Annotated in this window: 48 protein-coding genes (2 of these 48 cut by a window edge); 20 read left to right on the top strand and 28 right to left on the bottom strand. The window is 67.1% G+C overall.

Annotated features, from left to right (window positions below):
• The 4 genes from ACEF39_RS00470 to ACEF39_RS00455 all read right to left on the bottom strand — a co-directional run.
• Positions 1–142 carry the 5' end (the start) of a M56 family metallopeptidase gene (locus tag ACEF39_RS00470; RefSeq protein WP_500286574.1) on the bottom strand. It extends 1808 nt beyond the left edge of the window, so the window shows 142 of its 1950 coding nt (coding positions 1–142); the start codon lies at positions 140–142; the stop codon falls past the left edge of the window.
• Between the two features lie 3 nt (positions 143–145).
• Positions 146–532, bottom strand: coding sequence for a BlaI/MecI/CopY family transcriptional regulator (locus ACEF39_RS00465; RefSeq protein WP_025876036.1), 387 nt, complete (start codon positions 530–532; stop codon positions 146–148).
• A 233-nt stretch (positions 533–765) separates the two neighbouring features.
• Positions 766–1233, bottom strand: a complete 468-nt coding sequence (locus ACEF39_RS00460) for an isochorismatase family protein (protein ID WP_500286573.1) — start codon at positions 1231–1233, stop codon at positions 766–768.
• Positions 1234–1250: 17 nt separating this feature from the next.
• A complete protein-coding gene (locus ACEF39_RS00455) occupies positions 1251–2135 on the bottom strand; it encodes an MBL fold metallo-hydrolase (RefSeq protein ID WP_500286572.1) in 885 nt (294 codons plus the stop codon).
• A gap of 95 nt (positions 2136–2230) precedes the next feature.
• On the opposite strand from ACEF39_RS00455, the gene ACEF39_RS00450 reads away from it, so the two are divergent.
• The 5 genes from ACEF39_RS00450 to ACEF39_RS00430 all read left to right on the top strand — a co-directional run bounded on the left by ACEF39_RS00450 (position 2231) and on the right by ACEF39_RS00430 (position 9789).
• On the top strand, positions 2231–3214 hold the full coding sequence (locus ACEF39_RS00450; RefSeq protein WP_500286571.1) for a GlxA family transcriptional regulator: 984 nt from the start codon (positions 2231–2233) through the stop codon (positions 3212–3214).
• Between the two features lie 369 nt (positions 3215–3583).
• Positions 3584–4108 (top strand): RNA polymerase sigma factor, encoded by a 525-nt coding sequence (locus ACEF39_RS00445; RefSeq protein ID WP_500286570.1) that lies wholly within the window; start codon positions 3584–3586, stop codon positions 4106–4108.
• A 2-nt stretch (positions 4109–4110) separates the two neighbouring features.
• Positions 4111–5145, top strand: coding sequence for a FecR family protein (locus ACEF39_RS00440; RefSeq protein ID WP_500286569.1), 1035 nt, complete (start codon positions 4111–4113; stop codon positions 5143–5145).
• A gap of 113 nt (positions 5146–5258) precedes the next feature.
• A complete protein-coding gene (locus ACEF39_RS00435; protein ID WP_500286568.1) occupies positions 5259–8324 on the top strand; it encodes a TonB-dependent receptor in 3066 nt (1021 codons plus the stop codon).
• Between the two features lie 76 nt (positions 8325–8400).
• Positions 8401–9789 carry a CehA/McbA family metallohydrolase domain-containing protein gene (locus ACEF39_RS00430; RefSeq protein ID WP_500286567.1) on the top strand — a complete coding sequence of 463 codons (1389 nt, stop codon included), beginning with the start codon at positions 8401–8403 and terminating at the stop codon, positions 9787–9789.
• Between the two features lie 97 nt (positions 9790–9886).
• On the opposite strand, the gene ACEF39_RS00425 is transcribed toward ACEF39_RS00430, so the two are convergent.
• A complete protein-coding gene (locus ACEF39_RS00425) occupies positions 9887–10795 on the bottom strand; it encodes a LysR family transcriptional regulator (protein WP_500286566.1) in 909 nt (302 codons plus the stop codon).
• A 115-nt stretch (positions 10796–10910) separates the two neighbouring features.
• Between ACEF39_RS00425 and ACEF39_RS00420 the strand changes: the two genes are divergently transcribed.
• Both ACEF39_RS00420 and ACEF39_RS00415 read left to right on the top strand, forming a co-directional pair.
• Positions 10911–12092, top strand: coding sequence for an MFS transporter (locus ACEF39_RS00420; RefSeq protein ID WP_500286565.1), 1182 nt, complete (start codon positions 10911–10913; stop codon positions 12090–12092).
• Complete coding sequence (locus tag ACEF39_RS00415) at positions 12093–12317, top strand: MarR family transcriptional regulator (protein ID WP_500286564.1); 225 nt, start codon at positions 12093–12095, stop codon at positions 12315–12317.
• 698 nt (positions 12318–13015) lie between these two features.
• On the opposite strand, the gene ACEF39_RS00410 is transcribed toward ACEF39_RS00415, so the two are convergent.
• Positions 13016–14143, bottom strand: coding sequence for an SDR family oxidoreductase (locus ACEF39_RS00410; RefSeq protein ID WP_500286563.1), 1128 nt, complete (start codon positions 14141–14143; stop codon positions 13016–13018).
• A 215-nt stretch (positions 14144–14358) separates the two neighbouring features.
• Here ACEF39_RS00410 and ACEF39_RS00405 point away from each other — a divergent pair, with 215 nt between their 5' ends.
• Positions 14359–14667 carry a hypothetical protein gene (locus tag ACEF39_RS00405; protein ID WP_500286562.1) on the top strand — a complete coding sequence of 103 codons (309 nt, stop codon included), beginning with the start codon at positions 14359–14361 and terminating at the stop codon, positions 14665–14667.
• Here the strand turns inward: ACEF39_RS00405 and ACEF39_RS00400 are convergent.
• On the bottom strand, positions 14645–15706 hold the full coding sequence (locus ACEF39_RS00400) for a DNA topoisomerase IB (RefSeq protein WP_500286561.1): 1062 nt from the start codon (positions 15704–15706) through the stop codon (positions 14645–14647). The two genes, ACEF39_RS00405 and ACEF39_RS00400, sit on opposite strands and share 23 nt — an antisense overlap.
• Before the next feature lie 116 nt (positions 15707–15822).
• Here ACEF39_RS00400 and ACEF39_RS00395 point away from each other — a divergent pair, with 116 nt between their 5' ends.
• The 3 genes from ACEF39_RS00395 (at position 15823) to ACEF39_RS00385 (ending at position 22370) form a co-directional block, all read left to right on the top strand.
• Positions 15823–16212: an I78 family peptidase inhibitor gene (locus ACEF39_RS00395; RefSeq protein ID WP_500286560.1), complete on the top strand. Its 390-nt coding sequence runs from the start codon at positions 15823–15825 to the stop codon at positions 16210–16212.
• 172 nt (positions 16213–16384) lie between these two features.
• Positions 16385–20839, top strand: a complete 4455-nt coding sequence (gene gltB / locus ACEF39_RS00390) for a glutamate synthase large subunit (RefSeq protein ID WP_500286559.1) — start codon at positions 16385–16387, stop codon at positions 20837–20839.
• Positions 20840–20924: 85 nt separating this feature from the next.
• Positions 20925–22370, top strand: a complete 1446-nt coding sequence (locus tag ACEF39_RS00385; RefSeq protein ID WP_500286558.1) for an FAD-dependent oxidoreductase — start codon at positions 20925–20927, stop codon at positions 22368–22370.
• On the opposite strand, the gene ACEF39_RS00380 is transcribed toward ACEF39_RS00385, so the two are convergent.
• Positions 22356–24779, bottom strand: coding sequence for a response regulator (locus ACEF39_RS00380; protein ID WP_500286557.1), 2424 nt, complete (start codon positions 24777–24779; stop codon positions 22356–22358). The two genes, ACEF39_RS00385 and ACEF39_RS00380, sit on opposite strands and share 15 nt — an antisense overlap.
• Positions 24780–24942: 163 nt before the next feature.
• Between ACEF39_RS00380 and ACEF39_RS00375 the strand changes: the two genes are divergently transcribed.
• A complete protein-coding gene (locus tag ACEF39_RS00375) occupies positions 24943–25812 on the top strand; it encodes a methylglyoxal synthase (RefSeq protein ID WP_500286556.1) in 870 nt (289 codons plus the stop codon).
• A 442-nt stretch (positions 25813–26254) separates the two neighbouring features.
• On the opposite strand, the gene ACEF39_RS00370 is transcribed toward ACEF39_RS00375, so the two are convergent.
• Genes ACEF39_RS00370 through ttcA form a run of 3 tightly spaced genes read right to left on the bottom strand, consistent with a single transcriptional unit; the run spans position 26255 to position 28932 of the window.
• Positions 26255–27034, bottom strand: a complete 780-nt coding sequence (locus ACEF39_RS00370) for a M48 family metallopeptidase (RefSeq protein WP_500286555.1) — start codon at positions 27032–27034, stop codon at positions 26255–26257.
• Between the two features lie 59 nt (positions 27035–27093).
• Positions 27094–27999 carry a recombination-associated protein RdgC gene (locus ACEF39_RS00365; RefSeq protein ID WP_089241793.1) on the bottom strand — a complete coding sequence of 302 codons (906 nt, stop codon included), beginning with the start codon at positions 27997–27999 and terminating at the stop codon, positions 27094–27096.
• A gap of 36 nt (positions 28000–28035) precedes the next feature.
• On the bottom strand, positions 28036–28932 hold the full coding sequence (gene ttcA / locus ACEF39_RS00360) for a tRNA 2-thiocytidine(32) synthetase TtcA (RefSeq protein WP_500286554.1): 897 nt from the start codon (positions 28930–28932) through the stop codon (positions 28036–28038).
• A gap of 90 nt (positions 28933–29022) precedes the next feature.
• Here ttcA and ACEF39_RS00355 point away from each other — a divergent pair, with 90 nt between their 5' ends.
• Positions 29023–29226 (top strand): YdcH family protein, encoded by a 204-nt coding sequence (locus ACEF39_RS00355; RefSeq protein ID WP_049466321.1) that lies wholly within the window; start codon positions 29023–29025, stop codon positions 29224–29226.
• A gap of 211 nt (positions 29227–29437) precedes the next feature.
• On the opposite strand, the gene ACEF39_RS00350 is transcribed toward ACEF39_RS00355, so the two are convergent.
• The 5 genes from ACEF39_RS00350 to ACEF39_RS00330 all read right to left on the bottom strand — a co-directional run bounded on the left by ACEF39_RS00350 (position 29438) and on the right by ACEF39_RS00330 (position 35538).
• Entirely contained in the window at positions 29438–29794 is a 357-nt protein-coding gene (locus tag ACEF39_RS00350) for a hypothetical protein (RefSeq protein WP_500286553.1), read from the bottom strand.
• The gene (gene plsB / locus ACEF39_RS00345; RefSeq protein ID WP_500286552.1) at positions 29791–32427 is read right to left on the bottom strand and encodes a glycerol-3-phosphate 1-O-acyltransferase PlsB; all 2637 of its coding nucleotides are present in this window, start codon (positions 32425–32427) and stop codon (positions 29791–29793) included. Before plsB ends, ACEF39_RS00350 begins: the two co-directional genes overlap by 4 nt.
• Positions 32427–33380, bottom strand: a complete 954-nt coding sequence (locus ACEF39_RS00340) for a hypothetical protein (protein ID WP_500286551.1) — start codon at positions 33378–33380, stop codon at positions 32427–32429. Before ACEF39_RS00340 ends, plsB begins: the two co-directional genes overlap by 1 nt.
• Before the next feature lie 515 nt (positions 33381–33895).
• Entirely contained in the window at positions 33896–34621 is a 726-nt protein-coding gene (pyrF, locus tag ACEF39_RS00335; RefSeq protein WP_500286550.1) for an orotidine-5'-phosphate decarboxylase, read from the bottom strand.
• Positions 34618–35538, bottom strand: a complete 921-nt coding sequence (locus ACEF39_RS00330) for a 5'-nucleotidase, lipoprotein e(P4) family (protein WP_500286549.1) — start codon at positions 35536–35538, stop codon at positions 34618–34620. The genes pyrF and ACEF39_RS00330 overlap by 4 nt, the downstream gene beginning before the upstream one ends.
• Positions 35539–35638: 100 nt before the next feature.
• On the opposite strand from ACEF39_RS00330, the gene ACEF39_RS00325 reads away from it, so the two are divergent.
• Positions 35639–36292 carry a YceH family protein gene (locus ACEF39_RS00325; protein WP_100554314.1) on the top strand — a complete coding sequence of 218 codons (654 nt, stop codon included), beginning with the start codon at positions 35639–35641 and terminating at the stop codon, positions 36290–36292.
• Between the two features lie 38 nt (positions 36293–36330).
• On the opposite strand, the gene ACEF39_RS00320 is transcribed toward ACEF39_RS00325, so the two are convergent.
• Entirely contained in the window at positions 36331–36855 is a 525-nt protein-coding gene (locus ACEF39_RS00320) for a GNAT family N-acetyltransferase (RefSeq protein WP_500286548.1), read from the bottom strand.
• 267 nt (positions 36856–37122) lie between these two features.
• Positions 37123–39099: a UvrD-helicase domain-containing protein gene (locus ACEF39_RS00315; RefSeq protein WP_025875440.1), complete on the bottom strand. Its 1977-nt coding sequence runs from the start codon at positions 39097–39099 to the stop codon at positions 37123–37125.
• 102 nt (positions 39100–39201) lie between these two features.
• On the opposite strand from ACEF39_RS00315, the gene ACEF39_RS00310 reads away from it, so the two are divergent.
• Entirely contained in the window at positions 39202–39822 is a 621-nt protein-coding gene (locus ACEF39_RS00310) for a thymidine kinase (protein ID WP_500286547.1), read from the top strand.
• Positions 39823–39920: 98 nt separating this feature from the next.
• Positions 39921–40625: a sel1 repeat family protein gene (locus tag ACEF39_RS00305; RefSeq protein ID WP_500286546.1), complete on the top strand. Its 705-nt coding sequence runs from the start codon at positions 39921–39923 to the stop codon at positions 40623–40625.
• A 37-nt stretch (positions 40626–40662) separates the two neighbouring features.
• Here ACEF39_RS00305 and ACEF39_RS00300 read toward each other — a convergent pair whose 3' ends face one another.
• The 6 genes from ACEF39_RS00300 to ACEF39_RS00275 all read right to left on the bottom strand — a co-directional run bounded on the left by ACEF39_RS00300 (position 40663) and on the right by ACEF39_RS00275 (position 47802).
• On the bottom strand, positions 40663–42267 hold the full coding sequence (locus ACEF39_RS00300; protein ID WP_500286545.1) for an OpgD/OpgG family glucan biosynthesis protein: 1605 nt from the start codon (positions 42265–42267) through the stop codon (positions 40663–40665).
• Positions 42268–42315: 48 nt separating this feature from the next.
• The gene (locus tag ACEF39_RS00295) at positions 42316–44781 is read right to left on the bottom strand and encodes a serine/threonine-protein kinase (protein WP_500286544.1); all 2466 of its coding nucleotides are present in this window, start codon (positions 44779–44781) and stop codon (positions 42316–42318) included.
• 19 nt (positions 44782–44800) lie between these two features.
• Positions 44801–45367 carry an ECF-type sigma factor gene (locus ACEF39_RS00290; protein WP_025875449.1) on the bottom strand — a complete coding sequence of 189 codons (567 nt, stop codon included), beginning with the start codon at positions 45365–45367 and terminating at the stop codon, positions 44801–44803.
• A 68-nt stretch (positions 45368–45435) separates the two neighbouring features.
• Complete coding sequence (gene mutM / locus ACEF39_RS00285; protein WP_500286543.1) at positions 45436–46248, bottom strand: bifunctional DNA-formamidopyrimidine glycosylase/DNA-(apurinic or apyrimidinic site) lyase; 813 nt, start codon at positions 46246–46248, stop codon at positions 45436–45438.
• Between the two features lie 19 nt (positions 46249–46267).
• Positions 46268–46603: an EF-hand domain-containing protein gene (locus tag ACEF39_RS00280; RefSeq protein ID WP_500286542.1), complete on the bottom strand. Its 336-nt coding sequence runs from the start codon at positions 46601–46603 to the stop codon at positions 46268–46270.
• Complete coding sequence (locus ACEF39_RS00275; protein WP_500286541.1) at positions 46600–47802, bottom strand: DesA family fatty acid desaturase; 1203 nt, start codon at positions 47800–47802, stop codon at positions 46600–46602. Before ACEF39_RS00275 ends, ACEF39_RS00280 begins: the two co-directional genes overlap by 4 nt.
• A gap of 215 nt (positions 47803–48017) precedes the next feature.
• Between ACEF39_RS00275 and ACEF39_RS00270 the strand changes: the two genes are divergently transcribed.
• Positions 48018–48776 (top strand): ABC transporter ATP-binding protein, encoded by a 759-nt coding sequence (locus ACEF39_RS00270; RefSeq protein ID WP_500288065.1) that lies wholly within the window; start codon positions 48018–48020, stop codon positions 48774–48776.
• A gap of 46 nt (positions 48777–48822) precedes the next feature.
• Here ACEF39_RS00270 and ACEF39_RS00265 read toward each other — a convergent pair whose 3' ends face one another.
• Positions 48823–50022 carry a DUF4785 domain-containing protein gene (locus ACEF39_RS00265; RefSeq protein ID WP_500286540.1) on the bottom strand — a complete coding sequence of 400 codons (1200 nt, stop codon included), beginning with the start codon at positions 50020–50022 and terminating at the stop codon, positions 48823–48825.
• Between the two features lie 11 nt (positions 50023–50033).
• Complete coding sequence (locus ACEF39_RS00260) at positions 50034–50912, bottom strand: hypothetical protein (RefSeq protein WP_500286539.1); 879 nt, start codon at positions 50910–50912, stop codon at positions 50034–50036.
• A 233-nt stretch (positions 50913–51145) separates the two neighbouring features.
• On the opposite strand from ACEF39_RS00260, the gene ACEF39_RS00255 reads away from it, so the two are divergent.
• Positions 51146–51985, top strand: coding sequence for an acid phosphatase (locus ACEF39_RS00255; RefSeq protein WP_500286538.1), 840 nt, complete (start codon positions 51146–51148; stop codon positions 51983–51985).
• A gap of 113 nt (positions 51986–52098) precedes the next feature.
• Here ACEF39_RS00255 and ACEF39_RS00250 read toward each other — a convergent pair whose 3' ends face one another.
• A complete protein-coding gene (locus ACEF39_RS00250) occupies positions 52099–54369 on the bottom strand; it encodes a TonB-dependent receptor (protein ID WP_500286537.1) in 2271 nt (756 codons plus the stop codon).
• 159 nt (positions 54370–54528) lie between these two features.
• Here ACEF39_RS00250 and ACEF39_RS00245 point away from each other — a divergent pair, with 159 nt between their 5' ends.
• On the top strand, positions 54529–55533 hold the full coding sequence (locus ACEF39_RS00245; protein WP_500286536.1) for a TIGR00266 family protein: 1005 nt from the start codon (positions 54529–54531) through the stop codon (positions 55531–55533).
• A gap of 198 nt (positions 55534–55731) precedes the next feature.
• On the top strand, positions 55732–56724 hold the full coding sequence (locus ACEF39_RS00240; RefSeq protein WP_500286535.1) for a patatin-like phospholipase family protein: 993 nt from the start codon (positions 55732–55734) through the stop codon (positions 56722–56724).
• A gap of 27 nt (positions 56725–56751) precedes the next feature.
• Here the strand turns inward: ACEF39_RS00240 and ACEF39_RS00235 are convergent, their stop codons facing one another.
• Positions 56752–57671, bottom strand: the end of a protein-coding gene (locus ACEF39_RS00235; protein ID WP_500286534.1) for a hypothetical protein. 1084 nt of this gene lie beyond the right edge of the window; 920 of the gene's 2004 nt are visible here — the last part of the coding sequence; the start codon falls outside the window, past its right edge — the gene reads right to left on this strand; the stop codon is at positions 56752–56754.

Here is a 57671-nt window from a genome sequence, read left to right as displayed (position 1 = left end):
GCCACCACAAGCGGCAACGGGTGGCCGCCGACAGCGTCGGCAGCGTGCGGCACAGCAGGTACACCAGCGCCACCAGCAGCACGGTCTGCAGGCTGGTCCAGCCCAGCCGTTCCAGCATCGGAATCAACATCGAGGTATCCATGGCTCAGTCCTCCTGGCGACGCGACTGCAGTTCGGCCACCAGCGCTTCCAGTTCGGCCAGTTCGTTGTCGCTGACCTTCTGCCGCTGCGACAGGTACGCCACGAATGGCGACACCGAGCCCTGCAGGGTGTTGTCGACGAACTGGGCGACGGCGCCCTGCAGCACGCTCTCCGGCCCACGCGTGGGCTGGTAGCGGTAGACGCCCTGCTGCTGCCTGCGCTGCAGGTAACCCTTGGCGCGCAGGCGTTCCATCATCGTCAACACCGTGGAGCGGGCCAGTCCGCGCGGTTCGCCATAGCCGCTGGCGACCTCGCCGACGCTGGCCGGTGCCTGCTCATCCACATACTGCAGCAGGGCCAGTTCCTGGTCCCCGATGGTCTTGCCACGCATGACAACACTCCCTTGACTACACGTGTCGCTACTGTTGCCATGACGACACCTGTAGTCAACCCCCCGGAAGTCATGGGCCGACGAACGGTAGGGCGTGGTTCCGGTCCTCGACGGGATGTCGCCCGCACGTCCGGAGATGCGCCATCCTCAACTGCAGGCAGCCCAACCCGGTCCAGACGCGGGTGGCCGGTGCGGCTGTCGCAGCTGCAGGGCACCCGCGCCGGGGTCCGGATTCAAACCACCCGGCAGCGACCCGCCAGGCCCGACAACGCGATATCGCTGATCACGGCCGTTGGTGCCGCGCAGCCCGCACCCACGATGGTCACATCCAGGCCAGCTGCCTCGGGCGACAGTGCCGTATGCGTTACGCAGTGCTGGGTCATCATGCCGACCAACCGGATGGCGGAGACATTCCGGGCGGCAAGCTCCTGTGCAAGGGTGGTGTGCAGGAAACTGTCAGCTTGATGCTTCTCGATCACCAGACAGCCTTCCAGCGCATCGGCAATGGCCGGATGCAGGTCGGCGCCCGCCGTGCCCTTTGCCAGGAAAGGACCGTTGCTGGGCGAGATATGCTGGATGCCAATCACCACGTCACCGGCCTCCCTGGCCTGTGCAATGGCCTCCCGTGTTGCGGCCAGGGCCGGCTCGCTGTTCTCGAGCGGGAAGCGGCCGTCGGCAAAGTAGTCGTTCTGGATGTCCACGACGATCAGTGCAGTCTTCATTGCATGCGCCTCTGGAACGTAAGGGTCTCGCCGTCTTCCGGGATCAGCACACTGTCCTGGATGGCCTTCGCGGCAACATAGCGCCGCAGATCGGCACGGGACACGGTCATGTGGTTCACCGCATCCATGTGCACGGCAACGATCTTTGCCTTGGGCGCCAGCGCATGCACACGCGAGGTGTCATCAACGCCCATGATGATGCCAGTGTCGAAACCTGTGACCCGCGCATCGCCAGTGTTCAGCACGATGACATCCGGCGTGTAGCGCTTGATTGCATCCTGCACGTCGCCGGTCCAGACGGTGTCACCTGCAACGTAGATGGTCGGCTCACCGGTTTTCTCGAAAACAAACCCGGTCACGCTGCCCAGCAGCTTCGCCAGCGGCTCCACCTTGAACATTGCGGCCGAGCCGTGCTGGGCGGCGACGCGCGAGATCGTCACCCCGCCAAACGTCTCGTGCGCGGGAAGTATCCGGACGTCCTCGAACCCCTTGCCGCGAAGCAGAGCAGCGTCTGCCGCATCCTGGACGAACATGGGCATCGAGCGCGGAATCAGCGTCTCTGCGGCCGGGTCCCAGTGATCCAGATGGGTATGGGTCAGCAGCACCGCATCCACGCCCATGAGTACCTGGGCGACATCGAAGGGGAGATCGACGGTCGGGTTGCGCAGCTCGCTGCGGTAGGTATCCGGGAAGCCCGGGTAGGCGCCCTTGGCGGCCAGCATCGGATCGATCAGCAGCACCGTGTCACCGTAGGCAATCTTCGCAGTGGCATTGCGGATCTGTTGGATGGACGTGGTACCTGGCGGGTTGTCCGCCGCGTGCGCATAGCCCTGCAGGCCAACGGCGAGCAGGGTGGCGATCGCGAGTGACATCATCTTCATGGCGCAGACTCTGTATGAATTCGTAAAACAGAGCTTGACGATTCCGTGCCTGGCGCAATACTGGCCCACGGGACCATAATCGATGAAATCAGGCCATGATCAACCGCCACGCGGCAGAACCCGCTCATCGCCCCATTGAGGTGGTGGTCGTCGCGCCACAGGGGGTCAGCGCCTTCCATCTGTCTGTGCCGCTGATGATCTTCGACATCAGCCCGGATGATCGCCGCCTGTTCAACGTCCGCATTGCTGCAGAGCAGCCCCTGGTGACCCTGACGGGGGGCCAGGTAGGCGTCAGCCCCAGCGGTGGGCTGGGTCTGCTGGACGACGCAGAAGTGGTCGTTGTTCCGGGTTGGGCTGACCTGGACATCGCGCCGAGCTGTGAACTGGCGGCCAGGCTCGTCGCATCGCACCGCCGGGGCGCGCATGTGGTCGGGCTCTGCTACGGCGCCTATGCGCTGGCCTATGCCGGGCTGCTTGATGGCCGTCGCGCGTCGACCCATTGGGTGGCCGAAGCCGATTTCAGCGCACGGTTCCCCTGCGTGAAGCTGGACATGAACGCGCTTTACGTCGACGAGGACCGCATCGTGACGTCAGCAGGTACGGGTGCGGCGCTGGATTGCTGCATGTATCTGGTAAGGAAGCTCTGCGGAGCCCGGGAGGCCAATTCGGTCGCCCGCCTGATGGTTCTGCCGCCCCACCGCGAGGGAGGCCAGTCCCAGTACATCGACCAGCCGGTACCCAGCTCGCCGCACGATGCCTTGTTGAGCGGGTTGCTCGACCATATGCGCGGGAACCTGCAGGAGGACCACTCGCTCGATGAACTGGCGAGCCGTGTGGCGATGAGCCGACGATCGTTCACCCGCCGGTTCCACAAGGCTACCGGCATGACGGCGGGGGCCTGGTTGGAGGCTGAGCGATTGAGGCACGCCAAGGAACTGCTCGAGTCCACCACCCTGTCGATCGAGCAGGTGGCCGAGCAATCCGGCTACCGGACGTCGGTCTCGTTCCGGCAGAGCTTCAACCGGACGTTCCATACGAGCCCGCGCAACTGGAGACGGACCTTTTCTGTGGATGGCTGATACCGTCCCGCTACGACTCGGCTCCAGCACAGGTTGGACGGCTGAACACACCGGTGTTCAAGCACATCAAAGGAACCTCTGGCCGGGAGCGGAGAGGCAGCATCGCTTGAGAAGGCAAGCAGCGTCACAACACGTTGCCTCGGCAGCGCGTTCATCGGTCCAGCGCGTGGGCAAGGCACGGTGGAAGCCGTGTCGGATGCGTGGGAGGGAACCTGCCCACGTCGGGAGCAGCTCAAGCACGCGATGCGCAAATCATGGTCAGACTGAACTCCGTGCGTGGATGCGAGCGCGCAGCCGAGCTGGAATCGTCATGCGCTCGTCATCCAGTACGCCTACCTTGCGGCGCACTCTAGGGGAAAGGCGACGCAGGTGGCCGAGCAGGCAAGACGGCGCCTGGCGCGCATGTTCGAGGACCACGCGCCGCTGCTGCGCGGCTTCTTCGTGCGGCGTGGCGCCCGGCAGGATGCCGAGGACCTGGTGCAGGAAACCTATCTGCGCCTGCTGCGTGCGCATGAAGGCAACGGCGAGCCTATCGCCAATCCGGAAGCGTACCTGTTCACCGTCGCGCAGAACCTGGCGCGCGAGCAGGCTGCGCGGCGGAGATGGTCGACCTTGCCTATCGAAGAGATCGAAGGCCTGGGCCAGAGCCTGGCCAGTGGGGAATGCGTGGAAGACGCCGCCGAACGCGAGCAGCGCAGCCAGCGCCTGCAGACATTGCTGGCAACCTTGCCCGAGCATACGCGCGCGGTGCTGGTCATGCAGTATCGGGACGGGTTGAGCTACAAGCAGATCGCCGAGCGCATGGGTGTGTCTCCGCACATGGTGAAGAAGCACGTGGTACGCGGGCTGTCGGTGTGCCGCCGGGCGATGGCCGAACCGGCAGGGAGGCCTTGAGCATGGCCGTTGAACATCCGTCGGCGCTGACCCATGCCGCCGCACACTGGCACGCCCTGCAGCGCGACGGCGACCTGAGCCCGTCGCAACAGCGCGCCTTCATGCAGTGGCTGCTGGTCTCACCCGAACACCTGCGCGAGTACATGGTCATCAGCGAGGTAGCCGGTGCGCTGGGAGAAGCGCTGCGCACCATGCCCGTCGACGTGGATACACTGCTGCAGACCCCCGCGCCTGCAGGCAATGACCATAACGTAGTCCGTCTTTCACCGCGTCCGGCCGCGGCGCCGACAGCGCGGACGGCCCGCCCGGTGCGAGGCCTGCCACGCATCGCGGTCGCGGCGGCGGTGATGCTGGGCGTGGGCGTTTTCGCTACATTGGCCTGGCCCCGCACCGGGCACTACGTGGCCGCGCATGGCGCACCGCGACAGATCACCCTGGTGGACAGCACCGTGGTGCACCTGGACGCGGAAAGCGAGATGTCGGTACGCATGTCCCTGCTGGGGCGGCGCGTCGAACTTGAACGCGGCCAGGCCAGTTTCGTGGTCGGCAAGGACCGTCGACCCTTCGCGGTGCACGCGGCCGGCCTGCAGGTCACCGACATCGGCACCACGTTCGATGTTTCGCTGCTGCGCGAGCAGGCGCGCATCGGCGTCAGCGAAGGGCGTGTGCACGTGCGAGGCGATGGCGGGCGCGGCCGCATGCTGGCCGATCTGGGCGCAGGGCAGGCGGCGCAGGTCGACTACCGGGACCAGCAGGTGCGGATCAGCCAGGAGGACGCCGCCAGCATGACCGCCTGGTGGAGCGGCCGTGTGGTGTTCCGCGACGAACCGCTGCGCGACGTGGCCGATCGCTTCAACCGGCGCAATACCCTGCGCCTGCACGTGAGCGACGACGCCGGCGCGCTGCGTCTGACCGGCAACCTGCGTGCGGATGACGTGGCATCGCTGCGCGCGTTCCTTGACCAGCAGCCGACGCTGGTCACCCAGCGCAGCGCCGACGGTATCCACGTGCAACGGCGTGCCGCGCCTCCGCTGTAAGAAAAAATTCATCGAAACAGCGGTGCCCGATCGGCGCGCTGCGCCCTCGTAGTTGGGGAAAGCAGGAACACACCCGTTCCGCGACCACCGCCATTTCCTCACTGGATCCCACGATGCGCCGCACACTGTTCCTTTCCATCGCTCTGGCACTGCAGGTCACCGCCGCCGCTGCCCACGCCGCAGAACCGGCCCGCGTGGCCAGCCAGGCCATCGCCTCGCAGCCGCTGGACATGGCGCTCAACGCCTTGTCGCGCCAGACCGGCCTGCAGTTCGTCTACAACGCCCAGAGTGCAGGCAACCCGCGCACGCCGGGCGTGCCTGCCGGGCTCAGTGCAGATGCGGCGCTCAACGGCCTGCTGGCTGGCACCGGGCTGCGCTACCGCTACCTCAACGCCACCACCGTCACCATCGAAGCGCAGGCCACGGCCGCACCGGCGCAGACGTCCGCACAGGCCGCCACGGGTACGGCGCTGGTGGCGGGCACCGCTTCGCCCCACGGCAGCGTGGGTGCCCCCGTTGCCGAAGCCGCCAACCTGGAAACCATCCAGGTGACCGGCAGCTACAGCCGCAGCCTGGAACAGGCCGTGGACATCAAGCGCGCCACCGTCGGTTTTTCCGACTCGATCGTGGCCACCGACGTGGCCGACTTTCCCGAACAGAACCTCGCCGAAGCCCTGCAGCGCGTGCCGGGCGTCACCATCGAGCGCAGCAAGGGCCTGGGCACCAAGGTCAACGTGCGTGGCCTGCCTTCGGAATACACCCACGTTTCCATCAACGACCTGGCGACCGCTTCGGGCAGTGGTGGGCGCGATGTGGAATTTGACATGTTCGCCTCGGAGATCATCCAGCAGGTGACCGTGCAGAAATCGCCTACCGCTGCCGATGAAGAGGGTGGTATTGCCGGTTCGGTGAAGATTTCCACCGCACGCCCGTTCGACTACAACGAACGCAAGCTGGTGGTCTCTGCCGAGGGCGCGCACAACAGCATTTCCGAAGAAGTGGACCCGCGCTTTGCCTTCCTCGCTGCCGATACCTGGGGCGACTGGGGCGCGCTGGTGTCCTACTCGCAGTCCAAGCGTACCAACCGCACCGACTCCACCTCGGGCATCAACTTCCGCCCGTCCTCGCGCTTTCTTACCGCCTCTGGCACCCGTGGTACCCAGGCGCAGGCCGTGCTGCGACGCGATGCAGGCGTGAACATCACCAACCGCAATGATGCCGACCAGACCAACCGCGTGGTGTTCCAGGACAAGGTGGGTGATCGCGTCTACCTCAACGAACAGGACAAGTGGGGCGCGACCGGTTCGCTGCAGTACAGGCCGAGCAGCAACTTCAGCCTGACCTTCGACGCGATGGTGGGTGGCTACGACAGCACCGAGGACGAGTACGATGCGGCGGCCTATTCGGCCTCCAGCCGCAGTACCTTCGGCACCATCCACGCGTACGACGACACCACGCTGTCCGACTACGGCATGGTGGTGCTGCGCGATGTGTCCTACACCGCGACCCAGCACGAGATGCTGAGCAAGGAACGGATCAACAAGACCGACTACAGCCAGTACAGCCTGGCGATGGACTGGAAGAACGACAGCTGGCGGGTGGACGCACTGGTGGGGTATTCAGGGGCGGAGAAGACCTCGGACTTCTCCAACCTGAAGCATGTGGCCTATGCGCCCTCGCGCACGCGCTGGACCGGCAGCAGCGGTGAAACGATACCCACCGCCGCAGCCGGCAGCTTCGACATGTACAACGACCCGGGCCGGTACCTGTTCGAAGCGTACGAGACCACCCTGGAGAAGGTGAAGGATGACAAGTACGCCGCCCAGGTCAATGTCACCCGCCTGTTGGACATGGCCTTCCTGCCGGCGTTGCATACGGTCAGCTTCGGCGCGCGCTATACCGATCGTTCCAAGCAACGACAGTACGGCGAGCTGAAGATCACCGGGCCGACTGCTGGCAGCGCGGCCTGGGTCAATACACGCACGATGGCCGACAGCCCGCTGGAAGACATCGGCGACATCGTTCCGGGCGGCAGCTACTCCAACAAGGAGCTGAACTGGCAGCAGATCTCCAACGACTACGCTCGCAGCGCCTTCCGTTACGACGGCTTCCATACCCCCTTCGACCCGGGCCAGTACTACCAGGTCGACGAGAAGGTGATGAGCTTCTACGCCATGGCCGACTTCGCCTTCGACATCGGCAACGTGCCGTTTACCGTCAACGCCGGCGCGCGCTATGTGGATACGAAGGTCGACTCGTTCGGCTATCACCCCATCCAGCTTGCCAACGGCAGCACCGGCTATACCGACACCCCGGTGTCGAAGGACGGCCGTTACGACGATCTGCTGCCCAGCTTCAACATGACCGCCGAACTTTCGCCGGGGCTGCTTCTGCGTGCGGCCGCGTCCAAGGTGATGATGCGCCCGGCACTGACAGACATCGCCTACAAGCGTACCGCCAGCTGGAGCTCCTACCGCTTCACCGACGGCAACCCGGAGCTGAAGCCGACCTACGCCAAACAGTGGGAAATCGGCATGGAGAAGTACCTGGACAACGGCGCGCTGTTCGCCGCCAGCTACTTCCGCAAGAACATCGACGGCGTGGTGATCAATTCGCTGACCGGTTCAGTCGAGGACGTAGCGGTGTACAACGCCAACGGTAGCCTCAACGGCATCTACGACTTCGACGTGTACCAACCGGTCAACGCCAAGGGCGCCTACGAGGTCGACGGCATCGAACTGGTGGCGCAGTTGCCACTGAACATGTTCGCGCCCTGGCTGGAGGGCTTTGGCATCAATGCCAACTACACCATGCTGGACAGCTCACTGGCCGGTGAGTCCGATCTGGGCATCCGCACGCCGATGCCCGGTCTGTCGGAGAAGACCTGGAACCTCACCGCGTATTACGAGAACCAGCACTTCGACGCCCGCGTGTCCTACAACCACAAGGACAAGTACGTCGAATCGATCGGCTACAACCTGTATCCGATCTGGCGCGATGCCTATGGCCAGATGGATGTGTCGATCGGCTACCGCATCACCGACAACATCAAGATCAGCCTGAAGGGCATCAACCTCACCAACGAGCGGACCAGCGGCTACACCATGGATCCATCCTTCCCGACCATGGACGAGACCTCGGGTCGCCGCATCAGTCTGGGCCTGCGCGCGGACTTCTGAGGAATGCCTGCCGTGCGGGCGGGTGCGGACTGGAGACGGATCCGCATCCCGCCCGCGCCGTTCCGGAGATCATGTAATGAAGAAATATCCATTGCTGGCACTGCTCGCAGTGTCGGCGCCGGTGTTCTGTGCTCCCGCCACGGCTGCCTCCGACGCTGGCCGCCAGTGGCTGGCCGGCGACCATCATGTGCACAGCGAATGGAGTGTGGACTGGGATCGCAGCACCACGCCGCCCACACCGGTACGCGGCGGCGATTCGTCCTACAGCCGCAGCCGCAACGCGGTGCAGGCCAAGGCGTTCGGCCTGCGCTGGATGGTCCACACCGATCACGGTGGTCCCGGCCACTCTGCGGTCACGCGCGACCACGCCTACCCCGCGCTGGTGCAAGCACGCGCGGATGTTCCAGAGGTGATTCAGTTCAACGGCATGGAATTCGATGTGCCGGCGGGGGAACACGCCTCGTTGATCATCGCGCCGGGGCCGGCGGAACGGGACCAGCTGGTCACCGCCGAGCGCGACTTCAGCCGCAGCGAGCCGCTGCAGGGCAGCCGTGATACCGAACAGCAGATGCAGGCGGCACTGGCCCATCTGCGGGGCCTGGATCCTGCGCCGTTGATGTTCATCAATCACCCGTCGCGCACGGCAACCGGCATGGGCAAATGGGGGCAGGTCACGCCTGGGGAGCTCCGGGGTTGGCATGCGGCCGCGCCGAACGTGCTGGTCGGCATGGAAGGCGCGCCGGGGCACCAGGCCATCCGTACCGAGCGCGGCCTGTACCGCAACGCGGACGCCCCCACCTACGGGGGCTACGATCAGATGACCGCGCAGGTGGGTGGCGTCTGGGACCAGATGCTGGCCGATGGCATGCACTTCTGGATCACGGCCAACTCCGATTCGCACGTGAACCTGCGCGACGGGGGGCGTGATTACGACCCGGGTGAATACAGCAAGACATATGCCTGGGCCCGGCCGGACGCGGAGGACATCCTCGACGCGTTGCGCAACGGTCGCATGTTCACGGTAACCGGCGACCTGATTGACGCCCTGGAACTCAGGGTGGCCGGTGGCAATGCCAGTGGAACCCCCGGGGACACGGTGACACTTGCTGCTACGCAGGTAATGCAGGTGGAAGTGCGGGTGCGACGGCCGACCCACGCCAACGCCAACGGCCAGCACCCGGCACTGAAGCGCATCGAGCTGATCGTGGGCGGACGGGGCGAGAACGGCACCGTGCAGATGCGGCGACGCGGCTTCGATGCGGCAACGTGGTCGCGCGAAGGAAACTGGATCGTGGCGCGCTGGTCGTTGCCGGTGCCTTCCCGCGGGGGCTTCGTGCGGGTCCGTGGAAACAGCACCGGGGCCGTGGACGCGTTGCCCGACGAACGTGGCGAAGATCACTGGGGTGATCTGTGGTTCTACTCCAACCCGGTGTTCGTCAACGTTGCTGACATGGCAGGCAGATAGATGCGTGCAGGCGGATACGGGGAAATATGATGTACGTGGCGCGGTCGGCAGGCCGCGCCTCCACCGCCTCAAAGGTTCATGGCGATGTTGGCCACCGTCAGGCGATGCTCAGATCGGCGGAGAGCAGTTCCAGCATCGCATCCACCTTGGGCAGCAGCTGTCGCCCTATGGGCCAAACCAGGTTCAGCGAGAGACCTTCAGTGGCCAGTTCAGGCAGAACCTGCACCAGCTCCCCTCGCGCCATCTCGTCGCAGATCATCCACGTCGCCAACTGCGCGACACCGTATCCTGCTTTGACCGCAGCCACCTGGGCCTCGCCATCACCGACGGTAAGGCGGCTTTCCATCATCTTCCGCTCGACCGCGCCGGGCCCATGCGTGATCAGCCACGGGCTGGTTGTGCCGTCGGCTTTGCCGTAGAGCACGGCATCGCACTGAACCAGCTCAGCGGGCAACGATGGAGTGCCTCGCTGGGCCAGGTAATCAGGCGATGCACAGAAGACCAGGTGTTCGCGACCGAGGAAGCGATGGCCGACGGTACCCGGCCAATGATCGGGGCCGCCAATGCGAACCGCGATGTCGATGCCTTCATCGGCCAGATCCACGAAACGGTCCGTGAAGGAAACATGCGGCCGCAAGTTTGGGTGCTGGCGCGCGAACTGCAGCATCAGAGGCCAGACGCGCAGTCGGCCAAAGGTCGCCGGCGCATCCATCCGCAGGCGCCCGATGGGTTCGCTGCGTTGTGCAGCGAGCACTGCCTCGGCCTCTTCCAGATCGGCCAGCACGGTTACGCAGGTCCGATAGAACGCGGCCCCTGCGTCGGTCAGGGCCAGGCGGCGCGTTGTGCGCTCGAAAAGTCGAGTGTGAAGCCGGTCTTCGAGACGGGCAACGCTCTTGCTGACAGCCGAGCTGGTCAGGTTCAGCCGTTCGGCCGCAGCGGTGAAGCTGCCCGCATCCGCGGTGGCCACGAAGTTTTCGATGCCCTTGAGGCGTTCGGCTGGAAACATGGGGCCCTCACGGATTGCGGAAATTAATTCTGTAATGCCGCGAAAAAATATCAGAGATAGGAAATCGGCTCCTGAATACCATGGCGGGTAGTAATGAAGTCATACAGGAACTGCAATGTCCTCCCAAGCAGCACCAAGCATTGTCGCTTCAGGCAGCCGCGACGGTCTCTCAATCTTCATCCTGGCGATCGCCGCGTTCGTGATCGTCACTACGGAATACCTCATCGTGGGGTTGCTGCCCGCTCTGGCCCGAGACCTGGAAATTTCGATCTCGACGGCAGGGCAGCTTGTGACCCTGTTCGCCTTCACGGTCATGCTGTTCGGCCCTGTGCTCACGGCGCTGCTATCCCACCTCGATCGCAAGCGTCTTTTCATTGCCATCCTTCTCATTTTTGCAGCGTCGAATGCACTGGCTGCCGTCGCCCCAAACTTCTGGGTGCTTGCCATTGCACGGTTCATTCCCGCATTGGCGCTGCCCGTGTTCTGGGGGACGGCCAGTGAGACTGCCGGTCAGATCGTCGGGGCACAGCAAGCCGGTCGCGCTGTATCCCGGGTCTATCTCGGTATCTCCGCTGCGTTGCTGTTTGGCATTCCGCTGGGGACATTGGCGTCCGATGCCATCGGTTGGCGGGGGACGTTCTGGATACTTGCAGTCCTCTCGCTGGTGATGGCGTTGGCGCTGGCGGTGTTCATGCCGCGTGTGGCCATGTCCCGACGACTGCGTCTGGCCGAGCAGGCCAGCATCCTGAAGGACCGATACTTCGTCGGCAACGTTGCCTTGTCGGTGGTGGTGTTCACCGCAATGTTCACTGCCTATACGTACCTGGCAGACATGCTTGAGCGTATTGCCGGAGTGACATCTGCACATGTGGGCTGGTGGCTGATGGGGTTCGGTGCCATCGGTCTGGTCGGGAACTGGCTGGGTGGGCGCCTGGTGGATCGCAACCCACTGGGCTCCACCGCCGCATTCTCTGTCGTGCTGGGGATCGGCATGGCTGCCAGCGTGCCGTTGTCGGGGTCGCTGTCCATGCTTGGCGGTGCGCTGGCGATCTGGGGCGTTGCCTATACGGCACTGTTCCCCATCTGCCAGGTACGGGTGATGAAGTCCGCCTCGCACGCACAGGCTTTGGCAGGCACCTTGAACGTATCCGCAGCCAATGCCGGCACTGGATTGGGAGCGATCATCGGTGGCATGGTGATCCCGCATTGGGGACTTGGCAACATTGGTTACATCGGCGCTGGCGTTGCAGCACTGGCTGTTCTCTTGACGGCTCTGGTCTCACGGATACGGCAATAGATGTCTCGTCGCGGCCTCCGCAGAGAACAGAAAGACGGCGTGCATCTGGACCAAGCGCTCTTTCGCCTTCTGGTGGTGATCGAGCGACTTGGTCCGATTGGAGTGGTTGAGCTGGCAGATCGCCTGGGCAGGGATTACACGACCATCAGCCGCCAGGTCACCAAGCTGGAGCGCATGGAACTGGTGATCCGACATGACAACGCTGAAGACCGGCGGATGCGCTAGGCGGTGGTCTCTGCGCAAGGCAAGGCGCTGACCGACCAGATCGACAAGGCCCGTGAGCGCTTGGCAAGGGGAATTCTCCGGGATTGGGACGTAGAAGACATCACGAATCTGGTGCACCTCATGCGCAGTTTGCCGAGGACCTGGAACGCGGTACGGGGAACGCAGGCGTGGTGGCGATAGAAGCAGCATGAAAGAACTGTTGGCGGCGCAGGTCCTGAACAATCCCGCAGAGGCATGCTGGCGCTGATCGACTATGTATGGTCGGCATCTGGAGTCGTGGTTTGGGCGGCACCACAACAGGCCAAGGCCAAGTTGGAACAGCACTGTGCGGGCCGGGAGTCCAGTCGCGAGATCGGGGCGAGGATCGATTGACATCTGGCCTTTCCTCTGCCGTTCTTGGCTGCTTCCCGGAGCATGCCGAACTGGTCAACTGAACCGGCGTGTGCGACAGGCCAGGTGGACTCAGCATTCTTGCCAAGGGCTTCTGGCCGCTCCTGCGCTCGTGGTCGTTTAGGCGCCCCTGGAGCGGCGCGCCCTTGGATTTGACGCAAGTACCGATTTCGACAGCTATCGCCATGTGCGCGCCAATGGCATGGGTTCGTTGGCCAATTTCACATTGGGCTCGCGCTTGAGCAGATCGCGTACCACCGCTTCGGCATCTCAATCCGAGCCCCTATCAGAGGAGGCGTCGCCCTCCCCTAACCCCGTGGCCCTCCCATCACCGGCAGGATCACCCCGCTGATGTAGCTGGCGCAGGCCGGTGAGGCCAGGAACACATAGGCTGGCGACAGCTCTTCGGGCTGCGCCGGCCGGCCCATGTCGCTGTCCTTGCCGAACTCGGCCACATCCTTCGCCTGTTTGTCGGCGGGATTCAACGGCGTCCACACCGGGCCCGGCGCCACGCAGTTGACGCGGATGCCGCGCGGCAGCAGCTGGCTGGCCAGCGCCTTGGTGAACGCATGGATCGCGCCTTTGGTGGCCGAGTAGTCGATCAGTGCCTTGCTGCCGAACAGGCCGGTTTCCGAACCGGTGTTGATGATGCTGGCGCCCTCGCCCAGATGCGGCAGCACCGCCCGCGCCATCTGGATGTAGCCGCCGATGTTGGTCTGCAGGGTCTCCTGCAGATGCGCGTCTTCCAGGTCTTCCAGACGCTCGCAATGCAGCTGGAACGCCGCGTTGTTGACCAGGACGTCGATGCCACCGAAGGCCTTGGCCACCTGTTTCACTGCCTTGTTGCAGAAGCGCGGATCGCGCACGTCGCCGGCGATCACCACGCAGCGGCCGCCCTCTTTCTCCACGTGCTGGCGAGTGAGCTCGGCGTCCTCGGCTTCGTCCAGATGCAGCACGGCAACGTCGGCGCCTTCGCGGGCAAACAACACCGCCACCGCACGGCCGATGCCCGAGTCACCACCGGTGACGATCGCGCGCATGCCCTGCAGCTTGCCGCTGCCGACGTAGTCCGGTGCCAGGAAGCGCGGTGCCAGTTCCAGTACGTGCTCATGGCCTGGCTTGGCCAGTTGCTGCGCCGGCATCGTCTCCGGCTGACGGCGTGCGCCAGCCTGGGTGGCGGTCTTCTTTGTCGCCTTTTTCGTCGCCTTCTTCGCTGCGCGCACATCCTTCGCTTTTTCCTGGTCCTGCAGGCGCCGCTGCCGCGCTGCGACACGCGCCGCGCGCGGATCGGAAGCGGCGGCCTTGCGGGTGGCGGTCTTCACCACGCGCGTGCGTTCGGACGTGGTGGCTTCGGCGGTGGCTGTGGCGGTCTGGGTGCCTTTGCGCACCTTCGGCGATGCCTTGCGGCGGACGGGGGTCTTCTTGGTGGTGGCCATGCAGGTCTCCTCGGGGGATGGGGGCGCCGGCCAGCGGCCGGCACTACCGGGGCGCGTGCGCCGCACTACCGGGGTCGGCGTGCGCCGCTCATGCAGTGTCTCGACGCAGGCTGTTGGCGGCAGTGAGCGCACCGTGTCCATCGCGTGCACGGCATTCATTCCGCCACCACGCGTGTCGTCGCACCCTGCAGGCCACAACACGAGGAACGTCCCCCATGAAACATGCCATTGCCACCGCCGCCGTCTGCCTCGCTCTCGCCGCCTGCAGCAGCAGCCCCGTCGCCCAGATCCAGCCCATCGATGGCGTGATTTCCGGCCAGTGCCATTCGAACATGGTGCGCGGTGCGGTCGGCCTGGCAGCATCGGATGCCACCGTCGAGCGCGCCCGCGTCGACAGCGACAGCCTGCACGTGCGGGTGCTGCGTCACGACGGTCCGCGCGTGCCGCCGGCCAGCGAAGGCGGTGAGCGCCTGACCATCGAAAAGGGCCGCACCAACAACATCACCGCGATCTATTGCGGCTGAGCCGCCGGGCCCGGCGCAGGACCTTCAGTGTCGCCTGTTCCCACTGCCGCTGGCCGCGCAGGCCCGCCAGCGAGGCCAGCTCGCCGCGCTCCCACCCGGCGAACACGCACGGGTCGATATAGGCCTTGCGGCACACTGCTGGCGTATTGCCCAGCCGCGCGGCCACCTGGCAGACCACCTCCCGTTGCACCTTGGCCAGTGCACGTTGGCTGGGCGGTTCGGGCAGCTCGGTGGCGGCGAAGGCCTGCACTGCCGCCATCGTGCCACCCCAGGTGCGGAAATCCTTGGCGGTGAAGTCTTCGCCCATCACCTCGCGCAGGTAGTCGTTCACCGCGCCCGAATCCACCGGCTGCACCTCGCCCGCGTCGTCGCGATACTGGAACAGGGCCTGCCCCGGCAGTTGCTGCACGCTGCGCACCAGCGCGCCCAGCCGACGGTCGCCTACCGTCACCTCCTGCAACTGGCCGGACTTGCCGCGGAAGCGCATCCGCACGCGGCCACCGCGCAGCAGGTCCAGGTGCCGGTTGCGCAGGGTCGTCAGGCCGTAGGATCTGTTTTCCTTGGCATAGGCCTCGTTGCCCACCCGCACCAGCGTGTCGGCCAGCAGCGCCACCACCACCGCCAGCACCTTCTCACGGGGGAAGCCACTGCGCTTGAGGTCGCGGCCGAGCCGCCGGCGCAGGCCCGGCAGCCCTTCCCCGAAGGCGATGATGCGGTCGAATTTGCCGGCATCTCGCACCGCTGCCCAGTCAGCGTGGTAGCGGTACTGCTTGCGCCCGCGCGCGTCGCGGCCGGTTGCCTGCAGATGGCCGTTGGCATGCGCGCAGATCCACACGGCGGTGTAGGCCGGGGGCACGGCCAGCGAGCGGATGCGCTGCAGCGTGGCGGCATCGCGCACGGCGTGCCCATCGGCATCGCGATAGGAGAAGCCTTTACCGACGCGGACGCGGCTGAAACCGGGCTGTGTGTCATCGACGTAGCGCAGGCCGGCGGCGCGCGCGGCTTGGCGTTCGGGTGTAGGTGCAGGGGTGGCGGGCATGCCGTCAGTCTGCCGAGCGGCGCGGCGCGGCCACGTCAATAACGCAAGACAAACACGTGAGGGTGGGTTCGCCGCTATGCTCGGCCTTTCACCGTCCCTTCCATTCCGGAGTCATGATGTCGTTCCCGATCCGCGCCCGCTCCCTCTCCGCCCTGCTGCTGCCGACCGTGCTGGCCCTGACCGCCTGCCAGGCGCCGTCGCTGGATGAGCAGGATTCGGCCACCGCCCACGCACAGCAGGCCGCCGAAGCCGCCAAGGCCCCGGCCGACGAAGCCGGCAAGGCCACCGAAGCACCGCCGGTTGGCAACTGCGACGCCAGCCAGGTGCAGAGCCTGGTCGGCCAGGCCTATACCGAAGCACTGGGCAAGCAGGCCCAGGAAGATTCCGCCGCGACCCAGCTGCGTGTCCTGCACCCCAATGACGTCACCACGATGGAATTCGTGGGCGACCGCCTGAACATCGAGGTGGACGCAAAGGACGTGGTCAGCGGCGTCCGCTGCGGCTGACCCATCCCGCGCCGGCAAGCGTTTGCCGGCGCTTTGGTTGCGCCTGCAACCGTGTATTGCGGCGTTGCAGCAACCTGTGATCTAGTCGAGGCATCCGGTGGCCTCACGATGCGCTCCAGGGATTGAGCGGGCAGGAGTGTCCCCGTTCATTTCAATCTGCATCGAGGTAGAGATGGCCCCCCGCAACCGCCAAGGGCTTTACGACCCGCGCTCCGAGCGCGATGCCTGTGGATTTGGCATGGTCGCCCAGCTCGACGACCAGCCTTCGCGCCTGCTGGTCGATACCGCCATCGCCGCGCTTTCGCGCATGACCCACCGTGGTGGTGTCGCCGCCGACGGCCTGACCGGTGATGGCTGCGGCCTGCTGCTGCGCCGCCCCGATGTGTTCCTGAAACTGCTGGCCAGTGAAGCGGGCATCGCCGTCGGTGCGCGCTTCACCGCCGGCCTGGTGTTCCTGCCGCACGATGCCGACGCCGCGCAGGCCTGCCGCACACAGCTGCAGCAGCAGATCGAGGCGGTCGGCTGCAAGGTAGCCGGCTGGCGCGAGGTACCCACCGACGGCAGCGTCTGCGGCCAACTGGCACGCGACACCCTGCCGCGCATCGAACAGGTGTTCGTCGATGCCGGCGTCGGCCAGGATGACGCCGGCTTCGGCCTGGCCCTGTTCCTGGCCCGTCGCCGCAGCGAACAGCTGCTGCGTGCGCATGCTGACTACTACGTCACCACGCTCAGCCCCAATGCCATCAGCTACAAGGGCATGGTGCTGCCGGACAAGCTCAGCCGCTTCTTCCCTGACCTGCAGCGCCGCGAACTGGCCTCCAGCGCCATCGTGTTCCACCAGCGCTTCTCCACCAATACGTTGCCGCGCTGGCCGCTGGCGCACCCGTTCCGGATGCTCGCCCACAACGGCGAGATCAACACCATCGAAGGCAACCGCCGCTGGGCGCAGGCGCGCAGCAAGGTGTGGAAGACGCCACGCTTCGACATCGGCGAGTTCGACCCGGTCATCTCCATGCACGGCTCGGATTCGCAGAGCCTGGACAACATGCTGGAACTGATGGTGTCTGCGGGTATGGAACTGATCCAGGCCCTGCGCATCCTGGTGCCGCCGGCCACGCAGTCGCTGGAATTCAAGGACCCGGACCTGGCTGCGTTCTACGAGTTCCACGGCCTCAACAGCGAGCCGTGGGACGGCCCGGCCGGCATCGTCGCCTGCGACAGCCGCTACGCAGTGTGCACCCTCGACCGCAACGGCCTGCGCCCGGCGCGCTGGATGCTGACTGCCGATCGCCACTTCCTGGTCGCCTCCGAAGCGGGCGTCTGGGAAGTCCCGACCGAGCGCGTGGTGCGCAAGGGCAAGCTCGGCCCGGGCGAGATGATCGCCATCGACCTCAAGCGCGGGGACCTGCTCGATTCGGAGGCCATCGATCGCATCAACCGCGGCCGTGCGCCGTACAAGCAGTGGCTGCAGCAGGGCGTCACCTACCTGCAGACCGAACTGATCGACCCGTCGCTGGTGGAAGAGCCGTTCGACGAAAGCACCCTGCGCAGTTACCACAAGCTGTACCAGCTCAGCAGCGAGGAAGTGGAGCAGGTGCTGCGGCCGCTGGCCGAGACCGAACAGGAAGCCACCGGCTCGATGGGCGATGACACGCCGATGGCCGTGCTCAGCCAGCGCAGCCGTCCGCTGTATGACTACTTCCGCCAGGCCTTCGCGCAGGTCACCAACCCGCCGATCGACCCGCTGCGCGAAGACTGCGCGATGTCCCTGTCCACCCAGCTCGGCAAGGAGACCAACATCTTCCATGCCGGCCCGGAGACGGTGAACCACGTCATCCTCAATTCGCCGGTGCTGAGCCAGCGCAAGCTGCGCCAGCTGCTGAAGATGGACCAGTACGTACAGGCCAACCGCCTGCTCGACCTGTCCTACAGCGAAGAGGAAGGCCTGCGTGCAGGCATCGAACGCATCTGCGCCGAAGCCGAACAGGCCGCGCGCGATGGCATGGTGATGCTGCTGCTGTCCGACCGCTACCCGGTGGCCGGGCGGCCCATGGTGCATGCCCTGCTGGCCACCAGTGCGGTCCACCACCACCTGTCACGCCTGGGCCTGCGCTGCGACGTCAACCTGATCGTCGAGACCGGCACCGCGCGCGATGCGCACCACATGGCCTGCCTGCTCGGCTTCGGTGCCACGGCGGTGTACCCGTATCTGGCCTACCAGACCCTGTTCGACCTGGGCCGTCGCGGCATCCTCAAGCTCAGCAAGGGCGGCGAGCAGTCGCAGATCGGCCGCCGCTACCGCAAGGGCATCTACAAAGGCCTGTCGAAGATCATCTCGAAGATGGGCATCTGCACTGTGGCCAGCTATCGCGGTGCACAGCTGTTCGAGATCATCGGCCTGGAGCCGGAGGTCGTCGACCTGTGCTTCCCCGATACCGCCTCGCGCATCGGCGGCGCCGGTTTCACGCGGCTGGACGCCGATGCACGTGAACTGTGCGCGCAGGCCTGGGATGCGCAGCAGGGCGTGGATGTCGGCGGCCTGCTGAAGTATGTGCACGGCGGCGAATACCACATGTACAACCCGGACGTGGTGACCACTCTGCAGCGCGCGGCGCGCAGCGGAGACCCGCGTGCGTGGCAGCAGTACTGCGACGCCGTGCATGCGCGCCCGCCCTCGGCGTTGCGCGACCTGCTGCAGCTGGTGCCGGCGGCGACGCCGACGCCATTGGACGACGTCGCACCGGCCAGCGAGCTGTTCCCGCGCTTCGATACCGCAGCGATCAGCCTCGGTGCGCTTTCGCCCGAGGCACATGAAGCGCTGGCCATTGCGATGAACCGCCTTGGTGGCCGCAGCAATTCCGGCGAAGGTGGCGAAGACCCGGCGCGCTATGGCACCGACAAGCGCAGCAAGATCAAGCAGGTGGCCTCGGGCCGCTTCGGCGTCACCGCCGAATACCTGGTCAATGCCGAAGTGCTGCAGATCAAGGTCGCCCAGGGCGCCAAGCCCGGAGAAGGCGGTCAGCTGCCCGGGCACAAGGTCAATGAACTGATCGCGCGGCTGCGCTATGCCAAGCCCGGCATCGGCCTGATCTCGCCGCCGCCGCACCACGACATCTACTCCATCGAAGACCTGGCGCAGCTGATCTACGACCTCAAGCAGGTCAACCCGACCGCACTGGTGTCGGTGAAGCTGGTCAGCCATGCCGGCGTCGGCACGATCGCCGCGGGCGTGGTCAAGGCCGGTGCCGACCTCATTACCATTTCCGGCCACGACGGCGGCACCGGTGCGTCGCCGGTCAGCTCGATCCGCTATGCCGGCGTGCCGTGGGAACTGGGCATCGCCGAGGCGCACCAGGCATTGGTGGCCAACGATCTGCGCGGGCGCACCCTGCTGCAGACCGACGGCGGCCTGAAGACCGGCCTGGACGTGGTCAAGGCGGCGCTGCTGGGTGCGGACAGCTTCGGCTTCGGCACCGCGCCGATGATCGTGCTGGGTTGCAAGTACCTGCGCATCTGCCACCTCAACAACTGCGCCACCGGCGTGGCCACCCAGGACGAGCGCCTGCGCGAGAACCATTTCACCGGCCAACCCGAGCGCGTGGAGAACTTCTTCCGTCTGCTGGCCGAAGAAGTGCGCGGCTGGCTGTCGGTGCTGGGCGCACGCTCGCTGCAGGAGATCGTCGGCCGCACCGACCTGCTGCGCCAGCTTGAGGTCTCGCCGCGCGAGGATGTGCGCGTGGATCTGTCGCGGCTGCTGGCCGACGCCAGTTACCCGGGCAGCCACTGCGCCGCACAGCGCCTGTATGAATCTCCGGACAGCCTGGCCACGCAGATGGACGGCCTGTTGGCCGAGGCCATCGAACACAAGCGCGGTGGCGAGCATCGCTTCCTGATCCACAACACCGACCGCAGCATCGGCACCCGCCTGGCCGGCGCCGTCGCACGCACGCACGGCAACCAGGGCATGGCCGAATCGCCGCTGGAGCTGCGCTTCCGTGGCAGCGCCGGGCAGAGCTTCGGTGCCTTCAACGTCGGCGGCCTGCACCTGGAAGTGGAAGGTGAAGCCAACGACTACGTCGGCAAGGGCATGGCCGGTGGCCGCCTGGTAGTGCGTCCGCCGCGTGGCGCACGCTTCGAGGCACGCAGCACCGCGATCATCGGCAACACCTGCCTGTACGGCGCCACCGGTGGCGAGCTGTTCGCCGCCGGCCGTGCCGGTGAACGCTTCGCCGTGCGCAACTCCGGCGCACTGGCGGTGGTGGAAGGCGCAGGCGATCACTGCTGCGAGTACATGACCGACGGCGTGGTGCTGGTGCTGGGCAAGGTCGGCCTCAACTTCGGCGCCGGCTTCACCGGCGGCCTGGCCTACGTGCTGGACGTGGACCGCGATTTCGTCGACCGCTACAACCACGAGCTGATCGACATCCATCGCGTGTCCGCCGAAGGTTTCGAGAACTACCGCCAGCATCTGCACCGCCTGATCGGCCGTCATCGCGAGCTGACCGGCAGCATCTGGGCGCAGCAGATCATGGATGAGTTCCGCGATTACATCGGCAAGTTCTGGCTGGTCAAACCCAAGGCCGCCAGCATCGAGTCGCTGACCGAAACCCTGCGACGCGCCGCATAACGGTACTGCCGGTCGCTGGCCGGCAACCCAGGATCACGTAGTGCCGGCCGCTGGCCGGCAACCGCAAAACACCACAGAGCCCGCCATGAGCCGCAAGCACGCCTTCCAATTCCTCGATCTGCCCCGGACCATGCCGCAGCGCATCCCGGTTGAGCTGCGCACCTCCGGCGACTGGGGTGAGTTGTACGGAAAGTTCGGCAAGGAAGACGCGCAGTACCAGGCCGGCCGTTGCCTGGACTGCGGCAACCCGTACTGCAGCTGGAAGTGCCCGGTGCACAACGCCATTCCGCAATGGCTGCAGCTGGTGCAGGAAAACCGCATCCATGAAGCGGCCACGCTGTGCCACAGCACCAACCCGCTGCCGGAAGTGTGCGGCCGGGTGTGCCCGCAGGACCGTCTGTGCGAAGGCAGCTGCACGCTGGAGGAGTTTGGCGCGGTCACCATCGGCGCGGTGGAGAAATACATCGTCGACACTGCACTGGCCACCGGCTGGCGGCCGGACATGACGGCGGTGCAGCCCACCGGCCACACGGTGGCGGTGATCGGTGCCGGCCCGGCAGGCCTGGCCTGTGCCGACCGCCTGGCGCATGCCGGCATCACCGCGGTGGTCTACGACCGCTACGAGCAGGTCGGCGGCCTGCTGCAGTTCGGCATCCCCAGTTTCAAGCTGGACAAGGACGTGATCCGCCGCCGCCGCGACGTGCTCGAAGGCATGGGCGTGCAGTTCCGCCTCGGCGTGGAGATCGGCCGCGACGTCAGCCTGCAGCAGTTGCTGGACAGCCATGATGCAGTGTTCGTCGGTACCGGCGCGTATCGCTACACCGATGGTGGCCTCGACGGCCAGGACCTGAAGGGCGTGCTGCCCGCATTGCCGTTCCTGGTGCAGAACAGCCGCATCGTCGGCGGCGATGATCCGCAGGGCCGCCCGATCGCCGGCTGGGAAGACCAGATCGCCCTGCCCGACCTCAATGGCAAGCGCGTGGTGGTCCTCGGCGGTGGCGACACCGGCATGGACTGCGTGCGCAGCGCGGTGCGACTGGGTGCCGCCAAGGTCACCTGCGCCTACCGCCGCGACGAAGCCAACATGCCGGGCAGCGCGCGCGAAGTGGCCAATGCACGCGAGGAAGGCGTGCGCTTCCTGTTCAACCGCCAGCCGCTGTCGATCGAAGCCGGTGCCGATGACGAAGTGATCGGGGTTACCGTCATCGAGACGCGCTTGGGCGAGCCTGATGCCAACAGCCGCCAGAACGCGGTGCAGATCGAGGGCAGCGAGTCGCTGCTGGAAGCGGACGTGGTGATCATCGCGTTCGGCTTCTCGCCCAGCGTGCCATCGTGGCTGGCCGAGCACGGCGTGGAGGGCCAGGCCAATGGCCGCATCCTCGCCGGGGGCAAGGGCAAGCTGCCCTTCCAGACCGCCCATCCCCGCCTGTTCGCCGGTGGCGACGCGGTGCGCGGTGCCGACCTGGTGGTGACCGCGGTGGCCGAAGGTCGCGACGCCGCTGCCAGCATCGCGCGGTTACTGGCGCACTGACAGACCGAGCGGCATCAGCACTGCAGCCAGGGCGGGATGCAGTGCCTGGCGGTCGACCGGCTTGGCGATGAAACGATCAATGCCAGCGTCGAGGCAGGCCTGCCGGGTACTGTCGAGCACGCTGGCGGTCAACGCGATGATCGGCACCCTTGCCGCATCGGCACGGGGATCGGCGCGGATCGCGCGCGCCAGGGCAAAGCCGTCCATGCCTGGCATGTGGCAGTCGGTGATGACCAGCGCGAAGCGTTGTGCCTGCCACGCCTGCCATGCCTGCTCGCCGTTGGCGGTGGCATGCACCTGCAGTCCCAGTTCCTGCAGGCGCTGGACCAGCAGCTGCAGGTTGGTGGGATGGTCTTCGGCAACCAGTACCCGCACCGGCGGCAACGCGGGCAGGTCAGCCGCATCGCCAGGCTGTTCGGCCAATGGCGCCTCGCAGGCCGGCAGGTACAGGTCCAGCCACACCGTGGTGCCCGCGCCTGGCGTGCTGCACAGGTGCAGTTGCCCGTCCATCGACGCCGCCAGCTCCCGGCAGATTGCCAGGCCCAGACCGCTGCCACCGAAGCGCCGGGTGGTGGACGCATCGGCCTGGGTAAACGCGGCGAACACCGCCCGCTGGCGCTCGCGGCTGATGCCCACTCCAGTATCGGTCACCTGCAGCCGCAGCTGCTGGCCATACTCGCGCTGCTGCAGCACCCGCACCTGCAGGTCCACCCCACCCTGCAGGGTGAATTTCAGCGCATTGCCCGCCAGGTTGAACAGGATCTGGCGCAGGCGCAGCGCATCGGCCAACGAGCCACGCTGCAGCGTTGGATCCACCTCGCAGCGCAGATGCAGTCCCTTGCTTGCCGCCACCGGTACCAGCAGACGCTGCACCGCCCGCAGCAGCTCGGCCAGGTCGGTGGGCAGGCACTGCGGTGGCTGTGGGCCGGACTGCAGGCGTTGGCTGTGCAGCACGTCATCGAGGATCTGTCGCAGCATCTGCGCGGCATCGTCGATGGTCGCCAGTACCTGGCGCTGGCGCGCATCCAGTGCGCTGCTGCCGAAGCGCTCCAGCATTCCCAGCAGGGTGCTCATCGGCGTGCGGATCTCGTGGCTCATGGTGGCCAGGAAATGGCTCTTGGCGGCGGCATCCTGCTCGGCGTTACGCCGGGCGTCATTCAGTGCCTGCGTACGTGCGCGCGCTTCGGTGACGTCCATCCAGTATCCGCTCCATTCCACGCCGCTGTCGCGGCAGGCAATCGGTCGCCCGTGCGAACGTACCCAGCGCCAGCCGTTCGGGCCGCGCGTGCGGAAGGTGATGTCGATGGGCCCACGCACCAGCGCGGCCGCGTCAACGCAGGCCAGCACCGAGCGGCGGTCCTGCGGATGGACTGCCGCCAGCAGGCTGCCATGGTCGACCCGCGCGGTATCCACGCTGATCCCGAACAGGGCATGCACGTCGCCGGCAATGTGGGGAACGCTGTATTGGCCGGTATTGCTGCGTCGCGCCTGGTACACCACCGCCGGCAGGTTGGCGGTGACCTCCTGCAGGCGCTGTTCCAGCGCCTGCCTGCGCAGGCCTTCGCGGTGCAGCCGCCAGTAGCCGAACGCATACACCAGGCACAGTGTCAGCAGCATCAGCAGCACCGCGATCAAGCCGCGCAGGGGCGACACCGGCAGCGCGTGGCCGCGGCGAGGGAATGTCGAGACCCAGTGCGCCCGCAATGCCTCGCGCTGCTGCTGCGTCAGGCCTGCCTGCAGCAGGTTGAAGCGCTCCACCAGATGCGCGCAGGCCGGCAGCGTGGCCAACACCAGTGCATCGCTGAAGCCGGCTGGCGCCGCCACGTCCAGCGCGGCGCCAGGCTGATCGCGCAGCGCCGCTTCCACTTCCACCAGGTTGCCCACCACGGCATCGATCTGGCCGCTGATCAGCAGTTGCAGCGCCTTGTCCAACGCCGCCACCTGCAGCAGCGGCACGTGCGCGCTCGACTCTTCCAGCACGGCAGCGAGCGGCACGACGTCGGGGCTGGCCACGCCGCGACCGTGCAGTCCATCCAGGCCGATGATCGGCCGCGCATCGGGGCGTCGCACGATCACCTGCGGCACCTGCAGGTAGGGCACGCTGGCCACCCAGCCTTTCGGCGTCTGCGCGCGCGGCCAGCCGAGCACGGCGTGGGTCCCGGCAGGCAGCGCAGCAGCGGCCAGCGCCGTCGCCGCCACCGGTGTGGCGCGCAGCATGGGGTACTGATCCTGCAGCAGCGCCAGGTAGGCGGCCACCAGCCCCTGTGGCGCGTCGTCCTGGCTGGACGACAACGGCGCACGGTCAGCAGGATAGGCCAGCAGGATGGGGCCCTCGCACTGTCCGGCCCAGACCGGCGCCGACAGCAGCGACAGGGCGATGATGCGGGCCAGAGGGCCAGCGACATTCACGGTGGACATCCTCATGACGCAGGCAGGGGCAAGGCCGCATTGCGGTACGACCTCCTGCCACGCTAGCGACGCACTTCCCAGCAACAATGAGGAAACTTGTAAAACCCTCCGAAACCGTCAATAGCGACATACACTGCCGCTTCTACCGATCCCGGAGCTTTCGATGCGCATCGGCCTGGCCGCCAACCGCCTCCATCACAACGACGCGCGCGCGGCGCTGTTCCGCTGGCTGCGCGCCAGCGAGCCCGGGCTGCGCGAACTGGGCGTGACGCTGTGCGCGGTCGGCCGTACCCACGACGCGATCCAGCGCAACGGTTTCCTTGCCGGTTACGACGGCCTGCAGCGCTATCCGTACGGTCGCGAGGGCGGGTTGATGAAGCTGGTGGCCGAAGTGGTGGGCATGGGCGCCGAGCGTACGCTGGACGGTGCGGTCTATCTGATGGATCCGGTGGATCCTTCCTCGGTGTTCCCCGAGGCGACCGCGCTCAAGCGCCAGTGCGTGATCCACGGCAAGCCGTTCATTTCCACCGTGGCCACCGCCCGTGACTGGATCGAGGTGGAGCGCATCCATGCGGGCTTGGCCGCCGATGGCGGCGCCGACGACCTGCATGCGTTCGAAGGGCAGACGCTGGCGTTGATCGCGCACGATGCGATGAAGCCGGCGATGCTGGCGTTCGCCGATGAACACTTCGACGTGCTGGCGCGCTTCGGCGAACGCGTAGCCACCGGCACCACCGGCCAGCGCTTGAACGAGCTGGCCTGGAGCCGCGGCTGGCCCGCGGATACAGCATGGGTGACGCGCTACCAGAGTGGCCCGATGGGCGGCGATGCGCAGATTGCCGACCGTGTGCTGGAAGGTCGTTGCCAACGCGCGATCTTCTTCGAGGACCCGCATGTGGCGCGCCAGCATGAAGCGGACATCCAGCTGCTGGAGCGGGCGGTGACCACGGTGACCGATCAGGCGGTGTGCATCACCGCTCCGCGGGTGGCGGCGCGATGGGCGGAGGCGGCGGCATTGCGCGTGGGTCGATGAGGTTTGCGGCCAACGGCTGAGCTGCTCGTGGCGGAGGGGCACAATCAAAAGCCGCGCTTGGCCGGGCGGGTGGGCCATGCAGGGGACGCTGCAAGTCCCCCTCCGGGGCCCGGCCCAGCCGCTGGCGGCTGTGCGTTCGGTCGCTTGCGAAGCAGTGCTTCGCAAGCAAAGCACCCTCACCCTTGTAAGCTCGATGGCGCCATCCATGGCGCCTACGCCCCTGCATGGCCCACCCGCCCGACCTCAGACAGTTTCCGTGCCACCACGGAAGAGAAAAAGAAGAGCAGGGGCAAAGCGGGTCGCGCGCTGTGCGCGCTTCAGTAGCCACAGCCCATGCTCGGCCGCTCGATACCCTCTCTGGAGTGGAGCCCCTTCTGTTGAAGGGGCGCGCCGAAGGCGGGGGTAGAGGAAGAATGCGCGGGCAGCTGCTGTAGCGCGGGCGCTACAGCAGCTGCCGGAGCATTGCTTTCAATCTGCGCCCTTCCAGCTGGAAATAGTCGCGCTGCTCGCGCCAGTCGGGGAAGCGTTGTTCCACTTCGTGCCAGAACGCCGGCGAGTGGTTGGCCTGGATCAGGTGGCAGAGTTCGTGCACCAGCACGTATTCGAACGCGGCGGGGCTGCCCAGTACCAGTGCCAGATCCAACGCCATGCTGCCGTCAGGGGCCAGCGAGCCCCATTGCGAGGACATCACCTTCAAACGCAGGCGACTGGGTGCGCGCGGCAGGCCGGGCAGGTACTTCGGCAACCAGCGGCCGACATCGGCGCGGGTCTGCGCTTCGTAGAACTCACGCAGCAGGCGGCGCAGGGTCGCGTCGCCGCCACGGCTCGGCCATTGCACGCAGGCACCGTGTTCGTCGATTTCCAGTCGTGCGTAGCGGCCTTCCTGCCAGCGCAGCGGCAACAGTTCGCCGCGCAGCGGCAGCACGCCGTCGACGCCAGGCTGCAACGTGGCGGGCAGGCCGTGTCCCTGGTAAACGCGCAGCTGCAGGCCCAGCCAGTCGCGATGCTGTTCGAGGAAACGCTCGCCCATCACCAGGCTGGCACGAGGCGGTAGTGTCAGTCGTGCACCACGCTCGTCGACGCTGAGCTTGATCCGGCGCGCGCGCGGATCGCGCACGCGCAGTACCTCGATCTCGACATCCTCCAGGCGCAGGCGAACGGTATCGCGCTGCACGGTGGCGGGTGGGACCGGCGAGATCAGGCGGCGCAGCAGACGGCTCATGGTCCCAGCATAGCGCCGTGCGAGGCCGCCGGATGACCGGCGGCCGACGGCGTGCCTGTTCAGTCAGCCTTGCTGAGCTTGAAGGCTTCTTCCAGCAGCAGGAACAGGCGGCGGATCTCCGCGCTCTGCAGGGCGAAGCGGGCGTCGAACTCAGCGCGGCGGCCGTCTTCGTCGGCATGTTCCAGCTGGTCCAGCGCGCCGTCCAGGAACTTCAGCTTGCGCACGATCAGGTCGTCGCCCAGCACGAAGGACAGGTTGTCCTCGAACACCAGGGCCAGCTTGGTCACCTGCTTGCCGGCATCCAGGTGCTTGTCGATCTCGTCGCAGCGCAGTTCCTGGTGCTGGCACTTGACCACTGCGCCGCCTTCCACCGGGTCCTTCATCTCGCACTCCTCGCCCAGGCTGAAGCCGGTGGGCAGGGGCTCGCCGGCGATCCAGCCGGTCAGGATCGAACGCGGCGCGACTTCGGCGTTCAGCGGCATCGCCGGGAAGCTGCCGAGCAGGCCGCGGATGTCGGACATGAAATATTCGCCGGTCTTGCGGCTGGAGGTGTCCACCACCACGTAGCCGTGCAGCTGGTCGATGAAGGCATCGTTGCGCGAGGACTTCACGAAGGCGCGCGGCAGCAGTTCATGCAGCAGGTCGTCCTTCATGCGCTTGCGCTCGCGGCCACCGGGGCGGCGGCCTTCCTTCTCTTCGATCTCTTCCAGCTTGCGCTCGAGCAGGTCGTTGACCACCGCGCCGGGCAGGATCTTGTCCTCGCCACCGACGGTCAGCCACAGGTGTTCGGCAATGCGGTGCGAGAGAGCTTCCTTCTCTTCGCGGCCGAACGGCGAGATGAAACCACGCGAGTTCATTTCCAGTGCGCCCACCGGCTTGAGCAGGGCGTGCGGCAGCAGGGTATCGACTTCGGAAAAATCAGTGGAGGTCGGGAAGCGGAAGAACGTCAGGTTGCGAAAGAACATGGAATTCCGGTGTCTGAAGAAGAAGGGCGCCCGACCTTAAACGGCAGGCGTCTCGGGAACTGCGTCGGCCAGCCAGGCATCGGCATGCGCTGCATCGCCACGGCGGCCCAGGGCCATGAAATCAAACAGGGCGGCATCGGCCAGCTGCGCAGGTCGCACGTCGGCCATTGCACGTGCGATCTGTTCGATGCGCCCCGGATGGTCCTGGTCCCACTGCTTGAGCATCTGGCCGACCTGCCGACGCTGCAGGTTTTCCTGGCTGCCGCACAGGGTGCAGGGAATGATCGGGAAACGGCGGGCCTGCGCATACTGCGCGATGTCGTGCTCACGCACGTACGCCAGCGGGCGGATCACCACGTGCTGTCCATCGTCGCTGAGCAGCTTCGGTGGCATGGCAGCCAGCTTGGCATGGTGGAACAGGTTCAGGAAAAACGTGGCCACCACGTCATCGCAATGATGGCCCAGGGCGATCTTGCTGAAGCCGTGCACCTTGGCATGGTGGTACAGCGCGCCGCGGCGCAGGCGCGAGCACAGCGAACACATCGTGCGACCTTCCGGGATGACCCGGCTGACCACCGAGTACGTGTCCTGCTCGATGATCTGGTACGGCACGCCCAGCCCGGCCAGGTACTCCGGCAGGACGTGCTCGGGGAACCCGGGCTGTTTCTGGTCCAGGTTCACCGCCACCAGTTCGAACGGCACCGGCGCCTTTTTCTGCAGCTGCAGCAGCAGGTCCAGCAGGGTGTAGCTGTCCTTGCCGCCAGACAGGCAGACCATGACCTTGTCGCCGGCTTCGATCATGCCGAAGTCGGCGATGGCCTGGCCGACCTGGCGGCGCAGGTGCTTGCCCAGCTTGTCCGCCCCGCGCCCGGCCACGCGCGGATCGCGCGAAACGCGCTGCGGGGGATCGGGCAGGGAGATCACGGCGGACATGACTCCATTCTACCGGCTTGCGGCAGCCTGAACCCGGGGTCGGGATTCCCCTCTCCCGGCAGTCATCGTCGCTGTGTATGCTCGGAGACCGTGGACACCTACAACCCCGCTGAAATCGTCGAACGCCTCGTCGCCCTGCGTGCCGAACACCGGTCGCTGGATGAACAGATCACGCGCATGGCCGCCAACGGCGAAGATGAGCTGGAGTTCAAACGCCTGAAGCGGCGCAAGCTGCAGTTGAAGGACTGCATCACCCGGCTGGAAAGCCTGCAGATTCCGGACGAACCGGCGTAACCGGCGGCCCATCCACGCATGGCGTGGATCTACTGCAGACCCTCGCCCGCCCCGAAGTCCGGTAACGACCCGGCAACCTATGGATCCACGCCATGCAGGGACAGTCCAGTAGATCCACGCCATGCGTGGATGACTCGATCCGGCAACCCATGGATCCACGCCATGCCCGGACATCCCAGTAGATCCACGCCATGCGTGGATGGGGCCCTCATCAACGCGGCAGCGCCAGCTCCGCATTCCATGCCGCCTCGCCGTCCACAGTCAGGTCGCAGCGGCGCACGATTCCGGCACTGGTACAGCGCAGGCCCAGCGGATGACCGTACCAGTCACCCGCAAGACCCTGCCGAGCAGCGGGTTCATCACCGCTGATACGCACCTCGCCAGCCAGCCACAGACGGTAGCGCGCCGGTTGCCCGGCCTTTGCCTCGATACACAGGCGCACCGGCGCATCGGCCAGTCGCCCCGGCAGGGTATCGTCCACGCAGGCCTCTGCAGCCTGCACTGAAGCAACCGCCAGGCCTGCGGCCGCGATCAACGCGGCCAGGCCCGACAGGCGCCGCAGGTTCAATCCTGCGGTGCCGGTTCGTCCGGGCGCGCCGCTTCCGGGCTGACCCGTTCGATGGTGTGGCGCAGCTCGCGGCCGAGGATGAACTTGGCATCCTTGGCCCAGGCGTCCAAGCGATCGTCGAACAGCAGCTTGCTGTTCTCGTCCGGCCACACCAGGCGCAGCTCGCGCAGCTTCTGGATGAACCCGCGGAACAGCGACTTGTCGAAGAACTCCGGTGCGGCTGGCGCATAGAGCAGGCTCAGGCGCTGCGCGGCCTGCTGGCACAGGCTTTCCAGTTCGGCGGCGCCGAGCGTGCCCGGGCCGTTCTTCACCAGCACCGAAATGGCGATGTAATACCGCTCGAACGCCTGCTGCAGCGAATGGCCGATCGCACGCAGGCGGAACACTTCGTCGGTCTGCCCGGTGTTGCGGGCGAGGATGCCGCCGTCGTCTTCGTTGACGTTCTGCAGCAGGCCCTCACGCACGAACACGTCGATGGTCTGGTCGATGCGCTGGGCGAACTCGTCCTCGGTCCATGGCAGGAACAGCTCGGCCTGCAGGAACGGGTATACCGTGCGGCCCAGCTGGACCAGGCCGGTGCGGCTCATGCGGCGGTTGTTCTGGAAGCAGCAGGCCACCCACGAAGACGCGGTGAACAGGTGCACCACGTTGTTGCGGAAGTAACTCAGCAGCACCGCAGTATCGCCACTGACGCTGAGTACATCGCCCAGCGGGTGCTTGATGCGGGTGAGGACGTTGATCTCTTCGGCGTGGGCGATGATCCGCTCCGGCGAATGCGGGGTCACCGTCACCCGGCCCGAATACGGCATCTCCACCAGCAGGGTCTTGCACAGCTCGATCTGGGCGATCAGGTCGGCCTCGCCCATCGCATGCTTGGGCGTGGACAGCAGCGCCAGCGCCAGCAGGTTGATCGGATTGACGTCGGCCGCGCCGTTGATGCGCACCTGGATGCGCTCGGCCAGGGTGTCGACGGTGGTCGACAGCCATGAGGGCTTCTCGTCCTCGGACACCGCCTCCCCACCCCACTCCGGAGCCTTCTCGGCCAGCACATCGTTCAGCGCGATGGGTTCGCCGAAGTTCACCACCACCTGGCCGTAGTTCTGCTTGAGCACCTTGGGGATGCCCCACAGCAGCTGCCAGATCGATTCCTTCTCCTTCGGCCGCCCGGACAGTTCATCCAGGTAGCTGCCGCCCTCCATCAGCTTCTCGTAGCCGATGTAGATGGGCTGGAACAGCACCGGCTTGCGCGGCTGGCGCAGGAAGGCGCGCAGGGTCATCGAGATCATGCCGCCCTTGGGCTGCAGCAGACGACCGGTACGCGAGCGCCCGCCCTCGACGAAGTACTCGATCGAATAGCCGCCTGCGACCAGCTGCGCGACGTATTCGCTGAGCACCGCCGAATACAGCGCGTTGCCGCGGATCGAACGGCGGATGAAGAACGCACCGCCCTTGCGCAGCAGGGTGCCGACCACCGGCAGGTTCAGGTTGATGCCGGCCACGATGTGCGGCGGCACGATGCCGCGGTCGTACAGCAGGTAGGACAGCAGCAGGTAATCCATGTGGCTGCGGTGGCTGGGCACGTAGACCACTTCGTGGCCTGGCGCGGCGGCCTTGAACTTGTCCAGGTGGTGCACAAGCACGCCGGCGTAGATGCGGTTCCACACGTGGCTGAGCATGAAGCTGGCCGAGCGCACCACCGGACTGGAATAGTCCGCAGCGATTTCCCAAGCGTAGGCATGCGCCTTCTTCCAGGCATCGCTCGTCTTGCTGTTGTCGCGCTTGGCCTGGGAGGCGATCGCCTCACGCACCGTCTCGGCGGCCAGCACCTGGTCCACCAGCAGGCGCCGGGTCGACAGGTCAGGGCCGATCACCGACTCGCGGATGCGGCGGAAATGGGTCCGCAGCACGCGCTGCAGCTTGCGCACCGTACGCTCGGGCTCCAGGCCCTCGTCGATGATCGAGCGCAACGAAATCGGCGGTGCGAAGCGCACGATCGTGCTGCGGCCGTTCAGCAGCAGGCCCAGCAGGCGGCGGAAGCGACCGACCAGCGCCCAGTTCTCCGAGAACAGCACAGCGAACCAGCCGCTCTGCTTGTCCGGGGCGCGGCCGACGAAGATCGATACCGGCACCAGGTGCACATCCAGGTCGTCGCGCACGCGATGGGCCTGCAGGACCTTGGCCAGCGAATCGGAATGGGTCTTTGCGCCGCGCTGCTCGGGAATCAGCGAGTTGCTGGAGCTGCGGCGCGACAGGGCGAGGTAGGCGCGCTTGCGGCCGGTGGGGTCACCGGCCAGCGGCACCAGCGGCGACGGCAGGCCGGCCTGGCGGCAGGCCTTGTCCAGGATCAGCGCGTTGGACAGGCCGTAGTCTTCCAGCACGTACATGACCGGGCGGCCATCGTTGTACTGGCCTGGGTCTTCCGGCTCGATCTTCAGCGACAGCCAGGGTTCCACCAGACGCCCGAGCAGGCGCGCCCACAGCGGGCGGCGACCGGCAGGACGCGCGTGCACCGGCGTCGCCGCCGGCGGCGTACCGGCGTCGGTCGAGGGGGACGCCGGCGCCGTGTCGGCGGGCGTCGGCTGGGATTCTTCGCCGGGGAACGGCAGCGGGTTCTGTTTCGACATCGGCGTCATTATGGCTTAGCCGACGGCGTTGCCGCTTCCCCATCGGTTGTCGGGGTGGCGACCGGGCCCGGACCGGCAGCAGCGCGCGCCGCATCGGCCTGGCGCAGCAGGGCGTCGGTATCGGCCAGGGTACGGGTCAGGTACCAGTGCCCCTCACGCCGGCTCAGCGGCACCTGCACGGTCATCGCGCGGCCAGCCAGCTCGTACTGCAGGCGCACCAGGGCGTTGTCGCCTTCCACCGACAGCAGCTCGCCGCGCACGCTGCGCAGCGCCTCGTCCACGCCCAGCCCGTAGCTGGCCAGCACGGCCTTCACCGTGTGGATGAACGGCGCCAGCTGCTGCAGGCTGCCTTCCATGCCCGCAGCCTGCAGGCCGGTGGCGTCCTGGAAACCGATCTTGGCGGCGGCGCCTACGAGGGCGGCGATACTGCTGCGGGCTCTGGCTCGGTCGCTGATGGGCGCGTCCTGGGCCCAGGCCGCCAGGGTCTGCACCAGCTGGATGTAATGCGCCTGCTGGCCCGGCGTATAGCCCTTCTGGTGCCGCAGGTACTGCACGCCGAAGTTGCCCATCGACTGCGCAGCCTGACGTACGGCGCGGGCCTGGCCGGCCAGCTGGCGGTCGAAACTTCGCTGCAGCTGCACGCTGGCGCCGGGCTCACGCAGCGCCGCCAGCATCGGCAGCAACTGGTCGCCGAGCGGCAGTCCGGTCAGCGGCCACTGGCTGTGGCCGTCGGCCCACGCCTGCTGCAGGCGCTGATACTGGCTGGGAGGCACCGACAGCTTTGCATAGCCGACCAGGTCGTCCTCGGCCAGCCGTTGCGCCATCGCCTGTACCGCGGCGACAGGTTCGGCCGGCGCGGCGGCCGGATCGCTGCCGGATTCACGGCATGCGGCGATGGCCAGCAGCAGCATGGCCGCCAGCCCCCATCCCCGCGCAGACCTTCCTCGCACTACAACGCTCATGCAATCGGACTCCCCGGACCGGTCCGCATCTTGCGGCCTGCGACGTGACAGCGGCAAGCCGGGGCGTCACGGTTTCTGCCAAGGCCCCCGCTGCGCGGTGACTCCATGCCGCGTGCCGACGGGCCTCCCCGTACCGCGCGGACAAAAAAAAGAGCCCGGATCACAGGGATCGCAGACTCTTCAAACCGGCGCGAGGCCGGTGGACAGTGTTGTGGCGCATGTCCGGCCCGAAGACCGGATGGCGGCGATCCTACGCTGCCCGCAAAGTTAACGCAACACATGACAAATCATCATTCAACTCATTGATTTTATTGGACCGGTCGCGTCACCAGATCCCTTCAATGAAATCTACGGCATGTTTTCCGGCGATTCGGGCATAAACGTCGCGGTCGCCGGCACACCGTTTCCCCGGCCCGGGCCGGGTGCGTCAGGGCAACAGGCATAAACGAGAACGCCACCCCGCATTCGACGGGATGGCGTTCGTGGTGCCGCCGTGGCCGCCTTCGCGGCGGTGCTCAGCGCGTGGCCAACGCCGTCGCGATTTCCTGCTGGATCGCGTGTGCGGCGGCCTGCGGATCAGATGCCAGGCGGATCGGACGACCGACCACGATGGCATCGGCGCCATCGGCAAACGCCTGCGCCACACCCACGGTGCGCTTCTGGTCATCGCCGACCGGGCCACCGGGGCGGATGCCTGGGCAGACGATCGAGAAACCGGCGCCGGTCGCGGCACGGATCGGACCCGCTTCCTGGCCGGAAGCGATCACGCCGTCGATGCCCGCAGCCTGTGCGGCCAGCGCGCGCTCGACCACGACCTCCACCGGCTCGCGGTCGATGCCCATCTGCGCCAGGTCCGGGCGGCCCATCGAGGTCAGCACGGTCACCGCCAACAAGCGCATGTCGCCGCTGTTGGCCGCCGCGCAGGCCTCCATCATCGCCGGGTGCCAGCCGTGGATGGTGGCGTAGCTGACCGGCCACTGCGCCAGTCGCTTGATCACCGCTGCGGCGGTGGCGGGGATATCGAAGAACTTCAGGTCGACGAACACCCGCTTGTCGCGGCGTGCAAGTTCGTCCAGTACCTGGAAGTACTCACCGGAGGCGAGCAGTTCCATGCCGATCTTGTAGAACGCCACGCTGTCGCCAAGGCGGTCGACCCACTCCAGTGCCTGCACGCGGTCAGGCACGTCCAGCGCGAAGATCAGGCGCTCGTCGTCGCGCAGCGGCAGCGGGGCGCGGCTCACGGCGCGTAGTCCAGGGCGGCACGCTTGGCGTCATGGCGGGACTGGCGCGACTGCGAGTAATCGTTGTTGAACTGCGCCGGCTCGAAGCCGCCGTAGGTCGGGTTCGGCAGCATCCACCAGCGCTCGCCGAACCAGTCGTGGTACTGCTGCAGCAGCGCGTCGCGGCCATCATTGGTGTTGGCGGTCACTTCCACGAAGTCACCCAGCTGGTCGCCGAACTGCATCAGCACGCGGTACTTCTGCCCGGCCAGGCGCCGACGGCAGTTCTTCTCGCTGCCGGCCTGCTCGCAACCTTCAACCACGGTGCCCAGACCGAGGAACACGCTGTCATCGGCCACCGGCAGGCCCTGCTCGCGCAGGTTGGCCAGGGTCGCGTCCTTCAGGTGCACGGCGCGGTTGGAGATGTACAGCAGGGTCACGCCCTTGGCGTTGGCGGCCTTGGCGAAATCGACCACGCCGGGAATGGCCTTGGCCTTCTTTTCGGCGACCCACTGGTCCCAGCTGAGTTCGTCGTATTCCTTGCCGTCACGCACCAGGCGCGCCTGGTAGGGCGAGTTGTCCAGCACGGTCTCATCCACGTCCAGCACCACGGCCGGCTTCAGGCCCTTGGCCTCGTTGCCGCGCTCTTCCGGCACCAGCGCATCCCAGTGGGCTTCCTTCAGCGCAACGTCCAGATGGTCGGCGGCGGCACGGTAGGTCTGCTCGGTGATCGCCCTGTATTCCTGCGCGCGCTGCATCCACAGCACGGCATTGAGGTTGTCGTTGGCGGTCGCGTCAGGGGCGCCGTCGGCCTTTGCGGCAGCGGCAGGCGCTTGCGGGGCGGCGGCTTCGGCAGGCGCTTCCACGCGCTTGCAGGCAGACAGGCCCAGCACCGCGGTGGCGATCAGGGTCAGGGACAAGGAAACGGGACGACGCATGGATTCACCGGCAATCAGATATACCGGCCCATTTTACCGGCAAAGGCGCCGCCGGGACGGCTATGCTTGGCGGTTGACACGTTGTCTTCCGGAAGCCGCCATGACCGACCCTGCCCAGACCCCCGACGTTCCGCTGCTGGATGCCGTACAGGCGCGCCTGCTGGGCTGCCTGGTGGAGAAGGAAGCCACCACCCCGGACACCTACCCGCTGACGGTCAACGCCGCGCAATCGGCCGCCAACCAGAAGACCGCCCGCGAACCGGTGATGAACGTAAGCGCCGGCAGCGTGGAACACGCATTGCGCCAGCTGGAGACCCTGGGCCTGGCCCGCCAGCACTTCTCCTCGCGCGCCGACCGCTACGAGCACCGCCTGCAGAGCGCGCTGGACCTGACCCGGCAGCAGACCGTGCTGCTGGCCCTGCTGCTGCTGCGCGGGCCGCAGACGCTTGGCGAACTGGTCACCCGTGCCGAGCGCCTGCACCGCTTCGCCGATGCCGACGAAGCCCGCCACGCCATCGAGCGCCTGCAGCAACGTGCCCTGCTGGTGGTGCTGCCGCGCGCCAGCGGCCAGCGCGAAGACCGCTACATGCACCTGCTGTGCGGTGAAGTGGACGGCGCGGCGTTGGCGGCGAAGTACGCCAGCAGCGGCGGCGGTGCCGAGTCGGCCGATCCCGGCCTGGCCGAACGCGTGGCCCAGCTGGAAGCGGCCGTGGCCGAGCTGCAGGCGCAGCTGGCGGAACTGCGCGGCGGCTGAGGCGGTGGGTGCCGACCAACGGTCGGCACCCACCGCGATCAAACCTCGGCCGCGCCGAGCGTGGCGTATAGGCGGCTGGGGCTGTCGATACCTGGCAGCTGGATGACCCCGCGCTCGTGCATGCCCAGACCCAGCAGCACCTTCGCCGAGACGTCGTTGTCCAGATCGGTGATCCCATACAGATCCTGCAGGCCCAGCACCGTGCGTGCGTGATTGAACACCGCCCGCGCCGCCTCGCTGGCATAGCCCTGCCCAGCGTACTCGGACAGCACCGCGTAGCCGATATCCGGCGCCGGCAACCCCTCACGGCGCACCAGCCCGGCGTTGCCCAGCCACGCACCATCGGACAGCCGCTCGATCGCATACATGCCGAAGCCATTCAACGCATAGCTGTGCAGCACACGCAGGGCGATGTACTCGCGCGCCTGCGCTTCGTCGCGCACGTTGCGGTCACCAATGAAACGCACGAAGCCCGGATCGTTGAGCAGCGCCAGCATCGGCACCGCATCACGGTCCGGTTCAATGGCCCGCAGCCGCAGGCGTTCGCTTTCAATGGGATGCACGCGCAGACCTCCAGCAGAAACCCCGATTGTGCCTCAACGCCCGGCTGTTGCCGTTGCCTTTGATCTTCTTTTTCTTTTCCGTGGCTGGCGCGCACGGAACCTGTCCAAGGCCGGGTAGATGGGTTGCGCAGGGGCGTGAGCCGCATGGATGCGGCGACCGAGCTTACAGGGACGTACTTGCAGCGTCCCCTGCGCAGCCCATCTACCCGGCCAAGCACAAATGCACTGCGAACGGCGCCAACCACGAAGGGCTGCGCCGTTCGCCGGTCAATCGAACAACGCCTCGATCGCCGCCAACCCCGCCGTCGCCCGCTCCTTCTTGCGCGCCGCATCCGCCACCGGATCCGCGCCATCGCGCTGGATCTCCTCGGCCGGGATCTCCTCGAAGAAGCGGCTCGGCTTCAGCCGCACGTGCTCGCCGAACTTGCGGGTCAGCTTGCTGTAGCTCATCCACAGCTGGATCTTGGCGCGGGTGATGCCCACGTACAGCAGGCGCCGCTCTTCCTGCAGGTTGCCCTCGTCCAGACTGACCTGGTGCGGCAGCACGCCATCCTCGCAGCCAACGATGAACACGTAGGGGAATTCCAGGCCCTTGGAGGCGTGCATGGTCATCATCCGCACCTGGTTGCCGCCCTCGTCCTTGTCGCTGCGCGACAACAGCGCCAACTGGCCCGCCAAGTCGGCAGCGGTGGCACCACGCGGGCCACCCTCGAACCACTGCGCCAGCTCTTCGATGTTGTTGGCACGACGCTGGTAGCTGGCTTCTTCCTTGGCCTGCTGCCGCAGCTCGCTGAGCAGGCCTGACTCCTTGGCGACCTTGCGGATCATGTCGCCGGAGCTGATCTGTCGCGTCTGCGCACGCAGGTCACGCAGGATGTCGGTGAAGCGCGCCAGGCTGTTGGCCGCGCGCGGTGGCAGCTGCTGCAGCGCGCCGATCGCCTCGGCGGCCTGTGCCATCGGCATGTCTTTTTCCGAGGCCAGCTCGGCCAACTTGGCCAGGGTGCCGGCACCGACCTCGCGCTTGGGCGACTGCACCGCACGCAGGAACGCGGTGTCGTCGTCCGGATTCACCAGCAGCCGCAGCCAGGCCAGCGTGTCCTTCACTTCCTGGCGCTCCAGGAACATCGTGCCACCGGTCAGGTGGTAGGGGATACGCAGCAGCTGCATCGCCTTTTCCAGCGGACGCGACTGGAAGTTGCCTCGGAACAGGATGCAGAAATCGCTCCACGGTACGTTGCGCGTCTGCGCCACGAACGCGATCTCGGCGGCGACCTTCTCGGCCTCGTGTTCGCTGTTGCGGCACTCCCACACACGGATGCGCTCACCATCGGCCTGGTCGCTCCACAACTTCTTCAGGTGTTCGTGCGGGTTGTTGGCGATCAGCGCGTTGGCCGCGCGCAGCACGCGGTTGGAACAACGGTAGTTCTGCTCCAGCTTGATGATTTCCAGCGCCGGGTAATCGCGTCCCATCTGCTGCAGGTTTTCCGGGTTGGCGCCGCGCCAGGCGTAGATCGACTGGTCGTCATCGCCGACGCAGGTGAAGTTGCCCTTGTCACCGGCCAGCTGCTTGAGCAGGCGGTACTGCGCATCGTTGGTGTCCTGGCATTCGTCGACGAGCAGGTAGCCGATGCGCTCACGCCAGGCCAGCGCGATTTCCGGGTTCTCTTCCAGAATCTGCACCGGCAACCGGATCAGGTCGTCGAAGTCCACTGCGTTGAACGCGCTCAGGCGCAACTGGTAGCGCTCGTAGATGCCGGCCGCTTCCTTTTCGCGGTTGCTGCGCGCAGCGGCCATTGCCTGCTCCGGCGACAGGCCGGCGTTCTTGGCGCGCGACACCAGGTTCTTCATGTCCTCGATGTCGTCGGGCTTGGCGCCGTACATCAGGTCCTTGATCTGTGCGGCCGCGTCATCGGCATCGAAGATCGAGAAACCGCGCTTGAGCCCGACCGCGGCATGCTCGATCTGCAGGAACTTCAGGCCCAGGGCATGGAAGGTGCAGATGGTCACTTCGTCGGCATCCTGCTCGCGCAGTCGCTTGGCCACGCGCTCGCGCATTTCCTTGGCCGACTTGTTGGTGAAGGTGATCGCGGCGATGCGCTTGGCCGGGTAGCGGCCACAGCCGATCAGATGGGCGATCTTTTCCACGATCACGCGCGTCTTGCCACTGCCGGCGCCGGCGAGCACCAGCAGCGGTCCTTCGATGTGGAGGACGGCGGCAGCTTGGGGGGGATTGAGACCGTGCATTGGGTGGGGATTGTAGCGGGCGTTGATGGCGGCCACAGCCGCCGGCCGGTGGGCTTGCTGAACGGCTTCGGCCGGTGCCGGGTGGCGTCGTACAATCGGCCGATGGCCAAGCTCTATTTCTACTATTCGGCGATGAACGCCGGCAAGACCACCACTCTGCTGCAGAGCGCACACAACTACCGCGAGCGCGGCATGCGCGTGGCGATCCTGACCCCGCGCCTGGACGACCGTGCCGGCGCGGGCGTGGTCGCCTCGCGGATCGGCCTGCGCGCCGACGGCATGGCCTTCGAACGCGATACCGACCTGCAGCAGTGGGTCGCGCAGGATCTGCAGGCCAACGGGCCGATGGGTTGTGTGCTGGTGGACGAGGCGCAGTTCCTCAGCCGCAGCCAGGTCTGGCAGCTCAGCGAAGTGGTCGACCAGCTGCGCATCCCGGTGCTGTGCTATGGCCTGCGCACCGATTTCCGCGGCGAGTTGTTCGAAGGCAGCCAGTACCTGCTGGCCTGGGCCGACGAGATGCACGAGATCAAGACGATCTGCCACAGCGGCAAGAAGGCGACCATGACCGTGCGCGTGGACGAGCATGGCCATGCGGTGCAGGACGGCCCGCAGGTGGAGATCGGCGGCAACGAGCGCTACGTGTCGGTCAGCCGCGCCGAGTTCAAGAAGATCACCCGGGGCGAGGGCCGCATTGATCCGGCGCAGGCACCGCTGCCGTTGTAGCGCATGGTCCTTCACGGGCCATGGCGTCCTGCGGTTTACAAGGCCGCGTGGTCGGGCCTAGGCTGCGGCACTACCTGCTGCCGAACTGGATGTCCGTCATGCGCCCCGCCCTGCTGTTGCTTCCTCTGTTGTTCCTGCCCCTGTTCGCCACTGCGGCCGAGCGCCCGTCCGGCGAAGAGGACGCGGCCGTGATCGGTGCTGGTTTCATGGACAGCCATCCGGACATGATGTATCGGCAGTGGGGCGTCAACGCCCTGCGCCGCAACGACGTCAACGGCGCGATGGACAACTTCCGGCTGGCCGCACGCTATGCCGACAAGCCCGCGCAGGGCTACCTGGGCGAGATGTACTGGTATGGCGTCGAACAGCCGCGCAATCCGGTCATGGCCTATGCGTGGATGGACGTCGCCGCCGAACGTGGCTACCCGCTGTTCGTGGACCTGCGCAACGAGTACTGGGCGACCCTGCCGCTGGAACAGCATGACGCCGCGCGCGCGCAGGCAAGCGCATTGCGCGCCGAGTATGGCGACGAGGTCGCCCGCCCGCGCATGGCCGAAGTGCTGAGGAAGGGACGACGCGAGATGACCGGCAGCCGCGTAGGCTCGATGTCCAACAATGTCGACATCGTGTACATGGACGGCGGCATATCCCGCACGATCAAGGCCGACCGCCTGTATGACCCCAGGTACTGGGATCCGAAGCAGTACGAGCGCTGGCAGGACGAGACCTGGATGAAGATCCGCCGTGGCACGGTGGAGGTGGGCGTGCCTACGCAATCGCACGCTACCGACGCCAAGCCATGAATCAAGGGTGCCGGCGCTTGGCCGGCACCGCTCTGCTTCAGTACAGCGTGCGCTCCGGCGCACCGGCCGGCGGCGGGCTGTACTGGTACAGCCAGGTTTCAGTGAGGGTCTTGCCGCCACTGCGCAGGTACAGACGGATGTCGATCTGCTCGGTGCTGCCCTCCGGCGGTACCAAGTCGAACATCGCGCGGTAGCCCTTGATCTCGCGCAACGGCCGCGCCGAGACGATCTCCACCCGGCCACGGCTGGTCTCGACAACCGCTTCGACGTCGGCCTTGTCGATCAGGCTGGCCAGTTCGCCGCCTTCGAAGTCCACCGCGAAACGCCAGGAGAAATACTCGCGCTTCTTGCCGATTACCCCGCCCAGACCGGTGCGGCTGGCCACGCAGTGGGCCAGCGGCGTACGCGCCGGCGGCTGCGCGCCCCAGTACAACCGGTAGCCGACCAGCAGTTCCTGGCCCGGCTGCGGCTTTTCCTTCGGGTTCCAGAAGGCCACGATGTTGTCGAAGGTTTCATCGACGGTGGGAATTTCCACCAGTTGCACCGAACCCTCGCCCCAGTCGCCCTTCGGCTCCACCCACAGGCATGGACGCTTCTCGTAGAACACGCCGTCGTCCTGGTAATGGTCGAAGTTGCGGTCACGCTGCAGCAGGCCGAAGCCACGCGGATTGCGGTCGACGAACATGTTGAAGCGCAGGTTGCGCGGGTTCACCAGCGGCCGCCAGATCCACTCGCCAGCGCCGGTCCACAGCGACAGGCCGTCGGTATCGTGGATCTCCGGGCGCCAGTCCCAGCCCATGCGGCGGTCGTTCTCGCCCACTTGGTACATGCTGGTGCAGGGGGCGATGCCCAGCCGCTCGATGGTCTTGCGCGGGTACAGCGCGCTGTCGATGTCCATCAGCAGCACATCGCCGTTGGTGACGGCGAAACGGTAGGCACCGGCCACGCTGGGCGAATCCAGCAGCGCGTAGACGATGATCGTGTCCGAGTCGGCCGCAGGCTGTTCCAGGTAATAGGCGATGAAGTCCGGGAATTCCTCGGGCTTGCCCATGCCGGTGTCGATGGCCAGGCCACGCGCGGACTGGCCGTACTGGCCTTCCTTGCCCACTGCGCGGAAGTAGCTGGCCCCCAGGAACGCGGCGAAATCACGGTCGGTGTCCTTGCGCGTGTTCAGTCGGAACCCGGCAAAGCCGAGGTCGGCCGGCAGCTCACCGTTCTTCAACCCGCTCTTGCCGTAGTTGAACGCGGCGCCGTCATAGGCCAACTCCTGCGCCTTGCCGTCGACCACGTCGAACATGCGCACGGGCGAATGGAAGTACAGGCCCAGATGGAAGAACTTGGCCTGGAATTTTCCCGGCTGGTCGGCCCACAGGGCATGGTCCTGGCGGTAGCCGATCGACTGGTACTGATCCCAGTCCAGCGCCTCCAGCTTGCCCGGCAGCACCCGCTTGTGGCTCTGGTACGGCGCCTGTGCCAGCGCGCGCGCCTGGCCCTTCAGGGTGGCGAAATCGAACGGCTGCGGCTGGCCAAGCCGGCGCAGCCCAAGCTGGCCACTCTTGCTGGCCGCGCAGGCCGGCAGTGACGGCAGGCCGAAGGCGGCCAGGGCCAGGGAGGCATTGCGGATGAAGTCGCGTCGTTGCATGCAGGCGCGGGAGCAAAGGGAAGGTCGGCCATCATAGGCAGACAAACGTTAACGGGCAGCGGTGGAATCGATGCGCTGTTCAGCCTGCGCCAATGCCGCAAGGCGCGCATCGAGCTCCTGCAGGGCCGGCTCCTGTGGCCCGTGCTGGGCCAGCAGCAGCTGTCGTGCCTCGGCCAGCACGCTGCGGGCCTGTGCGGTCTGGCCGGCCTCCTGCAGGGCCTGACCCTGTGCCAGCAGCGCCTGCGGCAGCAATGCGATGTGGTCGGGCTGGCGCCAGATCGCCACCGCGCGGGCATAGTGCGCCGCCGCTGCCGATGGGGCGTCGCTGGCGCTGGCCCATTTCCCCAGGGCGAACTCGCCGTAGCCGATCTCACGATGATCCGGGCCCAGGGCGCCGAGCAGCTGTGCCTGCACCTGCCTCAGTTCCTGGCCGGCCAGCGCGTGCTGGCCACGCTGCAGGGCCAGCAGCGCGCGCGCGCGGCGTACCACCAGCGCCTCCGGGTGGCGCGGCCCCCATGCATCCTGTGCTGCCTGCCAGGCCAGCTCCAGCTCAGCCGCTGCCGCCTTCGTGTCGCCCTGGCGGGCCAACACATCGCCCAGGTGGCGGTGCAGGCTGATCACCTGCGGGCTGCTGGCGTCGGCGCGCTGGCCGAGCAGGGCCAGCGCTTGCCGGTACCCGGCCAGCGCGGCCGGCAAGCGCCCGGCGGTGGCGTCCAGGGCGGCCAGATCGGCCAGGGATTCAGCACGCCCAAAGCGCTCGGCTATCCCCTGGTGGCGCAGCGCCAGCGCCTGCTGGAACGACCGGCGCGCCGCATCGGCATCACCCAGCTGGGCCTGGCACCGCCCGAGCTGGCTGTGGAATTCGGCCACGGCCGCCGGCAGGGCCGCCGCCTCGCTGGCCGCCAACGGTTGCAACGGCAGCAAGTGCGCCAAGCACTCGCGCCCGCGGCCGAGCATGCGCAGCGCGCGCCCACGCTGGGTGACCGCCTCGATCTGCAGCGCCGGCGGCACCTCGCCCACTTCCTGCAGCAGCCGGCGCTGCTGGTCCAGGGTCTGCAGCGCCAGCTGGTAGTCGCCCAGGCCGATGCGCAGGCGGCCGATCACCCCTTGCAGCTCGGCCAGCGCCAGCGGCTGGTCAGCCAGTTCGGCTTCGCCCCGTTGCTGCCCGGTGGCCAGCAGCTGCGGCACGTCGAAATGGCCGTGGCGCTGGCTGGCCGCCTTGTCGAACAGGCCAACGGTGAAATCCTGCATGGCCTGCGCACGTGCCATTTCCTCGCGCGTCTGGCGCAACTGCCACAGGGCGAAGGAGGTCGTACCCAGCAGGGCCAGCGCGGCCAGCCCGGCCAGCGCTACGCCCCAGCGATGGCGACCGATGTACTTGCGCATGCGGTAGCCCACGCCCGGCGGCCGCGCCTGGATCGGCTGCCCCTGCAGGTAGCGGCGCAGGTCACCGGCCAGTGCTTCGGCGGAGGCGTAGCGCTGCTGCGGGTCCTTCTGCAGGGCCTTCTCCAGCAGCACGTCCAGATCGCCACGCAATCGTTTCGCCTGCCGCTGCAGCGCCCGTCTCGGTGCTCCCGGCTCGGCGGCCAACCGTTGCAGCAGCGCCGAGGCACGCGGCACCTGCACATCCAGGATCGAGCGCTCCCATTCCGCGTCGCTGTGCCGGCGCAGGCGATAGGGCTTGTGTCCGGTGACCACCTCGAACAGCACCACGCCCAGCGAATAGACATCGGTCAGGGTCGTCACCGCCTCGCCACGCACCTGCTCCGGCGCGGCGTAGTGCAGGGTGAACGCGCGGATTTCGGTGGCCGGATGGGCCGCGTTCGGATCATCGTGGTCGAGCAGCTTGGCGATGCCGAAGTCGAGCAGTTTCACCGTGCCATCGGCGCGTACCAGGATGTTGGAGGGCTTCAGGTCGCGGTGCACCACCAGGTTGGCATGCGCATGGCTGACCACCGCGCAGACCTGCAGCATCAGCTGCAGCCGGGTTTCCAGCGGCGGTTGCAGGCGCCGGCAGTAGTCGCTGATCGGCTCGCCTTCGACGTAGTCCAGCGCCAGGTAAGGCTGCCCGTGCTGATCCACCCCGGCGTCCAGCAGTTGCGCCAGATGCGGGTGCTGCAGGCGGGCCAGGATCTGCCGCTCGCGGCCGAAACGCTGGCGCAGGCCGGGATCGGCGACGCCACTGCGCAGCAGCTTCAATGCAACCTGGCGCTGGTACAGGCCATCGCAGCGCTCGGCCAGCCAGACCTCGCCCATGCCACCTTCGCCGAGTGGGTGCAGCAGCCGATAGGGACCGACCTCGCTCCCGGCGCGGCCCGGCGGTGTGGCGGTCCACAGCGGCTGGGCCATGAACTCGTGGCTGTCGGCCTCCTGCTGCAGCAGGTGTTCCAGCTCGCGTCCCAGCGTCGGGTCCTGCGCGCTCAAGCGCTGCAGGCGCAGCTGGCGGGCGGCGGGGGTCAGCTCCAGCAGCTGGTCCAACCAGGACGACAATTGCTGCCAGCGGGCGGTATCCATGATAAGGGGCGGCGACGACTCAGTCGCTGCGCATCGCGGCCAGCAGGAACAGCCGCGCCTTCTGCCAGTCACGGCGGATGCTGCGTTCCGAGCGCTGGCTCAGTTCGGCGATCTCCAGCTCGGACAAACCGGCGAAATAGCGCAGCTCCACGACCTTGGCCAGGTGCGCATCGACGGCCTGCAGGCGCTCCAACGCAACATCGAGGGCCAGCAGATCCTCGTCCAGGCGCACGCCGCTGCTGCTGTTCTCGGGAATCTCGGCCACCCGCTTGAGGTCGCCACCGCGCTTGCGCGCCAGCCGGTTGCGCGCGTAATCGACGACCACGCTGCGCATCGCCGAGGCTGCATAGGCGAAGAAGTGCGCACGGTCCTCGAAGCGCGCCGCACCGCGGCTGCCCAGCAGCTTCAGGTAGGACTCGTGGACCAGCGAAGTCGCATCCAGGGTGCGCCCCTGCTGCCCGGCCAGCTGCCGCCGGGCCATGCTGTGCAGTTCCTGGTACAGAGTGGTCAGCACCCGGTCGAGCGCGGCGCGGTCGCCGCCGCGCGCAGCATCCAGCCAGACGGTGATATCCGGGCCTTCGTCCATCGCCAACGCCCCCCGCAGCGGATGTTGGCTGGACTATAGCGCTGCGCGTGTGCAGCACATGAAGACGTTCAGCGCTGGCAGCGGCTGCACCACACGCTGGCCCGCTGGCCGATCATCGCGTGCTTGAGCGGGCGGCCGCAGCTGGGACACGGCAGGCCATCGCGGCCATAGACCAGCAGCTCCTGCTCGAAGTAGCCCGGGGCGCCGTCGGGGCTGATGAAATCACGCAGGGTGGTGCCACCACGGGTGATCGCGTAGTCCAGCGTTTCCTTCACTGCCGTGGCCAGCCGCCGGTAGCGCTCGCGGGTGACCTTGCCAGCTTCGCGCAGCGGGCTGATGCCGGCCTTGAACAGGCTCTCGGCCGCGTAGATGTTGCCCACGCCGACCACCACTGCCTGGTCCATCAGGAAAGTCTTCACCGATGCGCTACGGCCGCGGCTGCGGGCGAACAGGTAGTCGCCGTCGAAGGCTTCATCCAGCGGTTCCGGGCCCAGCCCCTGCAGCAGCGGATGCACCTCGCCGGCCGGTTGCCAGAGCAGGCTGCCGAAGCGACGCGGGTCGTTGAAGCGCAGCAGGCGGCCATTGTCCAGGCTGATGTCCACATGGTCGTGGGCACGCAGCGGGGTGTCGCCGGGCAGCACGCGCAGGCTTCCGGACATGCCCAGGTGCAGCACGGCGCTGCCGATGGCGGTATCCAGCAGCAGGTACTTGGCGCGGCGGCGCACGTCTTCGATGCGCTGGCCGGGCAGCAGCTCGGCCACTTCCAGTGAAATCGGCCAACGCAGGTCGGCACGGCGCAGGATCACCCCATGCACGCGGCGGCCCTGCAGGTGTGGCGCCAGGCCACGGCGGGTGGTTTCTACTTCGGGCAGTTCGGGCATGGGACGATTCTATGCCCGCTCAGCGTGGCGGTGCAGCCAGTTCCCGCGCATCCAGGAACCCATCACCGTTGGCGTCCTGCTTGTGGAAGCGCTGCACGATGGTCTGCCGCTGCTGTTCGCGGGTAATGGCCCTGCCCTTGCCGCCGGGCAGCTCATCGGCGGTCAGCACGCCATCGCCGTTGCGATCCATGCGATCGAAGGCGTACAGCATCCACTGCAGGTACTCGGCTTCACTGACCTTGCCATCGCCGTCGCTGTCCATGCGCTGCAGGTAGCTGGCGGTGTCGCTGACCTGGGCCTGCGCGGCAGGCGCCCACACGGCGACCAGCAACAACACCGTCAGCGCAGCCCTCATCCGCCCACCAGGGTGTAACCCTTCAGTCGCGCGGCATAGGCCTGCAGCGCGGCAATGCCGCTTTCCTCGGCCTCGCGGCACCAGGCCTGCAGTTGACGCAGGCGCTCGGCGGCATCGTGGCCACGCGCTTCCAGCAGCGTTGCCAGGCGCGCGCGATATTCCACCAGGGTACGGATGCGCGGGCGCTGGGCGACCCATTCGCTGAGCTGCGCGCGGCTGTCCGGCTTCAACCAGCGGCCGTCGTTGACCAGGCCACGACGCAGCCTGCGCGGCAGCAACCGGCGCAGCTTGGCACCGGCGTGTCGTGCTTCCTCGCGCAATGCCGGCATGAACACGTTGCGCTGGTAGTCGGTCATCGCCTGGAAGCGATGCGACAACAGGGCTTTCAGGGTGTCAGCGTCGGGCACGGCGATGTTCGGGCGTACGTCCATGGCCGGCGCCACCCGCAGTACCTTGGCCAGGCGCACTGCCTGCAACAGGCGGATCGCGCTCCAGCCGATGTCGAACTCCCAGCGCCGCATCGCAAAGCGCGCCGAGCTGGGGAACGCATGGTGGTTGTTGTGCAGTTCTTCGCCACCAATCCAGAACGCCCATGGGGTGAGGTTGGTGGAGGTGTCGGCCGATTCGTAGTTGCGGTAGCCCCACCAGTGGCCCAGGCCATTGACCACGCCGGCGGCCCAGAACGGAATCCACGCCATCTGGATCGCCCACAGGGCGATGCCCGGCAGGCCGAACAGCACCGTGTTGATCGCAAACAGCAGCACCGGGCCGAAGGTGGCATAGGGGGTGTACAGGCGGCGCTCGATCGCGTCGTCCGGCGTGCCGCGACCATACTGTTCGATGTCTTCACGCATGCCGCGTGCTTCGCGGTACAGCTCCACGCCGCGCCAGAACACCTGGCCGATGCCACGGGTGACCGGGCTGTGCGGGTCGTCCTCGGTTTCCACCTTGGCGTGGTGCTTGCGATGGATCGCCACCCACTCCTTGGTGATCATCGAGGTGGTCAGCCAGGTCCAGAAGCGGAAGAAGTGCGCGACCATCGGGTGGAAGTCCACGCCGCGGTGCGCCTGGCTGCGGTGCAGGTAGAGGGTGACCGAGAAGATCGTGAGCTGGGTGAAGACCAGCAGCACCAGGGCCAGCTGCCACCAGCCCAGGCCCAGCACGCCACCGGTCAGCAGGGACATCAGGGCATCAGACATGGCGGCTCTCCAGAGCGACACAGGTATGGAAGACATCATGGGCGCTTGCGTTGCAAACTGCACCTTGCACCGCTGGATTGGCAGCGCCATTCCGTGGCTTCGTTCACAGTTGGGGACCCGTGTTGTCGAGCCTTGATCCGCGCATCCGCGCCGTAGACCCTGCCCCATCCGCCGGGGACCTGCCGCCCTTGATCGAACTGGACCGCGCCAGCGTGATGCGCGGCCAGGTGAAGGTCCTGCACGGGCTGAGCCTGCGCATCGCGCAGGGCCAGCACACCGCCCTGCTCGGCCCCAATGGCTGTGGCAAGTCCACCTTCATCAAACTGATCACCCGCGAGCTGTATCCGCTGGCGCAGGCCGACGGCACGGTGGCGGTGAAGGTGCTGGGGCAGAACCGCTGGCAGGTCGACCGGCTGCGTTCGCAGCTGGGCATCGTCACCGGCGACCTCAGCAGCAACCTGGCCGACATGCCGGGGCTGACGGTGGAGCAGGCGGTGCTGTCGGGGTTCTTCGCCAGCTACATGGTGCCGGCCTTCCGCGAGGTCACCGCCGACATGCGCGTGCGGGTGGGCGAGACCCTGGCGATGACCGGTGCGTCGGGCCTGCGTGAGCGTGCCTACGCCGAACTGTCGGCCGGCGAGACCCGCCGCGTGCTGATCGCCCGCGCGCTGGTCAACCGGCCACAGGCGCTGCTGCTGGATGAACCCTCCACCGGCCTGGACCTGGTGGCCCGCCAGCAGTTGATCGCCACAATGCGCGTGCTTGCGCAGCAGGGCATCACTCTGGTGCTGGTCACCCACCACATCGAAGAAGTGATTCCCGAGATCGAGCGGGTGGTGCTGCTGCGCGACGGTCGCGTACTGGCCGATGGTGCGCGCGCCGAGCTGCTGTGCGACGAACCGCTGTCGGCCGTGTTCGGCGGCGCGATCACGGTGGTGGAACAGGAAGGGCGGCTGACCGCGTACGCGGGGTGAAAGCCCATCTGTGGCGGGCCGGACGTCCGGCCCGCCACGCCTTGCTTCAGAACCGCAACGCCAGCGCGCGCAACTCGATCGGGGCCATCCGGCTCTGGTCCTGCAGCTGCAGGTCGCGCAGTTCATAGGGCGCACCGAAGCCGGCAGGCAACGCGGCCTGGTCGAAGGGCAGCACCAGCACACCGCGACCCGGGCCATCGAACCACGCTGCAGCATGGGCCTGCGCCACCGGCTGCAACTGGCCGTTGGCCGCGGTGGCATACAGGGTGCCGCGCGCCTCGTAACGGCCGGCGGCGGCCACCTGCAGCGGCAGGCTTACCTGGCGGCTGGCCGGATCAGGCATGGCCTGGCCAACGAAGCGGGCGGTCGGCCTGGCCACCGCGAAGGCGACCTTGCCATCGCGCAGCACGCCATCGGCCTGGGCGAACACCTGCAGTTCCCACAGGCCCTGTGCGTTGCTGGCCTCGGTCGGAATCCTTACCTGTGCACGCAGGCTGCCATCGGTGGTACGCAGCAGCCGCTGCGGCCAACTGCGGCCATCGGGTGCGACCAGCAGCGCTTCACCGCCGAGGCTGCCACGCCGCGCGCGCAACGACGCCGCGCTGGCACCGTCTTCCAGCAGACGCGCCTGCAGCTGCACGTTGCCACCGGCCAGCACCTGCGCCTGGCTGGCCTGCACTTCCAGCCGCAGCGGGCTGTTGGGCTCCAGCACCTGCACCACATAGCGGCCCTGCGCCTGCGCACTCTGCAGGCGGTAGGCGCCAGCTGCGCTGGTGGTACCGGTGCGCAGCATGCTGCTGCCATCGCCGACCGGCATGCCCGCATCCTGCAGCTGGCGTGCATCGACACTGCGCGCAACGCTGCTGCGCCCCGCCGGATCACGTACCTGCAGCGAGCTGGCCGGCAGCGCCCGCGCGCCCGGCGCCGGGCTGAGCTGGATCACCGCATCCGGTGCGCTCAGTGGCAGTTCCAGGCCGCGCTGCAGCTCGGCACCATCGACCTGCTGCCAGTAGCTGCGGCTGATGGCGGCCTGGGGACCGGGGGCCTGCAGTGATTGCGCCGGGTCCAGTGCCCAGGCGAAGGCCAGCGGCGCGTGCTCGCTTTCATCGGCCGGCAGCGGCGCGGCAACCAGTCCGGCAGGAATCTGGTCGCCAGCGGCCACGCGCATCGGCTGCGCGGCCTGCGCCGATGCGGTGGAAAGGACCGCCAGCACGGCGGCAGCCAGCAGGGTGGAATGGATCGTCATGGTCATCTCCCTCACTGGGTCAGGTCGTTGCGCAGGATGGTGCCGAGGCCGAAGCACTCCCGTCGGCTCTGGTTGTGGCTGAGCGGCTCGGCGCCCTGGGTGCGCGCTTTGTCGGTGAACCACGGGGTGCCGGCTGCCTTCTGGCTGCTGCATTCCAGGAAACCGTCCGAGCATGACGACAGCCAGTTCTGGGTGAACTCCAGGCCGACATTGGCGGCATAGCCACCGCAGTAGCTGTTGCTGTCCCACACCGCCGATTCGACGTCGCTGCCGACCACCGCGCGGAACGGCTTGGGCAGGGCCGGGCGGCCGGCGGTGCCGTACAGGTTCTGCGCGTTGTAGGTGGCCATGTGTCCCACCTGCTGCATGCGCACGGCATCGCTCTTGTAGCCCAGCAGCCAACCCAGCGAGGTTTCGAAGGTATTGCCGTTGAGCACGGCGTCGGCCAGCGGCGTACCTGCCGACGAGGGCGCCAGCGCAGTGACCTTGCGCACCCGGTTGATGATCTTCGGGTAGCGGCTGTCGTACGTTGGGTTGGACAGGATCCAGCGCATCACGTTGCCGCCGTTGGAGTGGGTGACCACCACCAGCTGGGTGATGCCACGGCTGTCGATGAAGCCGGTGAGCTGGTTGGCCAGGCAGCCGGCCGCTTCCGGCTTCCACATGTACTGGGTGAAGTCGCAGTTGATGACCACGTAATTGCTGCTGTTCGGCAGGCCTTGGCGGACGGTGTCGATGATCGCCGGCTGCCAGTAGTCCTGCGTGGCATTGGTCTGCGCGCCGGTGCCATGCACGAAGGCCACGCCGTAGACATCGGCAGCCTGCGCCGGGGCGGTCGCCAGCCCCAGGACCAGGGCCAGGACGGTACTTCCTGTTGCGGTGCTGCGCATCGCTTCTCTCCCTTTCAGCGGATCCCCCCGGCCCGGCTGTGACCTGATGCTCATGGCGGCAGCGCGTGAAAGTCCGTGCGCTGCGCCCGGATTCGGCAGATTGCCGACACTTGATGACTGTTTTCATCGCCCAGCGGCTGACCATGCCGGGTCTGGCCGTATGACCGATGGACGCTGCGGCCGGCAATCGAGGCTGCGATCATGGCCGGCGAGTTCCCAGCCCGAGTCTGCCCATGTCGTCGATCCTCCCCCCTGCCCGTCCGTTGCTCGGCCTGGCCATCGCGCTGTCGCTGGCCGGTTGTGCCGCCACCGCCAGCAAGCCGACCGCGGTCGAAGCCAACATCACCACCAAGGCCGTGGGCTACCTGGACAAGACCGCAGTGCCGGCCAGCATCGATCTGGTACCGGCACCACCGGCCGCCGGCTCGGCCGCCTTCGCGCTGGATGAGCAGGTCAGCCGCGAGGCACGTGCGCTGCGCGGCAGCCCGCGTTTCGCCCAGGCAAGTGTCGATGCCGAACTGGGCTTCCCGGAAGGCGCCAACCACTTTTCCTGCGCCGCCGACATCGACGTCGATGCAGTGAAGACCCCGGCCCTGTACCGCCTGCTGGAGCGCAGCCGCATCGATGCCAGTGCGGCTACCAAGGCTGCCAAGAACACGTACAAGCGCCCGCGTCCGTTCATGGTCAACGGCGAGCCGACCTGCTCGCCGAAGGATGAGGAGGGGCTGCGCAGCAACGGTTCCTATCCGTCCGGCCACACCTCGATCGGCTGGGCATGGGCATTGATCCTGTCGGAGATCGCACCGGACCGCGCCGATGCCATTCAGGCACGCGGCCGCAACTACGGCGAGAGCCGCCTGGTGTGCAACGTGCACTGGCAGAGCGACATCCTCGAAGGCCGTTTCATGGGCGCCGCCGCCGTAGCCCGCCTGCATGACAGCGCGGCGTTCAACAGCGATCTGCTTGCCGCGCGCAGGGAAATCGCTGCCGCGCGCAAGGCCGGCCTGCATTCCAGCCGCGACTGCGCCACCGAGAACGCGGTACTGAAGGTGCGCCCGCAGAGCGCGCTGTAAGCGCGCACCGGATTGAACGTTGCCGGCCAGCGGCCGGCACTACCGCTTGCGGTGAAAACAGAAGGGCCGGCATTGCGCCGGCCCTTCTTCATTGCATCACTGCTGCAACCGCATCAGAACTTCGCGGTGAACTCCACGCCCCAGGTCCGCGGCTCGTTGAGGAAGCCGGTCAGGTTGTTGAAGTCGATCGCGCCGACCACGCGGGTCTGGTTGGTCAGGTTGCGGCCGAACACGGCCACGTCGTACTGGCCGTAATCCCAGTTGTAGCCCAGGCGCAGGCCACCTTCCAGCGAGCTGCGGCCACGGAACTCCGGCGACTCGTAGATGAAGAAGTTGACCGCGCTGCGGTAGGCCCAGTCGGTGTAGGCATACAGCTCGCTGCCATCACTGAGCGGGAAGCCCACGCGCAGGGTGGCGTTGTGGATCCACTTCGGTGCCTGCGGCAGCGGATTACCGTTGACCAGCGCGTAGGTGCCGCCATTGATGACCGTGGTCGGGTCGGTGATGGTGCAGCCGCCGCCACAGATCGCCACCGCCAGGTTCTTGTCCTTGATCTCGGTGTCGTTGTAGCTGCTGCCGAAGGTCAGCAGGACGTTGTCGGCCAGGTAGGCCTCCAGGTCCAGCTCCACGCCCTGGCCGATGGTCTTGTCGGCGTTGAGCAGGGTGGCGGTGTTGTTGCCGCCGCCGACGGCGATCAGCTGCTGGCCGTCCACATCGTAGCGGAACACGCTGAAGCCCAGGCGTGCGCGACGGTCGAACAGGTCGGCCTTGATGCCGGCCTCGTAGGAGATCACCTTCTCCGAATCGGCCTGCGACAGGCCCGGCGCGAAGGCCAGGCGGCCCTGGATCGACGGCGCACGGAAACCCTTGGCCACGCGGGCGTAAGCGTTGACGTTGTCGGTCAGCTTGTACACGCCGCTGACATCCCAGCTGACGTCGTTGACGTCGGTGTTGGCCAGGTACGGGCCGCTGACCGGCGTACCGCCCGGGGTCTGCTGCAGTACGCTGGCGCTGAAGTCCTTCTTGTCCTGGGTGTAGCGCACGCCGGCACGCAGCTTGAAGCGGTCGGTGACGTCGAAGTCACCCGAGGCGAACACCGCCCACGCCTTGTTGCGCTGCTGCTGCACCACGTGGCCGGTCTGCGGGTTGCCCGGGGTCAGCGAGTCGTAGTTGAAATTGTTGATGGTGACGTCTTCATCGAAATAGAAGACGCCGGCCTGCCAGTCGAAGCGGCCCCATTCGTTGGATTCCACGCGGAATTCCTGGGTCCACTGGCGGTGGTGCGGCAGGCCGTCGGCCGACTCGGACGGGAACGGGATCAGGCCCGGGCCGGAGTTGCCTGCACCCAGGAACGCAGCGCCGTAGCCGCCGTCAATGTCGCCGCGGTTGAGCGATTCGGCGGTCTCGTAACCGGTGATCGAATGCAGGGTCACCGAACCGAGGTTCCACTGCAGGCGCGCGCTGCCGCCCCAGGTTTCCAGGTCGGAGAAGTTGACGCCGTCATTGGCGACCTTGTCGCGGTCGAAGTTCTCGACCAGCGCGTTGCCGCCCTTCTCGATGATGTTGGCGCGGAACAGGCGGGCGGTGCCGTTGAGCTTGCGCTTGTGCAGGTTGAACAGCGCTTCGAAATCATCGCCTTCGTACAGGAACTGCACGCGGCCGGCGGCTTCGTCATAGCCTTCGAAGCCGCTGTTGGGCGCACCGGCATGGGTGTTGTCGACCCAGTCGTCACGACGCTGGTAGATGGCCGACACGCGTGCGGACCAGCGGTCGGTCAGCGGGCCGCCGTAGGCGCCCTGCACGTTCCAGCTGTTGTACCTGCCATAGCCCACGCGAACGTAGCCATCGGCATCCTGTGACGGACGCGCCGAATCGAACTTGACCACGCCGGCCGGGGTGTTGCGCCCGAACAGAGTGCCCTGCGGACCACGCAGCACTTCCACACCGGCCAGGTCGAACAGCGGGAAGCCCTTCAGCAGCGGGCTTTCCTGCACCACATCGTCGTACACCAGCGAGACCGGCTGCGATGCGTTGAGGTCGAAATCGGTGTTGCCCAGGCCGCGGATGTAGAAGCGCGGGAAGGCACGGCCGTAGGAAGACTCGATGTTGAGGCTCGGCACGCGCGCAGCAAGGAAGCGGATGTCATCGCCCGCCGAACCGAGCACGTCGAGCTTTTCGCCCTGGATCGCGCTGATCGCAACCGGCACGTCCTTGGCGTTCTCGACGCGACGCTGTGCAGTCACCTGCAGCGCATCGAGGGCGACCGGATCCTTGGCGGCGGGGGTTTCCTGGGCGGCTGCTACCAGCGGCAGCAGGGCGGAAAGAGCGACAACGAGCGGGCGCGCGACCGGAGAGCGGCCACGGGAAGTACGGGTCGGAGACATGGCGGTAGGCTGTGTTTGGAGGGGTGGTAAAACGGCGCTACCAGATAATTGTTGCAATACAGCACCTCCCTCGCAAATGCCGATCGTTCATGGCCGCCTCGCGCACCGCCGGAAGCTGCCGCTAGACTCGAGGTTTTCCCCCGCAACGGACCTGCTGCGATGACCCAGTGGTACTTCCATGCTCCCGGCCAGGCCGACCGTGTCGGTCCGTTCGACGAGGAGGCTGCGCGCCGCTTCGCCCAGGCCAATCCACGCGCGCTGGCCTGGTGCCAGGGCATGACAGGGTGGACACCAGTGTCCGAAATCGTCGCCCTGCAGCAGGCCGGCACCGGCACGGCAGTTCCGCCGCCGATGCCCGCAGCCACCCCGGCAGTCGCAACAGCGTCAACCGGTGGCCGCGCCGACCGCATCGACTTCCGCATCGTCGGCCATGAAATGCAGTTCGTGGAAATCGAGCTGGATCCCGGCGAAGGTGCGGTGGCCGAGGCCGGCGCGCTGATGTTCAAGGACGCTTCGGTGCAGATGGATACCGTCTTCGGCGGCGGCGCACGCGGTGGCCAGGGCAGCGGTTTCATGGACAAGGTGATGGCCGCCGGCAAGCGCGTGCTGACCGGTGAGAGCCTGTTTGCCACCGTCTACACGCAGACCGGCCAGGGCCGCGGCAAGGTCGCTTTCGCCGCGCCCTATCCCGGTACTGTGCTGGCGATGAAGCTGGACCAGCACGGCGGGCGCCTGATCTGCCAGAAGGACAGCTTCCTGGCCGGCGCGCGCGGCGTGCAGATCGGCGTGCAGTTCCAGCGCAAGATCATGACCGGCCTGTTCGGTGGCGAGGGCTTCATCATGCAGAAGCTGGAGGGCGACGGCTGGGTGTTCATCCATGCCGGCGGCTGCGTGGTCGAGCGTGAGCTGGCTGCCGGCGAGCGCCTGGACGTCGATACCGGCTGCATCGTCGCCTACCACCCGAGCGTGGACATGGACGTGCGCCGGGTCAAAGGCATCCGAAGCGTGCTGTTCGGTGGCGAGGGCGTGTTCCTGGCCACCCTGACCGGGCCGGGCAAGGTCTGGCTGCAGTCGCTGCCGTTCTCGCGTCTGGCCGGCCGCATGTGGATGGCCGCGCCGCAGGGCGGCGGCAAGAGCCGCGGCGAGAGTTCGCTGCTGGGCTGAGTGGGCCGGCGGCTGGATGGCTGGTAGCGCCGGCCGCTGGCCGGCAGCTGCTGGGATGCCCAGGTTGCCGGCCAGCGGCCGGCACTACCAGGCGGCAGGTGATTTCATGAATGGGGAGCCGCCCCACCCTGCCCGGCCTGCCACGCCTTCGGTATGCTGGCGCCCTTTCCTGAACCCGGCGCCGCGAGCGCACTGCCGATGAGCCTGTTCCGCCCCCGTGTGCTGCTGTCCGTCGCCCTGTTCGGCCTGCTGGCCGGCTGCGGTGGTGAAGAGGTCCGCCCCACCCCGCCCGCACAGCCCACCCTGGTGCCGCAGGCCAAGCCGGTGAAGATCGGCATCGCGCTCGGCGGCGGCGCGGCCAAGGGCTTTGCGCATATCGGCGTGATCAAGATGCTCGAGGCCAACGGCTTCGAACCGGTGGTGGTGTCCGGCACCAGTGCCGGCAGCGTGGTCGGCGCGCTGTATGCCAGCGGCATGGACGCCTTCCAGATGCAGAGCAAGGCGGTGGCGCTGGATGAAGCCAGCATCCGCGACGTACGCCTGTTTTCCGGTGGCCTGGTGCAGGGCCAGAAGCTGCAGGACTACGTCAACGAACAGGTGGCCAACCGCCCGGCCGAGCGCCTGAAGAAGCCATTCGCTGCCGTCGCCACCCAGCTGGAAACCGGCGAGCGTTCGATTTTCGTGCGCGGCAACGTCGGCCAGGCGGTACGCGCTTCCAGCAGCATCCCCGGCGTGTTCGAGCCGGTGAAGATCGGTGGCCGCAACTACATCGACGGCGGCGTGGTCAGCCCGGTACCGGTGGATGCCGCACGACAGCTCGGTGCCGAGTTCGTGATCGCCGTGGACATCTCCAGCAAGGCCAGCGGCAAGGCGCCGACCGGCATGCTCGGCATCGTCAACCAGTCGATCTCGATCATGGGCCAGCGCCTGGGCGAGCAGGAACTGGCACGCGCGGACATCGTGATCCGGCCGAAGGTGCTGGACATCGGTGCGGCCGATTTCAGCCAGCGTGGCACGGCTATCCTGGAAGGCGAGAAGGCCGCGATGGCGGCGATGCCGCAGATCCGCGCCAAGATCCAGCAGCTGCAGAAGGCCCGTGCCGCGGCGTTGGCACCGGCACCGGTGGCGGCGCCCAAGTGCGACGAGCCTTCGCGCCTGGGCAAGCTGATGGGCCGCAAGGAAAAGTGCTGACGCGCGGCGCTTGAACGGCCGCCGCGTTCAGCGCCGCGGTGATGGGTAACCACTGGCCAGGCGTCGCTGCCGGCGCCGCTCATCCACCGCCCGGTCATGCCGCTGTGCGCTCAGCTGCAGCTGCTCCATCGCGTCCCCCGGCAGCCACAGCTGCTGCTGGGCACGGGTGATCGCCACATAGGCGGCGCGCACCGGGCTGTGCAGCGCCCGCGCATCATGACCGCTGTCGAAGCAGCACGGCGCCATGGACACGGTGGCGAACTGCAGGTTCTTGGCATGCTGGGCAAGGCACAGCACGATGCTGGCCCCGTCCGCATCGACCAGTTGCCCGAGCAGGCGCTGCAACGCTGCAGCATCGAAGCCACCGGCAAACAGCGCGGGAATGTCCGCCTGTCCACGCTTGGCGCAGACCTGCACGAAGCTTTCCCAGCGTTGTCCGGGGCCGCCCGCGGCGGCGCTGCGCCATGCGTCGATCGGGCCATCCACCTCTTTCAACAGCGCCTGCCGCGACGCCGGATGCAGATGCACGCGTGCGCTGCGGGCGACCAACTCGTTGGCTTCCAGCAGCATCCGCCACAGGCTGCCGTACACGCGTGCGCCGGTGCTGGGTACCACCGACCAGTCGTCATAGCGGCGCAGGCCGGTGGCGCGGTCGCTGGCCCCCATGAACGGTGCCGGCTCGCCGAGATCGTCCAGCGCCAGCGACTGGTTGACCAGCGCATCGACCTGGCGCCCCTGGCGCACCGACTGGTGCATCTCCAGCGTTTTCGCCGATGACCAGCGCTGTACGCGTCCGCTCAGCCGTTGATGCGGATCGCCCAGGCTGACCACGCCGGGCGCGTGGGTAGCCAGCAGCTGTTTCCATGCCGGGCTGAGATCGTGCGCCTCATCGACCAGCACCATGCCCAGCGACACCGGCAGCGGCACGCCACGCAGCGCCAGCCATT

It is taken from the genome of Stenotrophomonas indicatrix (genome assembly GCA_041545745.1).
Taxonomy (GTDB): domain Bacteria; phylum Pseudomonadota; class Gammaproteobacteria; order Xanthomonadales; family Xanthomonadaceae; genus Stenotrophomonas; species Stenotrophomonas indicatrix_A.
Note: the sequence above shows the minus strand (reverse complement) of the source record. Positions and strands in the feature narration are given on the sequence as shown.

Coding starts and splice junctions, on each gene's coding strand:
- ACEF39_RS00310 (WP_500286547.1), top strand. CDS start 39,202: ATGGCCAAGCTCTATTTCTACTATTCGGCGATGAACGCCGGCAAGACC.
- ACEF39_RS00465 (WP_025876036.1), bottom strand. CDS start 532: ATGCGTGGCAAGACCATCGGGGACCAGGAACTGGCCCTGCTGCAGTAT.
- ACEF39_RS00425 (WP_500286566.1), bottom strand. CDS start 10,795: ATGTTTCCAGCCGAACGCCTCAAGGGCATCGAAAACTTCGTGGCCACC.
- ACEF39_RS00265 (WP_500286540.1), bottom strand. CDS start 50,022: ATGACGATCCATTCCACCCTGCTGGCTGCCGCCGTGCTGGCGGTCCTT.
- plsB (WP_500286552.1), bottom strand. CDS start 32,427: ATGACGCCGATGTCGAAACAGAACCCGCTGCCGTTCCCCGGCGAAGAA.
- ACEF39_RS00305 (WP_500286546.1), top strand. CDS start 39,921: ATGCGCCCCGCCCTGCTGTTGCTTCCTCTGTTGTTCCTGCCCCTGTTC.
- ACEF39_RS00260 (WP_500286539.1), bottom strand. CDS start 50,912: ATGCGCAGCACCGCAACAGGAAGTACCGTCCTGGCCCTGGTCCTGGGG.
- ACEF39_RS00295 (WP_500286544.1), bottom strand. CDS start 44,781: ATGGATACCGCCCGCTGGCAGCAATTGTCGTCCTGGTTGGACCAGCTG.
- ACEF39_RS00300 (WP_500286545.1), bottom strand. CDS start 42,267: ATGCAACGACGCGACTTCATCCGCAATGCCTCCCTGGCCCTGGCCGCC.
- ACEF39_RS00330 (WP_500286549.1), bottom strand. CDS start 35,538: ATGCGTCGTCCCGTTTCCTTGTCCCTGACCCTGATCGCCACCGCGGTG.
- gltB (WP_500286559.1), top strand. CDS start 16,385: ATGGCCCCCCGCAACCGCCAAGGGCTTTACGACCCGCGCTCCGAGCGC.
- ACEF39_RS00270 (WP_500288065.1), top strand. CDS start 48,018: ATGCGCGGCCAGGTGAAGGTCCTGCACGGGCTGAGCCTGCGCATCGCG.
- ACEF39_RS00410 (WP_500286563.1), bottom strand. CDS start 14,143: ATGGCCACCACCAAGAAGACCCCCGTCCGCCGCAAGGCATCGCCGAAG.
- ACEF39_RS00275 (WP_500286541.1), bottom strand. CDS start 47,802: ATGTCTGATGCCCTGATGTCCCTGCTGACCGGTGGCGTGCTGGGCCTG.
- ACEF39_RS00450 (WP_500286571.1), top strand. CDS start 2,231: ATGATCAACCGCCACGCGGCAGAACCCGCTCATCGCCCCATTGAGGTG.
- ACEF39_RS00395 (WP_500286560.1), top strand. CDS start 15,823: ATGTCGTTCCCGATCCGCGCCCGCTCCCTCTCCGCCCTGCTGCTGCCG.
- ACEF39_RS00455 (WP_500286572.1), bottom strand. CDS start 2,135: ATGAAGATGATGTCACTCGCGATCGCCACCCTGCTCGCCGTTGGCCTG.
- ACEF39_RS00400 (WP_500286561.1), bottom strand. CDS start 15,706: ATGCCCGCCACCCCTGCACCTACACCCGAACGCCAAGCCGCGCGCGCC.
- ACEF39_RS00405 (WP_500286562.1), top strand. CDS start 14,359: ATGAAACATGCCATTGCCACCGCCGCCGTCTGCCTCGCTCTCGCCGCC.
- ACEF39_RS00250 (WP_500286537.1), bottom strand. CDS start 54,369: ATGTCTCCGACCCGTACTTCCCGTGGCCGCTCTCCGGTCGCGCGCCCG.
- ACEF39_RS00255 (WP_500286538.1), top strand. CDS start 51,146: ATGTCGTCGATCCTCCCCCCTGCCCGTCCGTTGCTCGGCCTGGCCATC.
- ACEF39_RS00340 (WP_500286551.1), bottom strand. CDS start 33,380: ATGAGCGTTGTAGTGCGAGGAAGGTCTGCGCGGGGATGGGGGCTGGCG.
- ttcA (WP_500286554.1), bottom strand. CDS start 28,932: ATGTCCGCCGTGATCTCCCTGCCCGATCCCCCGCAGCGCGTTTCGCGC.
- mutM (WP_500286543.1), bottom strand. CDS start 46,248: ATGCCCGAACTGCCCGAAGTAGAAACCACCCGCCGTGGCCTGGCGCCA.
- ACEF39_RS00440 (WP_500286569.1), top strand. CDS start 4,111: ATGGCCGTTGAACATCCGTCGGCGCTGACCCATGCCGCCGCACACTGG.
- ACEF39_RS00280 (WP_500286542.1), bottom strand. CDS start 46,603: ATGAGGGCTGCGCTGACGGTGTTGTTGCTGGTCGCCGTGTGGGCGCCT.
- ACEF39_RS00245 (WP_500286536.1), top strand. CDS start 54,529: ATGACCCAGTGGTACTTCCATGCTCCCGGCCAGGCCGACCGTGTCGGT.
- ACEF39_RS00370 (WP_500286555.1), bottom strand. CDS start 27,034: ATGAGCCGTCTGCTGCGCCGCCTGATCTCGCCGGTCCCACCCGCCACC.
- ACEF39_RS00385 (WP_500286558.1), top strand. CDS start 20,925: ATGAGCCGCAAGCACGCCTTCCAATTCCTCGATCTGCCCCGGACCATG.
- ACEF39_RS00375 (WP_500286556.1), top strand. CDS start 24,943: ATGCGCATCGGCCTGGCCGCCAACCGCCTCCATCACAACGACGCGCGC.
- ACEF39_RS00430 (WP_500286567.1), top strand. CDS start 8,401: ATGAAGAAATATCCATTGCTGGCACTGCTCGCAGTGTCGGCGCCGGTG.
- ACEF39_RS00240 (WP_500286535.1), top strand. CDS start 55,732: ATGAGCCTGTTCCGCCCCCGTGTGCTGCTGTCCGTCGCCCTGTTCGGC.
- ACEF39_RS00325 (WP_100554314.1), top strand. CDS start 35,639: ATGACCGACCCTGCCCAGACCCCCGACGTTCCGCTGCTGGATGCCGTA.
- ACEF39_RS00435 (WP_500286568.1), top strand. CDS start 5,259: ATGCGCCGCACACTGTTCCTTTCCATCGCTCTGGCACTGCAGGTCACC.
- ACEF39_RS00420 (WP_500286565.1), top strand. CDS start 10,911: ATGTCCTCCCAAGCAGCACCAAGCATTGTCGCTTCAGGCAGCCGCGAC.
- ACEF39_RS00315 (WP_025875440.1), bottom strand. CDS start 39,099: ATGCACGGTCTCAATCCCCCCCAAGCTGCCGCCGTCCTCCACATCGAA.
- ACEF39_RS00365 (WP_089241793.1), bottom strand. CDS start 27,999: ATGTTCTTTCGCAACCTGACGTTCTTCCGCTTCCCGACCTCCACTGAT.
- ACEF39_RS00290 (WP_025875449.1), bottom strand. CDS start 45,367: ATGGACGAAGGCCCGGATATCACCGTCTGGCTGGATGCTGCGCGCGGC.
- ACEF39_RS00415 (WP_500286564.1), top strand. CDS start 12,093: ATGTCTCGTCGCGGCCTCCGCAGAGAACAGAAAGACGGCGTGCATCTG.